At 41.2% G+C, this 57,671-nt stretch carries 42 protein-coding genes and 1 pseudogene (1 of these 43 running past the window's edge); 23 read left to right on the top strand and 20 right to left on the bottom strand.

What is annotated here, in order from left to right:
• Positions 1-634, bottom strand: partial view of a transglutaminase family protein gene (locus tag RMY00_RS28190; RefSeq protein WP_322650703.1) — the start only. The gene continues 1,037 nt to the left of window position 1, outside the view; the window shows 634 of its 1,671 coding nt (coding positions 1-634); it begins with the start codon at positions 632-634; the stop codon falls past the left edge of the window.
• 496 nt (positions 635-1,130) lie between these two features.
• Between RMY00_RS28190 and RMY00_RS28185 the strand changes: the two genes are divergently transcribed.
• Together RMY00_RS28185 and recF are read left to right on the top strand one after the other, a co-directional pair.
• Positions 1,131-3,989, top strand: a complete 2,859-nt coding sequence (locus RMY00_RS28185; RefSeq protein ID WP_322650751.1) for a cation-translocating P-type ATPase — start codon at positions 1,131-1,133, stop codon at positions 3,987-3,989.
• An 83-nt stretch (positions 3,990-4,072) separates the two neighbouring features.
• Complete coding sequence (recF, locus tag RMY00_RS28180) at positions 4,073-5,197, top strand: DNA replication/repair protein RecF (protein WP_322650702.1); 1,125 nt, start codon at positions 4,073-4,075, stop codon at positions 5,195-5,197.
• Positions 5,198-5,579: 382 nt separating this feature from the next.
• Here the strand turns inward: recF and RMY00_RS28175 are convergent, their stop codons facing one another.
• Positions 5,580-6,266: a pentapeptide repeat-containing protein gene (locus tag RMY00_RS28175; protein ID WP_322650701.1), complete on the bottom strand. Its 687-nt coding sequence runs from the start codon at positions 6,264-6,266 to the stop codon at positions 5,580-5,582.
• A 151-nt stretch (positions 6,267-6,417) separates the two neighbouring features.
• Positions 6,418-6,876, bottom strand: coding sequence for an MgtC/SapB family protein (locus RMY00_RS28170; RefSeq protein ID WP_322650700.1), 459 nt, complete (start codon positions 6,874-6,876; stop codon positions 6,418-6,420).
• 1,088 nt (positions 6,877-7,964) lie between these two features.
• Between RMY00_RS28170 and RMY00_RS28165 the strand changes: the two genes are divergently transcribed.
• Positions 7,965-10,322, top strand: a complete 2,358-nt coding sequence (locus RMY00_RS28165) for a putative PEP-binding protein (protein ID WP_322650699.1) — start codon at positions 7,965-7,967, stop codon at positions 10,320-10,322.
• A gap of 2 nt (positions 10,323-10,324) precedes the next feature.
• Here the strand turns inward: RMY00_RS28165 and RMY00_RS28160 are convergent, their stop codons facing one another.
• From RMY00_RS28160 to RMY00_RS28130, 7 genes are all read right to left on the bottom strand, one after another.
• Positions 10,325-11,143, bottom strand: coding sequence for a hypothetical protein (locus tag RMY00_RS28160; RefSeq protein WP_322650698.1), 819 nt, complete (start codon positions 11,141-11,143; stop codon positions 10,325-10,327).
• A 50-nt stretch (positions 11,144-11,193) separates the two neighbouring features.
• Positions 11,194-12,366 carry a hypothetical protein gene (locus RMY00_RS28155; protein WP_322650697.1) on the bottom strand — a complete coding sequence of 391 codons (1,173 nt, stop codon included), beginning with the start codon at positions 12,364-12,366 and terminating at the stop codon, positions 11,194-11,196.
• A 228-nt stretch (positions 12,367-12,594) separates the two neighbouring features.
• Positions 12,595-13,251 carry a DUF1361 domain-containing protein gene (locus RMY00_RS28150; RefSeq protein ID WP_322650696.1) on the bottom strand — a complete coding sequence of 219 codons (657 nt, stop codon included), beginning with the start codon at positions 13,249-13,251 and terminating at the stop codon, positions 12,595-12,597.
• A gap of 558 nt (positions 13,252-13,809) precedes the next feature.
• A complete protein-coding gene (locus tag RMY00_RS28145) occupies positions 13,810-14,286 on the bottom strand; it encodes a hypothetical protein (protein WP_322650695.1) in 477 nt (158 codons plus the stop codon).
• A 130-nt stretch (positions 14,287-14,416) separates the two neighbouring features.
• Positions 14,417-15,181, bottom strand: coding sequence for an ABC transporter ATP-binding protein (locus tag RMY00_RS28140; RefSeq protein WP_322650694.1), 765 nt, complete (start codon positions 15,179-15,181; stop codon positions 14,417-14,419).
• Positions 15,182-15,210: 29 nt separating this feature from the next.
• The gene (locus RMY00_RS28135; RefSeq protein WP_322650693.1) at positions 15,211-15,864 is read right to left on the bottom strand and encodes an energy-coupling factor transporter transmembrane protein EcfT; all 654 of its coding nucleotides are present in this window, start codon (positions 15,862-15,864) and stop codon (positions 15,211-15,213) included.
• Complete coding sequence (locus RMY00_RS28130) at positions 15,857-16,780, bottom strand: energy-coupling factor ABC transporter permease (RefSeq protein ID WP_322650692.1); 924 nt, start codon at positions 16,778-16,780, stop codon at positions 15,857-15,859. Before RMY00_RS28130 ends, RMY00_RS28135 begins: the two co-directional genes overlap by 8 nt.
• 1,066 nt (positions 16,781-17,846) lie before the next feature.
• Between RMY00_RS28130 and RMY00_RS28125 the strand changes: the two genes are divergently transcribed.
• The 4 genes from RMY00_RS28125 to RMY00_RS28110 all read left to right on the top strand — a co-directional run bounded on the left by RMY00_RS28125 (position 17,847) and on the right by RMY00_RS28110 (position 23,663).
• Positions 17,847-19,091 carry a glycosyltransferase gene (locus RMY00_RS28125; RefSeq protein ID WP_322650691.1) on the top strand — a complete coding sequence of 415 codons (1,245 nt, stop codon included), beginning with the start codon at positions 17,847-17,849 and terminating at the stop codon, positions 19,089-19,091.
• Positions 19,092-19,367: 276 nt separating this feature from the next.
• On the top strand, positions 19,368-21,035 hold the full coding sequence (locus RMY00_RS28120; protein ID WP_322650750.1) for a glycosyltransferase: 1,668 nt from the start codon (positions 19,368-19,370) through the stop codon (positions 21,033-21,035).
• Positions 21,036-21,688: 653 nt separating this feature from the next.
• Entirely contained in the window at positions 21,689-22,366 is a 678-nt protein-coding gene (locus RMY00_RS28115) for a response regulator transcription factor (protein WP_322650690.1), read from the top strand.
• A 52-nt stretch (positions 22,367-22,418) separates the two neighbouring features.
• The gene (locus RMY00_RS28110; protein WP_322650689.1) at positions 22,419-23,663 is read left to right on the top strand and encodes a sensor histidine kinase; all 1,245 of its coding nucleotides are present in this window, start codon (positions 22,419-22,421) and stop codon (positions 23,661-23,663) included.
• 1 nt (position 23,664) lies between these two features.
• Here RMY00_RS28110 and RMY00_RS28105 read toward each other — a convergent pair whose 3' ends face one another.
• Positions 23,665-23,949, bottom strand: a complete 285-nt coding sequence (locus tag RMY00_RS28105) for a peptidase (protein ID WP_322650688.1) — start codon at positions 23,947-23,949, stop codon at positions 23,665-23,667.
• A gap of 386 nt (positions 23,950-24,335) precedes the next feature.
• On the opposite strand from RMY00_RS28105, the gene RMY00_RS28100 reads away from it, so the two are divergent.
• The 3 genes from RMY00_RS28100 to RMY00_RS28090 all read left to right on the top strand — a co-directional run bounded on the left by RMY00_RS28100 (position 24,336) and on the right by RMY00_RS28090 (position 29,735).
• Positions 24,336-24,830 carry a DUF4363 domain-containing protein gene (locus tag RMY00_RS28100; RefSeq protein WP_322650687.1) on the top strand — a complete coding sequence of 165 codons (495 nt, stop codon included), beginning with the start codon at positions 24,336-24,338 and terminating at the stop codon, positions 24,828-24,830.
• Between the two features lie 300 nt (positions 24,831-25,130).
• The gene (locus RMY00_RS28095; protein ID WP_322650686.1) at positions 25,131-26,831 is read left to right on the top strand and encodes an iron uptake porin; all 1,701 of its coding nucleotides are present in this window, start codon (positions 25,131-25,133) and stop codon (positions 26,829-26,831) included.
• 375 nt (positions 26,832-27,206) lie between these two features.
• A complete protein-coding gene (locus RMY00_RS28090; protein ID WP_322650685.1) occupies positions 27,207-29,735 on the top strand; it encodes a mannose-1-phosphate guanyltransferase in 2,529 nt (842 codons plus the stop codon).
• Between the two features lie 326 nt (positions 29,736-30,061).
• Here RMY00_RS28090 and RMY00_RS28085 read toward each other — a convergent pair whose 3' ends face one another.
• Entirely contained in the window at positions 30,062-30,364 is a 303-nt protein-coding gene (locus tag RMY00_RS28085; RefSeq protein ID WP_322650684.1) for a hypothetical protein, read from the bottom strand.
• Positions 30,365-30,679: 315 nt separating this feature from the next.
• On the opposite strand from RMY00_RS28085, the gene fldA reads away from it, so the two are divergent.
• Both fldA and RMY00_RS28075 read left to right on the top strand, forming a co-directional pair.
• Positions 30,680-31,192: a flavodoxin FldA gene (fldA, locus tag RMY00_RS28080; protein WP_322650683.1), complete on the top strand. Its 513-nt coding sequence runs from the start codon at positions 30,680-30,682 to the stop codon at positions 31,190-31,192.
• A gap of 67 nt (positions 31,193-31,259) precedes the next feature.
• Positions 31,260-32,012 carry an alpha/beta hydrolase gene (locus tag RMY00_RS28075; protein ID WP_322650682.1) on the top strand — a complete coding sequence of 251 codons (753 nt, stop codon included), beginning with the start codon at positions 31,260-31,262 and terminating at the stop codon, positions 32,010-32,012.
• A gap of 102 nt (positions 32,013-32,114) precedes the next feature.
• Here RMY00_RS28075 and RMY00_RS28070 read toward each other — a convergent pair whose 3' ends face one another.
• Both RMY00_RS28070 and RMY00_RS28065 read right to left on the bottom strand, forming a co-directional pair.
• Positions 32,115-32,393 (bottom strand): DUF2442 domain-containing protein, encoded by a 279-nt coding sequence (locus RMY00_RS28070; RefSeq protein WP_322650681.1) that lies wholly within the window; start codon positions 32,391-32,393, stop codon positions 32,115-32,117.
• A 6-nt stretch (positions 32,394-32,399) separates the two neighbouring features.
• A pseudogene (locus RMY00_RS28065) lies at positions 32,400-32,633 on the bottom strand (DUF4160 domain-containing protein).
• A 162-nt stretch (positions 32,634-32,795) separates the two neighbouring features.
• On the opposite strand from RMY00_RS28065, the gene RMY00_RS28060 reads away from it, so the two are divergent.
• Positions 32,796-33,191 carry a hypothetical protein gene (locus RMY00_RS28060; protein ID WP_322650680.1) on the top strand — a complete coding sequence of 132 codons (396 nt, stop codon included), beginning with the start codon at positions 32,796-32,798 and terminating at the stop codon, positions 33,189-33,191.
• Between the two features lie 156 nt (positions 33,192-33,347).
• Here RMY00_RS28060 and RMY00_RS28055 read toward each other — a convergent pair whose 3' ends face one another.
• Entirely contained in the window at positions 33,348-34,289 is a 942-nt protein-coding gene (locus tag RMY00_RS28055; RefSeq protein ID WP_322650679.1) for an N-acetylmuramoyl-L-alanine amidase, read from the bottom strand.
• 581 nt (positions 34,290-34,870) lie between these two features.
• Between RMY00_RS28055 and bchH the strand changes: the two genes are divergently transcribed.
• From bchH to RMY00_RS28035, 4 genes are all read left to right on the top strand, one after another.
• On the top strand, positions 34,871-38,599 hold the full coding sequence (gene bchH / locus RMY00_RS28050) for a magnesium chelatase subunit H (RefSeq protein WP_322650678.1): 3,729 nt from the start codon (positions 34,871-34,873) through the stop codon (positions 38,597-38,599).
• A 59-nt stretch (positions 38,600-38,658) separates the two neighbouring features.
• On the top strand, positions 38,659-39,525 hold the full coding sequence (locus RMY00_RS28045; protein ID WP_322650677.1) for a hypothetical protein: 867 nt from the start codon (positions 38,659-38,661) through the stop codon (positions 39,523-39,525).
• A gap of 107 nt (positions 39,526-39,632) precedes the next feature.
• Positions 39,633-39,854 (top strand): type II toxin-antitoxin system HicB family antitoxin, encoded by a 222-nt coding sequence (locus RMY00_RS28040; RefSeq protein WP_322650676.1) that lies wholly within the window; start codon positions 39,633-39,635, stop codon positions 39,852-39,854.
• Positions 39,854-40,039 (top strand): type II toxin-antitoxin system HicA family toxin, encoded by a 186-nt coding sequence (locus tag RMY00_RS28035; protein ID WP_322650675.1) that lies wholly within the window; start codon positions 39,854-39,856, stop codon positions 40,037-40,039. Before RMY00_RS28040 ends, RMY00_RS28035 begins: the two co-directional genes overlap by 1 nt.
• Before the next feature lie 268 nt (positions 40,040-40,307).
• Here the strand turns inward: RMY00_RS28035 and RMY00_RS28030 are convergent, their stop codons facing one another.
• Positions 40,308-41,162 (bottom strand): hypothetical protein, encoded by an 855-nt coding sequence (locus tag RMY00_RS28030; RefSeq protein WP_322650674.1) that lies wholly within the window; start codon positions 41,160-41,162, stop codon positions 40,308-40,310.
• 508 nt (positions 41,163-41,670) lie between these two features.
• On the opposite strand from RMY00_RS28030, the gene RMY00_RS28025 reads away from it, so the two are divergent.
• The 4 genes from RMY00_RS28025 (at position 41,671) to RMY00_RS28010 (ending at position 46,170) form a co-directional block, all read left to right on the top strand.
• Complete coding sequence (locus RMY00_RS28025) at positions 41,671-42,900, top strand: tetratricopeptide repeat protein (protein ID WP_322650673.1); 1,230 nt, start codon at positions 41,671-41,673, stop codon at positions 42,898-42,900.
• 51 nt (positions 42,901-42,951) lie between these two features.
• Positions 42,952-44,589: a uroporphyrinogen-III C-methyltransferase gene (cobA, locus tag RMY00_RS28020; RefSeq protein WP_322650672.1), complete on the top strand. Its 1,638-nt coding sequence runs from the start codon at positions 42,952-42,954 to the stop codon at positions 44,587-44,589.
• Between the two features lie 25 nt (positions 44,590-44,614).
• A complete protein-coding gene (coaE, locus tag RMY00_RS28015; protein WP_322650671.1) occupies positions 44,615-45,211 on the top strand; it encodes a dephospho-CoA kinase in 597 nt (198 codons plus the stop codon).
• Between the two features lie 653 nt (positions 45,212-45,864).
• Positions 45,865-46,170: a hypothetical protein gene (locus RMY00_RS28010; protein ID WP_322650670.1), complete on the top strand. Its 306-nt coding sequence runs from the start codon at positions 45,865-45,867 to the stop codon at positions 46,168-46,170.
• Between the two features lie 129 nt (positions 46,171-46,299).
• On the opposite strand, the gene RMY00_RS28005 is transcribed toward RMY00_RS28010, so the two are convergent.
• A complete protein-coding gene (locus tag RMY00_RS28005; RefSeq protein WP_322650669.1) occupies positions 46,300-46,665 on the bottom strand; it encodes a DOPA 4,5-dioxygenase family protein in 366 nt (121 codons plus the stop codon).
• Positions 46,666-46,842: 177 nt separating this feature from the next.
• Positions 46,843-47,373: a universal stress protein gene (locus RMY00_RS28000; RefSeq protein WP_322650749.1), complete on the bottom strand. Its 531-nt coding sequence runs from the start codon at positions 47,371-47,373 to the stop codon at positions 46,843-46,845.
• A 732-nt stretch (positions 47,374-48,105) separates the two neighbouring features.
• Here RMY00_RS28000 and RMY00_RS27995 point away from each other — a divergent pair.
• On the top strand, positions 48,106-48,723 hold the full coding sequence (locus RMY00_RS27995) for a hypothetical protein (protein ID WP_322650668.1): 618 nt from the start codon (positions 48,106-48,108) through the stop codon (positions 48,721-48,723).
• Between the two features lie 220 nt (positions 48,724-48,943).
• Here RMY00_RS27995 and RMY00_RS27990 read toward each other — a convergent pair whose 3' ends face one another.
• Positions 48,944-55,540: a HAMP domain-containing protein gene (locus RMY00_RS27990; RefSeq protein ID WP_322650667.1), complete on the bottom strand. Its 6,597-nt coding sequence runs from the start codon at positions 55,538-55,540 to the stop codon at positions 48,944-48,946.
• Positions 55,541-55,962: 422 nt separating this feature from the next.
• On the opposite strand from RMY00_RS27990, the gene RMY00_RS27985 reads away from it, so the two are divergent.
• Positions 55,963-56,652: a Uma2 family endonuclease gene (locus RMY00_RS27985; protein ID WP_322650666.1), complete on the top strand. Its 690-nt coding sequence runs from the start codon at positions 55,963-55,965 to the stop codon at positions 56,650-56,652.
• Between the two features lie 321 nt (positions 56,653-56,973).
• On the opposite strand, the gene RMY00_RS27980 is transcribed toward RMY00_RS27985, so the two are convergent.
• On the bottom strand, positions 56,974-57,671 hold a 698-nt coding region (locus RMY00_RS27980), incomplete at its 5' end, for a HEAT repeat domain-containing protein (RefSeq protein WP_322650665.1).

The raw sequence follows: 57,671 nt of genomic DNA, 5'->3' as shown, positions 1-57,671 counted from the left end.
CGTAGGCGACGTAAATATTTTCTTTTCCTGTTTCGGCATTTTTATGAATTGCTATGCCTGTGGGGCATTCAAAGGGTGTCAGGACGCTAAATTGCAGCTCACCTGTAGCTCTATCCATCGCGTAAACTGATTGTTCGGTGCGATCGCAAATCCACAGCATTTCCTGGGTAACAGCTAAATTCTCTATCCCAACGCCTGGGGCATAAAACCTGGTAATCTCTTTTCGCGTTTCGCGGTCATAAATCAGAATGTAGCCTAGTCTTTGGCAACTGACATAAACTGTTGTTTCCCAAACAGCAACGCCGTCAGCAGGATAAGGCAATGTTACAAAATGTTCCAGTCCTAAAGCATTAAGCTTACACGAGTAAACACTATTTTCTCGGCTCACCCACAGGGTATCTTCCCACGCAGCTAGACCAGTGACATCAGTAAATTCTTTAACTTGATGGGGATTGAGAATTTTGCTGTTGTCAGAGGTGGGATCAATTTCTAGTAGATGCCCTTTAATACTGTCGATGGCAATCAGCCTATCTTTAATGAAAGTAATGCCACACAGGGTAGCAGCAGTAAGCGGTCGAATTGTCTTTTGCCCAAACATCTGGCTAACGGTCAAAGTGGGGAGTGCAAAACTCATATTAATTAATCATATTTATTGAATGGTTTAGCACGCTTAAGCAATTCAAAATTCAGCTTGAAAGTTTGCTAGATCGGGAAATCCTACCAGCACACCAGTTCGCTTGAGCGGGAAAATGCACAAGCAACTGACTCAACTTTGGGCAAAATTCAAAATGTTCGCGTAGCGTCTCGTAGAGAATAAATGCAATCGTGCCATGCATCCTGGCTATTGACTAGATATAAATTAAAGCAATGACAGCGTAAAATTAATTGTGGCATATACTCTGTAACTAAGCTTTAAACCTCTATAACTCATAATTATCGGTACAATGTGTTCCGAAAAACTCTTTCGTGAGAAATAACACTACCTGAAAAAAGTATAAATTTACAAATGTTAAGAATTACAGATACACTTGTGCGACTGGGCGATCGCCTTAATGTAACTTTAGAAGATGGAATTCTTGCCATCACTAAATTATGATCGAATTTTGTAACCATTTCCTGTGACTTACACGATGTCTGCTAATTCTCTGCCTGAAGGTGCCGCCGTTTGGCATAGTTTAGAAGTTGATAAAGCGCTAGACCTGCTTGATAGTAATGCAGACAGTGGCTTAACACCCCAAGAAATTGAACAGAGATTGCAAAAGTACGGGCCCAACGAACTTGAAGAAACTGCTGGCCGTAGTAGTTGGGAAATCCTGCTGGATCAGTTCAAGAACATTATGTTGTTGATGCTGATTGGCGTAGCTCTAATTTCTGGCTTTTTAGACCTGATGGCTTTGCGGGAGGGTCGCTTGAAGCCTGGTGAAGTGCCATTTAAAGATACCATCGCTATTTTAGCAATTGTCATCCTCAATGGCATACTTGGCTACGTCCAAGAAAGCCGTGCCGAAAAAGCCTTGGCAGCCCTGAAAAAAATGACCTCTCCCTTAGTGCGCGTCATCCGCGAGGCTAGATTGGTGGAGATAGCAGCCAAGGATCTAGTTCCAGGGGATGTCATGCTGCTGGAAGCTGGGATGCAGATAGCCGCAGATGGACGCTTGATCGAACAGTCTAATTTACAAGTGCGTGAGTCGGCATTGACTGGTGAAGCCGAAGCCGTGAATAAACAGGCATCACTCAAATTGCCCGAGGAAACATCATTAGGCGATCGCCTCAATGTCGTGTATCAAGGAACCGAAGTAGTCCAAGGACGGGCGAAGGTTCTGGTGACTAACACCGGAATGACTACAGAACTAGGCAAAATTGCCACGATGTTGCAGGCGGTGGAAAGCGAACCGACACCGTTACAGCAACGGATGACTCAACTGGGTAATGTCCTAGTTACGGGTTCCTTAATTCTCGTGGCGATCGTCGTCGTCGGTGGTGTAATCAAAGACGGAGGTTTCAAAAATATCCAAGAACTCTTGGAAGTTTCTTTGAGTATGGCGGTTGCTGTAGTGCCAGAAGGTTTACCTGCTGTAATTACCGTCACCTTGGCGCTAGGAACCCAGCGAATGGTGCGCCAGAATGCCTTGATTCGCAAATTGCCAGCAGTGGAAACATTGGGTTCTGTAACTACCATCTGTTCTGATAAAACTGGCACGCTGACGCAAAATAAAATGGTAGTGCAATCGGTTTCTACTAATAACAAAACTTTTCGCGTCATCGGCGAAGGTTACACTCCCACAGGAGACTTTCAGTTAGATGGTCAAAAAATTTCCCTAGAGGACTCTCCAGAAATTTCAGCGTTATCAGTCGCCTGTGCTATTTGTAATGATTCAGTGTTGCAAAAAGAACAAGGGGAATGGTCGATTTTGGGAGATCCCACAGAGGGAGCATTGTTAACACTGGCGGGCAAAGCTGGAATTGAAAAAGATCAGTGGAACAGCAAATTACCTCGTATTGCAGAGTTTCCCTTTTCCTCAGAACGGAAGCGGATGAGCGTGATTTCTCAGGTGGAGGGAGTCGCTACAGGTGACGCATCTTCCAGAGGCATTGACCCAGCGATCACTAGTTTGATTGAATCTGAACCTTACTTAATGTTTACCAAAGGTTCTCCAGAGTTAACCTTGGCACGTTCCACTCAAATTCATTTAGGTAATGACACAGCCCCCTTAACTGAAGCACAACGCCAGAAAATTTTGGCAGAAAATGACCTGATGGCGAGTAAAGGTTTGCGGGTGCTAGGTTTTGCCTACAAACCACTGGTAGAAATTCCACCAGAAAGTTCAAGCGAGACATCTGAGCAAGGCTTGGTATGGTTGGGATTGGTGGGAATGCTAGATGCGCCACGCCCAGAAGTAAGGGCATCTGTGCAAGAATGTCGAGATGCAGGTATTCGCCCAGTGATGATTACAGGCGACCACCAATTAACAGCACGAGCGATCGCTACCGATTTAGGAATCGCCCAAGAAGGTGATCGCCTCCTCACAGGTCAAGAATTGCAACGGATGAGTGACCAGGAATTAGAGCAAAACGTTGACCTGGTGAGCATTTATGCTAGGGTTTCCCCAGAACACAAACTGCGAATTGTCCAAGCACTGCAACGCCGGGGTCGATTTGTGGCGATGACAGGCGATGGTGTTAACGATGCCCCAGCCCTTAAACAAGCTGACATCGGCATTGCGATGGGCATTACTGGCACTGATGTAAGTAAAGAAGCCAGCGATATGGTATTACTTGATGACAACTTCGCCACCATTGTCAGTGCTACCAAGGAAGGTAGAGTTGTTTACACCAATATTCGCCGTTTTATTAAATACATTCTGGGCAGTAACATTGGCGAAGTTTTGACAATTGCAGCAGCACCCCTAATTGGTTTGGGAGGCGTTCCCCTTACTCCCTTACAAATTTTGTGGATGAACTTGGTAACAGACGGTTTACCAGCTTTGGCATTAGCTGTGGAACCTCCAGAACCGGATGTGATGCAACGTCCGCCTTTTAGTCCCCGCGAAAGTATTTTCGCTAGGGGATTGGGTTCTTACATGATTCGCATTGGGATAATATTTGCCATTATCACCATTGCCTTAATGTGGTGGGCTTATCAACACACCCATGCCCCTGGCTATCAAGGCGATCGTGATAGTTGGAAAACAATGGTATTTACTAGCTTGTGTATTGCCCAAATGGGTCATGCGATCGCTATTCGCTCCAACAACCGACTGACCATCGAAATGAATCCCTTTTCTAATATATTTGTACTAGCAGCTGTTATTGTCACCACGATTTTGCAGTTGATGCTAGTTTACGTCCCACCCCTGCGAGATTTCTTTGGTACTCACTACCTGAACCTGCAAGAGTTGGGGGTTTGTATAGGCTTTAGTGCCTTAATGTTTGTCTGGATTGAAGCGGAGAAGATATTTCTGCGGATTATGGGCAAGAAGGCTGTCTGAAAAGGAAATTTTAGATTTTAGATTTTAGATTTTAGATTTATCTTCAATTCAAAATCTAAAATTTAAAATCCAAAATTGAACTTATGTACCTGAAAACTCTAAATCTACGACAATTTCGCAATTATCAAGACCAAAAGGTTGAGTTTAGTGCTGCCAAAACAATCTTGGTAGGTAATAACGCTCAGGGAAAGTCGAATTTGTTAGAGGCGGTGGAGTTGCTGGCGACATTGCGATCGCACCGAATTACCCGCGATCGCGATTTGGTTCAAGAAGGGGAACCCATAGCCCAAATTAATGCCACTCTTGAGCGACAAACAGGCGTTAGTGACCTGACTTTAACCCTCCGCCGCAATGGTCGCCGTAGCGTTGCCCTCAATGGTGAATCTATCCGCCGTCAAATGGATTTTCTCGGCGTTCTCAATGCAGTCCAATTTTCCAGCCTCGATTTAGAACTAGTACGCGGCGGCCCGGAAGGTCGCCGCAACTGGTTAGATACACTCTTAATTCAACTCGAACCAGTTTATGCTCACATTTTGCAGCAGTATAACCATGTGTTACGCCAGCGCAATGCTTTTTTAAAACGCTATCTGGAGACGTTGGATGTAACCTCTCTACAGTCAGAGCTGGTGTTGTGGGATGCACAGTTAGCTACTACAGGAACCAGGGTAATTAGACGACGCGATCGCGCCATACAACGATTAGCTCCCATTGCTACGGCTTGGCACGCTAGCATTAGCGGCAGTACAGAAGTTCTCCAAATCAAGTATTTGCCGAATATTCCTTTAGAGGATAACCATCCAGAAGAAGTGCAGCAAGCTTTTTTAGCAAAAATCCAGCAACGAGCGATCGCCGAAATGCACCAAGGCACTACTCTTGTTGGCCCTCATCGAGACGAAATAGAATTAACTATTAACCAGACACCCGCTCGTCAATACGGTTCTCAAGGTCAACAACGAACGCTGGTTCTAGCCTTAAAATTAGCAGAATTACAATTAATTGAAGAAGTCGTTAAAGAGCCACCATTGCTATTGCTTGATGATGTTCTTGCCGAACTAGATTTATCCCGCCAAAATCAATTACTTGATGCCATTCAAGACCGCTTTCAGACCCTAATTACTACTACTCACTTGGGTTCTTTTGATTCTCAATGGTTGAAATCTTCACAAATCCTTTTTGTGAAGGCAGGAGAAATAATGCAACATCAATAATTATAAAAATCATATTTATAGTAGTTGAAGCATAGTTTATATCAATTCGTAATTAAGAAACTTAGATGTAGTAAGACTTTCTTGATTTATATCTATTGTCTCATACTGTTTTTTTGTGAAGCTAGACCAAATCGTAAGGATTCAGGTGTTTAAAACCCCGTCACAGAGCTAGTTTCAAAATTGAGTTTCTCTTATTAACATACCTTTAGTCGCAATAACGCACGAAAATATAGTCGTTACGCAATTCTTATTGAGAATATAAATTTGTGACTAATCCCTAGAAACCTTTATCAACAAAAGCTCGTAGAGATTTTGGTATGACCTGAATCCTTACACCAAATCTTAAGACTTGGAGGCCTATTTACTGCTCTATACTTACTTACTAATATGTTTCTGCGTTATCCGTCGTTTCTTCATCAACAGGTTTAACTATTACATTTGTATATCTTTGAAGAATATAAGCAGCTTGAAATAAATCTAAAATTACACCTTTAAGCTGATTGATATTAATTTGCAAGCCTTCTATATTAGAACCTCGAAAATCTGCATCTTTAAATTTAGCATTAGTAAGAATAACGTTATTCATTCGGCAATTTATAAATTTTACATTTGTTAGATAAGTTTCCAAAAATGTGGAATCTTCAAGCTGACAATTTTCAAAAATAACACGCTCAAACTTACTCAAATTAAATTGTGAAAACTGTCCTTGACAGTTCTTAAACATAACATTTTTTAATCTAGATTTTATTGCTTTAAATCCCAGTAATCTACAGTTAATAAACTCAACTCTACTAAGCAAACTTTCTTCCCATTCAGTATTAGCAAAATCACTTTTAGTAATTTTAACATCTTGTAAAGAAAGCTTTTTAAAATAAGTATTTATAGCTTTAACATTATCAAAGTAAGCATATTGAAAATCTACTCCTCTAGTTCCCTCAAGCTGACAATTTGATAAATGTACGTTTTGATAGCTCTCTAATTCAGATAATTGATTATCTGGTATTCCCTTATTCATACTTTCAGATAAAGGTAAATTAGGAAGCTCAAGAACTCTATGTTTCTTAGGCATCTTTTTTATTAAAAATAATATATAATTAATAGGACTTATGCAAACTCTACGATTCTTGGTGTTCTTCTCTAACGAGACGCTACGCGATGGCGTCTTGGCGGTTCGATAAATTAAGCTTTTTAGCACTTTTTGCGTAAGTCCTAATTAATTACTAATCACGTTTTTCTAATTTTTTAAAAACGGTAAGAACCAAAAAAGTCAAAAAAGCACTGATTAATGCTAACTGCCACAAACCACAGCCAGCAGCAATTCCCAAAGCAGCCGAAACCCAAATAGCTGCTGCTGATGTGAGTCCGTGAATTTCAAGTCGCTGTGATTCTTGAGAAGATTGGCGCACAATTTCTCCAGCACCGAGAAATCCCACACCGGCTGCAATGCCCTGAATGACGCGGCTAAGTGCATCACGACTGGACAGTGGCCCATCTGTTTGCATAATTATGAGAGTAAAAATGGCTGAACCGAAACTCACCAAGATATGAGTTCTTAAACCAGCTGGTTTACGTCTAATTTGGCGTTCTAAGCCGATGATTGCTCCAATGAACAATGCAAGGCACAGTCTGAAGCTAATATTTAGCCAATCATTAGTTGCAAGGTAGTAAGTGTTTGGCAATGCTTACTTTGGTGTAGAAGATTTTATATATTAGTACAGCAAAGCATAAATCTAGGTACTATACATATAAATTAACAAGACTTTGAGCAAAATTCTATTGTTAAAGGTAGGTAAGCTTTCGCCACAGCTACTAATACCGCAAGGCGGAAGTCAAAAGTCACGCATACTTTAATTTTAGGTCTGTGTCTAATGAAATATTAGATTTATTTCCGCCGAACTATACAAGGTTGATTATTAATATTTTTACAAAAATAGTGCAGGAAGCATTTTAATCTTTTATTGATGGAGTCTAATTTAACGAGTGCAATTTAATTGCTTGTATCATATTTTGGATGATATCAATTAGGTAATAGTTTTTTAGGTATAACTTAATATCTTACTTTATTAAGATTATTTCTCAATAATAAATTATCTCGGTCAAAATGAAGGTTTGCATTATTAAATTATGGCAATGATCATAAATTGGGCAAACTGGATAAATTTAAGTTTATTAAATAGATTTTAACTCTTTAAAACGACTGAACTATAAAATTGTACCTGAAATTGCTAGATTTAACCTATACACTCAATAATTAAATATGATATCGCCATCTACAACTAGCTCAAACAACTAAACCCCCGATTATAGGAAAGAGAGGCTAAATAAAGGAAAATATCAATATTGCGTAGGTTTTGAAGATTTGTAGGTTGGGTTGAAGGTCGTGAAACCCAACAAAGATAAAGAAAATGTCGGGTTACCCTACGGGAAGCCCCTTTGGGTCTACGTTCCTCAAACGCCACTTGCTACCCTGCGGGAATGTCAAAGGCGAATAAGCCGGCACCGCCTAACGCAGTAGCTCCCTAACCTATTCCGGAGTGCTTTTTTGGGCAAAACCTACGCACTATTGAGGAAAATATTTGAATTACAAAGGAGTTAAATTACAGCAATACATCGTGTAACTGGCAATTAACCACTAATAAGGTCGGCAAATTAAACGTAAATGCTGGAAACTCCTCTTTTAGTAAGGAGTCAGTAGATTTCCGGCTAATAACGTACTAGGAGGAAATGGCTATGGCTACAAATAAATAACTGACAACTAACAAATTGAGTGGACAAACTCTACTGGCTAGACCAAATTAAACTACAAGACCGCGCCAAAGTAGGTGACAAAGCATTTTACTTGAGCAGAATCATGCAGCGTGGCTATCCGGTGGTGCCTGGTTTTGTCGTTTCGACAGAGATTTTGCGAGAATTTCTCGAAAATCTCAATAGTTCAGAATCATTAGTGGCTGACTTACCCCATTCTTCGTTACATCTAGATGTAGCTAATTGGCGTCAACTTCAGCAGGTAGCTGGTCGCTTGCGCCAAGAAATTCTCACTGCGACTGTGCCGCAGGATTGGGTGACTACAATTTTCCAAGCAGCTAGAGAATGGCAAACTGGTTGTTTGATTCTTCGTCCTACCTTAGCAGTATTAAATGCTACTCCAAGTATAAAGAATATATCTGGTTTGCTAGAATCGGTGTTTTGCCAGTGCGAACCAGAAGCGATCGCTTTTGCCCTCAAGCGTACCTGGAGCCAGATATTTCGTGCTAGAAGTCTACTATATTGGCAACGGGCAGGAATTAACCTGCAACAAATCAGTTTAGCTGTTTTGGTTCAACCTGTTGAGAATGCGATCGCCAGTGGCTTGCTGAGTGCTAACTCCTCTGGATGGGAAATTGAGTCTACTTGGGGATTAGGAATTGCAATTGCTCTTGGCGAAGTCCAGCCAGATGTTTACTACATTCAACAAGCAACCGGTGTTGTGCTTGAGCAGCAGTTGGGCAATAAAATGCTCGCTTATGGTGTAGATGATGCAGCACCTGAAGCTTTTTCGCAACCCCTGCCCAAGTCAGCGCTAACATCAGATCACACTTGTCTAAATACCTACCTAATTCAGGAAGCCCAACAAAAACAGTACGCTTTACAAGAAGAATACGTACAACAAATAATTGCTCTAGGAACTCAACTAGTAAGTGAACTGGGTAAAAGCTTTACCATTAAATGGACTATCGCCCGGCAAAATACATCTGGCAAGCTTTACATTACACAAGTTAGTTCTCCCCATGTAATTCACCACAGACACTTTATTAGAGGAATAGGAGCAGCAGGAGGACGTGTTGTGGCGAATGCTTTTGTAATTAATAATCCGCAGCACAAACCCGAAGAATTACCCAAGGGAGTGATTTTAGTAATAAAAGCGATCGCTCCTGATTGGTTACCATTACTGCACCAAGTTGGTGGTATTATTACTGAACAAGGCGGATTAACTAGCCACGCAGCAATTCTTGCCAGAGAATTAGGTATCGCGGCAGTAGTTAATGCAACATCTGCTACAACCTTAATCCAAACTGGCGAACGACTGCTACTCGATGGCGACAGAGGAGAAGTTTATCGGATCAAAGAAGAAGGGGAAAGTGGGAAAGAAAAAGAGATGGAGAAGAGGAAAGTAGCAGAAAATCCTTTCCATCCCGCTATTTCCCCATCGCATCCTGTTACTTCTCATCTCCCTATGATTGCTACCCAACTGCTGGTTAACTTGAGTCAGTCCAGTTTAATAGAACAAGTACAAAGCTTCCCTGTAGATGGAGTGGGATTGTTGCGCTCAGAATTGATGGTACTAAATATATTGTCTGGGCAACATCCTAATAGTTGGATTTTAGGCGGGCGGCAAGCAGAATTGTTAGAGCTATGGTCTGAGCAAATTATGCAATTTGCCCGTGCCTTTGCACCAAGACCAGTTTTTTATCGTTCTTTAGATTGGCCACAAGATTTACCATCATTGAGTGATAATGTACAATCTTCAACACAATCGATGTTGGGTGAACGTGGCACTTTTAGCTATTTACAAAATCCCGCAGTCTTTGAGTTAGAACTGCAAGCTTTAGCGACTGTCCAGCAAGCTGGTTACAACAATGTAAATCTACTATTGCCTTTTGTGCGGACTGTGGAAGAATTTGTCTTTTGCCGTCGCAAAGTTGAGCAAGCTCTTTTAACTGAAGTGTCACAGTTTCAATTGTGGATGATGGCAGAAGTGCCAAGCATCCTGTTTTTACTGCCAGAATATGTTAAAGCAGGTGCAGCCGGAATTTCTATTGGTACAAATGATTTGACCCAATTATTACTCGGAGTGGATCGAGAACAAGGACAGCTAGGAAAAGTATTTAATGAACGTCATCCGGCAGTTATGGGTGCGATCGCTCAACTGATCCAAATGGCTAAAAGTGCCGATATCCCTTGTTCAATCTGCGGTCAAGCACCAGCCATCTATCCAGAAATCATCGATCAGTTAGTGGAATGGGGCATAACATCCATTTCTGTTGAACCGGAAGCAGTGGAGCGAACATATCAAGCGATCGCTCGTGCTGAACAGCGCATAATTCTAGCAGCAGCACAACGTGAATTAAAAGAGGGAAAAAATTAATTTTATTTAATATAGCTAGTTTCGCGTAAAAACTTACGTAAATCGGCGAAATATTTGGTGCGGTCGCTGTTTTTGTAAGCTTGCTGCACTCGTCCCCATCCATCCTCCCCTTGACCCAGCAGATACTTATCAGCCAAATAAGCTGCTAAAAAGCCCTTGCCATCATCGCCTTGTTGCCGTGCCTGGGTATAAGTTTGCCATAGCTCTGAGGCATGGTTGGAAATTAATTTAGGATAGCTACGAGTCACATCAACCATTTTTCCTTGGCGATAATGCCAAATTTGCAGGGGGTAGGCAGAAGCAGCATAAGCTGTAAAAGCATAGGCAAAGCGATCGTCTCGGCTATCAAACTCTGGCAGTCCATCTTTGTCTAAATCCCTGAGCCGATAGCCACCATTGCCCCATTCATGGCGAATATTAATATATTTTTGGGATTTATTGTCATAGCGATAAATCAATGAATAAGTACAACAGTGCGCTCCACCTGTAAAGAAATCGGCAATTATTTCTGGTTCTTTGTTACCATCCAAGTCTTGCACTGGTAAGTTATTTTCTTGTCCAGATATATTGCCCACAGGTCTGTCATATTCATTTTCTTGCGGCAGTTTTTGATCTAAAACAGTTTTACCTGCTCGGATAATTTTCAACCGGACATTTTTATACTGATATTCCTCTGGCTTTTCGTAGGATATTTCTGCTCGCACATTTCCCAATTGCCCAGTTATTGTTTCTGCTGTTGCAGTCTGGGTAAATACAGCCGTTGCACTCAAAAGAGCTAAACCGATTAGAGATTGACTGATAAAGGAGCGACTAGTAATCATCGTTGGTGTTGTATATAGCAGATTCAACTTTATACAACACCATCAAAATGTCAATATCGGTAAATTGCCGCAACGGCTGTGCTATATGGAATCTCTTCAAAGGGAACAGCGTAAACCGTGCCACCGTTTAATAAAGTATGAGCAGCAACAAAATCCAACAAATCCTCATCACCAGTTTCTTTTTCTGGATGCAAATAAACCGTTTCTGAGCTTGGATCGAATAAACCCCACTGTTGCTGACCAACTGCAACTAGTAATGAATCCACTCGCTGGTAATAAGCGGCTGAAATAACTTCTTCGAGGTTGTTAGATGCTTTGCCAGTATCACCACCAAACAATTCGTGAAATTGCTCTAAAACTACTTGCTGTGACTTTTGGAAATCAGCCTCGACAATCGGCCAAGCTTGGTCATGTAACTCTTGGGCGCTGAGAATTTCTGGATTACCAGTGATACCTTCATCCATCAAATGCTGGTAAGTATTTGCTTGTCTATATAAAGGCAAGAGATACTCTACCCCAGCCAGTACCAAAGGCGCTTTTTGCAATTTCAGTTTCTCGTGTAATGCGCCATCAACAATTTGAAAGAATTGCAGGATGTCTTCTTGGCGTCTATCCCTGTCAGGGCTTCCCTGTCCATGAAACGTACCTGGTTGCGAAAAAGGATTGGAGGTTCCTCCTTTTGATGTTGCGATGCGAAACTGACCTTCTTTAGCAGTATCGTCTCTTTGCAGAGCTTCATCTAGACTTTTAGGGAGATTTTCTACTTCTACCTCTTTGACACTGTAGCGTGTTCCTTCAAAGAACCTGACATCTTGTTGGCTCAAAGCCAGTATATAGAAGCGACCATTGCCATTTAAAATTGGTAGCAGTGGTTTGATGTGAAATCGGTCTGTAACTACGACCAACTCTTGAAAATCGATTGGTAGGGGATAACAGCGAAAAATATTGTCGGAAATAAAAATTGCCAGCCCTTGCTCTCCGATTTGCTCCCAAAACTCTTGGGTATCAATTTCCTGGGATTTTCCTAACAATGCGATCGCATCTTCCTGTTCCAAACCTGCATCAATTAAACGAGTCTCTGCTTCTCTGATCAAATTTTTAAAGCGAATTGGGTTTTGTCGCACTTCTGGGCCGGCTGGTTGCGTTGGCATATAAATTGAAACACAATTTCCTTTTGGCTGCTCTAATAATGTTTTTATTTCCTCTCTAGAAATTAATTGCATATTATATCCCTCCTATTAACGTGACCAAATACATCAGATCAAATCATTGATATTCAATAATCTGATAGGACGTTATTCTCAGATGGTGGCAGTTGTAGCCCAACCGTTTGCTTCTGAATTTATTTCACCTCAAGGAGGGTTTAATTGCATCTTTCTTTTGATAGGCAATATTGATCGAGGAAATTACTAATTAAAACCCTAAATTAAAAGCCAAAATCGTCACAAGCATCAAAAATTTGGCGTGTTAGAGTTTGCGCGTCCTGAATTTATCCCTATTTTACTATCACGTTGGTTAAGACCTAAAGTTACTCGTTTCATAATCCAGTACAAACTGGCAAGTACCACAAAGGTGATAGCAACAATCACTAAGGGCTGTTTTCCCAAGATTTCTTCTACCCCTTTGGTTAGTACGGCATCGGGTTGAGTAATAAAATCCCAACTGTTGAAACGCAAAAATCGTCCCCAATAAACACCAACAGCACAGAGAAGATGGGTAATTAACTCAACGCGCCAAATCCATTGACTTTTGCCGATCCGATGTAAGTAGTAACCCCAATTAATTAACGATATTACATAAGCTTCAAATCCACTAAGAATTACTAATAAATACAAAGGAATAAGCACTAAAGTAATCATCCAAACTGATTGAATCGTCCGGATATCATCTATCAAGTGAATTACATCAGTTAATAAATATGGTGCATTAGGTAAGAAAGCATAGAAAACTAAGAATCCTAGCCACCAAAGCCAAGAGCCACCACGCCTAAAGCGAAATAGCCACACACTCAAAGCTAAAGGTATAAAAGCCAGAAATAAATTCCAAGTCATCCAACTCATATTAATTCGCAAGACCTGTATAACTCTGGCTATCAATTCTTCTTTCATAGGTGCTAATTTAGAATATGTTTATTGGTCTAAGTTCACTCTGTAGTGTTAGTGTTAACCTTAGTGATTAACTGATAAAATCTTTTTACTCCCCAATAAATTTATTTACTCCAAGACCAGGCAAGACTTTTGTATCACTTCTAATGAAATGCACACTTGTATGTGTGGAATTTAAAGTTTCTATGTTTTTCATACTGGGGGATGAAGTTTCTCAATCAACTGAAATCACTAGTATAGCCAGAAAATCATTAGAGTAAAATCTACAACACAAAGAAAGTGTGAGCGGTAAAAACGCTGCTAAATACCTTCCTGTGGACTTTTTTTATGTGAATGTTGCCCCTGTCTCAATAAGGTTCGGATAAGTAGGGGAGGCAAAGAGTTTATGAAAAGCTATTCTTTCCCCCCCTGCTTGCCCAAACGAGTAAATTTCTTAACCGAACGGTATTGGCCCCTGTCCTAACTATTATATTGATTTAATTTTGCCCTGCTAGAGTTCCAGAAGCATTCTAAAGTTTTTGCCAAGAGTGTAAAATACTTGTGCGCCATCAGATAGATTATTTATTCTGGTTGACTACAGTATTTATTCATCTGATTGACTAATGTATCCGACTGCTGGCCAAGTGTTGTGGCTTTTGTCAAAGCTGAGTCAATTTCATCTCTCGCCTTTTGGATTTTTTCTCTACCAGATGCTGAGGCATCTGCTGTTTTGGTCGCACCAAGGGCCCTAGCGGCTTTGGCTACCGCTTGACTAAGATTTTGAAAAATCTTGATGAAACCGCTTTGAAATTCTTTCAGCTTAGGATCTTTTAAATTCAGTTCCTTAATCGATTTAGTCACAAATTCTAAATCTTTAGATAGCTGTATGCTGGTAATCACTTGCGTTCCTTTATTTTTATCAATCAGAGAAGTTCCGGCATTCACAACTCGAATCAGTCGCTGGCATTGGGAAACTTTATTTTCACTGCAACTACTAATGAATAAAACAATGCTTAGGCTAACAGAAGCAATAACAGTATATTTATGTGAAACAGACATTAACACCCCAACAATAAAACCGAGAATAAGTATCCAAATATTACGAGAAAATAAGACAGGGGAGACACGGAAGGCGAGCCATTGAGGAAAGATTATTGTTCAGTAATTCTTTTCTCCCCTTCATCTGGAATTACCAACCTATTGGCAAACCTAACTGGTCTAAAGTAGCACTATCTTGCAAAAGTGGCTGAATATTGCTGTCTATTTGAATGCGACCACCAGATAGTACCAAAGCGCGTTGAGTAACTCTGCCTAGCCAATGTAGGTCATGAGAAGCAATTAATATCACCTGCACGGGTAACTTTAACAACACTTGTGCTAAATGCCGCCGCCACGCTGGATCAAGACCGTTAGTCGGCTCATCCAAAATTAAAATTGTCGGGTCTAGGGCTAAAATTGAGGCTAGGGCGACCAGGCGTCTTTGTCCACCAGAGAGTTCGTGGGCGGAACGATTGGCGTAGGCAACGAGTCCAAAATCAGCTAATAACTGCCGGGCGCGATCGCTTGCCAAGGCTTGCGACATTCCATAGTTGCGTGGCCCAAAGGTGATATCTTCCAAGATGGTCGGCATAAATAGTTGGTCGTTGGCATCTTGAAAGCTAAAGCCGATTTGACGACGGACTTGGGGTAGAGTTTTCGGTTCTACCGGGATGCCATTAATCGTAATTTTCCCACTTTGCGGTTGTTTTAAGCCGATTAGGTTCTCTAGCAAGGTGCTTTTTCCAGAACCAGTTGCTCCCATCAACGCCACGCGATCGCCCGGATTTAAAGTAAAAGAAATTTCTTGTAATACTGGCTCCTGACGGGAATAGGCATACGCTAAGTTCTCAACCTCGACCACGGCTGCGTGGGGGTTATGGGTTGGTGATTGGGGATTAGAAGTTAAAGATTTCAAGATTCACAAACTCTATATTGACAACTGCACTAAATTTTGTAAGAAGCAAGAGTTACACAACTAGCGATCGCCCAAGCTGCTAGTATGGCAAAACGCTCTTTTGGTCTAAGGGTAGAATCTATGGGCAATTGCCCGTTGTAACCACGAGTTATCATTGCTGCATAAACTCGCTCTGCCCTGTCTAGACTACGGAGATACAAGGCTCCAATCATGGCAGCACTGGCGTAGCGTAGCCATGCCGTAGTTCCATTCAAACCGCGTAATTGAGCGCTACGCTGCATCCTCGTCACTTCTGAGAGCAAAATTTCCATATATTGCCCTGCTAATAACAAGTTTTCTTTTAAAGGTGCTGGTACGGGTAAACCTTTGAGGGCGATGCCGAAACTGTGGGGCGGTAAGGTTAACAAAAAACTATTCATAGTAACCAAACAAACCAAAGAACGAACTAGCAAAAAACTGGCTCGTTCCCATCCCAAGGGCAATGCTAGCAATGACAAAAAAATCAATTCTGTACCGAGTAACCCTCCCAAGCGGCGAATGGGTACGCGCAACAGCCAAGCCCACAAAAGTGCGATCGCGCCATATACACCTAAGTAATACCAAGCATTATGCTTTAATAAAGCTGCTCCCACTACAATCACTAGTGACAGTTGCAAACGTAACGGTAAGGAAAATTTAAGCATTCTTCGCTTTCACTACCTTGGCAATTCCAAAGGCAACAGCAAAGCAAACCGCAGCTCCTAAAAGTCCAGCGATACTTGTGCCAATTGGCCCCAAACCTTCAATACCATAGTCAGCTAAGGGAGTCGGCACAATTACCCGGACTTTACTGGCTAAGTCGATGAAGCCCGTGTTTGCGGCGACTTTCTCCAAACCATCAGGCCATGCTGAGGCAAAGAGTGACAGCACTCCCGCAATCAAGAAGATGGTGACAATGGGTACAGACCAACCGCGAAACTCCTGCTGTTCACCTGGTAATAAATCTGGTCGGGCTGTGGCTAAATAAGTCAGCACACCCCCGGTAATTATCCCTTCGCCGATGCCAATCAGAATATGCACACCAGTCATAGCTGGTAAAACTATGGCTACGGGTGCAGTTCCTGAAAGGGCTAACTCAATGGCACAAGCAATAGCAGCTACCACTACACTTACCCCAGCTGCAATGCCAGCAGCTAAGGGTAAGCGCCCTTTAGACCCCCCAAACAGTCTCTGCAAGGTTTGGGTTAAAATCCAGCCAACCCAAACACCAACTACTGCCATGTTCAAAATATTCGCTCCCAAGGCTGTAATGCCACCATCAGCAAACAGCACAGCTTGAATAATTAAAACTGTGGCGATACACAACGTTCCTGCCCAAGGACTGCCCAAAACGATCGCAGCTAAGGTTCCCCCCAACAAGTGACCACTAGTACCCCCTGCTACCGGAAAATTGATCATCTGGGCGGCAAAAATGAAGGCGGTGGTTAGTCCCAGTATGGGCGCACGGCGGATACCAAAAGCCTCTTGCGATCGCTCGAAGGCAATAAATAGTGCTGCTACACTCGCTAAACCAGTAGCTCCTGCCACTGGAACAGAAACAAATCCATCAGGAATATGCATAATCTACCCTGTACAATAGACGTTTATTTACTCAATACAAGCAATAAAACAAAAGCATTAAATTAATAACAAACAAAATTTTCACCTTTTTTGCAATGCCCTCTTGGGGGATTTTATGCTGTTACTTTCGAGATATTTACTATCCAATGGCTGCTAAATAGTATACCTATTTCCTATTTTATTAATTTTTGTTAACTTTATTTTTATATATATCGCTAAATATTGATAAATTCTTAGAAAAGTCGAAAAAACTTGACTTTAATAAGATAACGTGCATTTAATTTGCAGATTCTCAATCGCCAAAAGTCTGGCTAGGATTACCTTTTTTCTCTACGAGAGGCTATGCGAACATTTTGAATTGCTTTGCTGTTCTTTCAGTTAAGATATAGTTATTAGAGCAGTTTTTATTCAAAGCACATCTATCGTGGGGATACAGCATTGTAGTGCCCAAAAGCCTGAATTTCTTTACTAAATTGCTTTGATATTTATCTGGAATCAAAAAGCATTCCGAAGTCAGAGTTCAGGATTCAGAATGCAATTAGTTCTGACTCTGATTTACCACTTTTTTGTTTACTACCAATTTTAAGATTTTGTAAACTAGCACTTAATAAATCATTAAAATCCCATATAGTTAGCCTAAAGCACCGGATATGTTATGGGGTGCATTACAATCTCCGTAACCTACCCTACAGTTACTATTTATCACGGATGATTTCGGATTGGGACATTAGACCTACTAATAATCAGAAGTCTTCATATAGCCTAGATAAATAGTATATATTTGCTGACTCAGCTAACTAATGGTACAGTATTTATTGTTTGTATAAAAAAACTTTAACTATCCATAAATATACCATAAAATTAAGTGGTTAAATATAAAGCTTAGATGAAGTTTAGGAAAATATTTTGAATTGAGGCGTGGAAATTACTAGACTTTTCAAAACAGCTAACTGCAATAAAAAGCATTCACCAAATTTTAACTAACCAGGTTCAGTCAATCAAGCCAGCAGATGTTCGGCTTTGTTTCTCTCGGTTTTTACGCATCCTTCTTCTGTAAGGTGAAATTATGAAGACAAACTCATCCAACTCGCTGTTAACAGTACCAACTGGGCCACTAAAGATTTCAGAGTTGCCCCCTAATGGTGTAGGTATAAGTGGTGAATCTATCCATCTTTCCCTAGTAATTCCTACTTATAAAGAACGTGACAACATCAAGAATGTGGTCAACATATTGAGTCAGTTACTAGATGAATCTATTCCAGGACAATATGAATTGATTGTGGTGGACGATGATAGCCCAGACCGAACTTGGGAAATAGCACAATCCTTGACGACAGAATACCCTCAGTTGCGGGTGATGCGACGCCAACAGGAGCGGGGGCTATCAAGTGCGGTGATTCGTGGGTGGCAAGCAGCCACAGGGAATATTTTGGGGGTAATTGATGGAGATTTGCAGCATCCACCAGAGGTGCTGATGCAACTGTTGCGTAGTGTTGAGCAGGGAGCAGATTTGGCAGTAGCCAGTCGTCATGTGGATGGAGGCGGCGTCAGTAGCTGGAGTGTTGCTCGGCGTATCTTGTCTCGTGGCGCTCAGTTGTTGGGCTTAGTGATTTTGCCGGGGGTACTGGGAAGAGTTTCCGACCCCATGAGTGGTTATTTTATGGTGCGTCGGAGTGCGATCGCCAATGCAACACTTAATCCAGTTGGCTACAAAATTCTCCTAGAGGTAATCGGGCGGGGAAAAGTAGAGCAAGTTGCCGAAGTTGGGTATGTGTTTTGCGAACGCAAAGAGGGTGAGAGTAAGGTGACATGGAAGCAATATGTAGATTATATTCACCACTTGATACGGTTGCGGCTCTCCACAGGAAGAGTAGGACGATTGAGTAGAAAAGTCAATTTCCCTGTTGGTCGATTCGTCCGCTTTGGGTTGGTTGGCTTTAGTGGTGTGTTTGTGGATATGGCAATACTTTACTTGCTCAGTGATCCGACTACCTTGGCTTGGCCACTGACGCGCAGCAAAATTATTGCTGGTGAGATCGCAATTTTAAATAATTTTTTCTGGAATGATGCTTGGACATTTGCGGATGTCAGCGCCAGACAGCAAGGATGGAAGCAACGCCTGAAGCGGTTTGGGAAATTTAACGCCATTTGTCTTGCTGGACTGGTATTGAATGTACTGATATTAAATTTGGTATTTAATTTTCTTATTCCTAATCGTTATATTGCCAACTTTATTGCGATCGCAGTTGCTACCGTCTGGAATTTCTGGATTAATTTGAAACTTAGCTGGCGCGTCACTGATGTGAAATAATCACAACGAGGGATTTGAGATTTTGATTTTTGTTCTTAGACTTTAGAACGAACTAAAATCTAAAACGTCAAATCTACAAGTCCATTTGTGTGAGGCCCGGCAATGAGAGCTTTTTTCCAAGGTGCATTTGATTTTTACAGAAAAATTATCTCGTTGCTACCTGTCTATGCTGCCCGTTTTTTGCCCATAGTAGATGCAAATTCTACCTTACAACGCAAGTATTGGCATAATTGGCATCGCCTCCCTCCTTTTTGGCTTCACCCCTTGCTGAACTTAATGTGGTTAATCATCGGCATCAGTTTACGTCTAACCAACTTGACTGCAAAGCCTCCTTGGACTGATGAGTTTGCCACCTTGGTGTTTAGCTTGGGGAATAATTTTTTATCAGTACCTCTAGATCAAGCGATCGCGCCTGATATCTTATTACAACCACTGCAACCAAACCCAGCAGCTAGTATTGCTGATGTGGTTCATAACTTAGTTACACAAGATAATCATCCACCACTGTATTTTGTGCTGGCTTTCCTGTGGATGAAATTATTTTCCAGCGACGGAGGTTTAATATCGCTGTTTGGGGCGCGATCGCTACCAGCTATATTCGGTGCTGCTTCTATACCGTGTGTTTACGTATTAGGCAAAGTAGCATTTCGCTCGAAATTAGTGGGGCACTTGACTGCTGCCATGATGGCAGTATCACCCTATGGCGTATTTTTAGCACAAGAAGCGCGTCATTACACTTTAGCAACCTTATGGGTAATTGGTTCTCTCACCTGCTTAGTAATTGCTACACGTCATATTAAAAACCGTACACCTTTACCTATATGGGTAGCACTTTTATGGGTAGGAATTAATGCTTTAGGATTTGCTACTCATTACTTCTTCAGCCTCACCCTCTGCACAGAAGCCGTAGTTTTGATTTTTCTTGCTTGGCTGCAATTGCAAACTAGCAGCAAATTTTCTCTTTTCTTCTCTCTTGGCTGGCGGCGCATCTATGCCGTTGCTGTAGGTACTTGTGTGGCTGGTTTAATTTGGGTACCAATCTTTTTAGAGAATAGAAATCGTGATAATTTAACCGAGTGGATTCGAGGTTCGCGTGTTGGACTAGAGTGGTTAAGCCCAATTTTTCAAGCTTTAGGAACATTGATTGCAATGATTTCCTTATTACCAGTTGAATCTTCACAAGCTTTGGTTGTGATTCCTTCTGGAATAGTGATGCTGACTTTCTTTATTTGGGCAGTACCAATTTTGCTGCGTGCAATTAAGATTCAACTACAGCACCCAGAAAACCGGATTATGATTCAGGTGTTTGCTGGAGTAGTGAGCAGTGCGATCACTTTATTCTTTATCTTTACGTACTTTTTGGGTATTGACCTGACTAGGGGTGCTAGATATAACTTTGTTTATTTTCCTGCGATCGTTGTTTTACTAGGCGCAAGTCTCGCAGTTTGTTGGCATCCCCCCAAGGAAATAAAAAGCATAGGTAAATGGGGAATAAACGGTAAAAAAGCCGTGATGTTAATTTGGCTAATGGGATTTTTCAGTGCAGTTACAGTAATCTGCAATCTCGGCTATCAAAAATATTATCGCCCTGATCTGTTTGTGCAACTAATTCAACAAACATCCCCAATACCAGTACTGATTGCCACTACCCACAAAACTTATGTACACACAGGGGAAATGATGGGAGTCGCTAGGGAGATTAAACTTGCCAATTCACTCCAAAAACCTCTGTTTCTCCTTGCTCATCAAGACAAAGACCCGAATATTTCCACCATTGCTTTGGAAAATACTCTAAATAAGTTACCACGACCTTTTGACTTGTGGCTGGTAAACTTTCATGCACCTGTAGCAGAAGCCGTCAAAACCTGCGTTATATCTGATACTCAATCAATGCCTGGTATAGATGGTTACGAATACAAACTTTATCATTGTCAGCATAGTTAACAAGCCGGGGAGTATTAGACTCCTTGCAGAAGTGGGGTAAAGGGGAAGGGGTAAAGGGGAAAGGGATGGAATTTCCCCAAACCCAGTAACCTTTGACCTTTCCCCGACATCTTGGCATTTGTTACTTTTGCAAGATGTCTATTGAGGCTGAACAATTCAAATTCCAAGTCTCTCTCCTAGAAGGCTACTGTGTACACACAAGTCGGAAAAACTTCATCCATCAAAGATTCGCGGTGCGTTACGCTGGCATGACAAAGCTAAATTGTTGCAGTCATGAGATGCTTACAACTGGCTACACCTACGCATTTGTTAGTTTGGCGAACGCATTTGTTATTTCGGCGAACTCATCTTAAAATTTTCTCTATATCTTGTGAGGAGGGCATCTTGCCCGCCCTGATTATGTAACTTCAATCCTGATTAGCTTACAGGCAGAAATTAGTATTGAGAAAGTACGTTAACCCGCATTTCTCACAAGTTTTAAATGCAGAGGGGATTGAACTTAGCACATTCAACTCTCCTCTGCTCCCCTGCCTCCCTGCTCAGGGTTTTGAGAGATTTGGTGAGAAATCCGGGGTTAAGAAAGTACGCGTCACTATCCCTATTTTATCAGTTTTGAAAAACAATAATCTTGGTGCTAACAGGAAAAAACTGTTATGAAAATTCTTTTAGTTGAAGATGAATATCGGATTGCAAAAGCACTTGCAGAAGTACTAATTGACCAAAATTATCTTGTTGATATTGCTAGCGATGGCCAAGTAGGATGGGAGTTTGCTAAAGCCTTTCCTTATGACTTAATAGTGTTAGATTTAATGTTACCAAAGTTGGATGGTATAACATTGTGTAGACAACTACGGCAAGAGGGCTACTCTATACCTATTATGTTGTTAACGGCAAAAGACACTAGCACAGACAAAGTAATCGGGTTAGACGCAGGAGCAGATGATTATGTTGTCAAACCCTTTGATTTACAAGAACTAATGGCTCGGATTCGCGCTTTATTAAGGCGGGGAATTACTATTTTACCCCCTGTGCTTGAGTGGGAAAAATTGCGTTTAGATCCAAGTAATTATGAAGTTACATATAATGGACAATCAGTACATCTGACTCCCAAAGAATATAGAATTTTAGAATTGTTTTTACGTCATAGTCATCAAGTATTTAATCGCAATGATATTTTGAAACATCTTTGGTCTTTTGAAGAGCCACCAGGAGAAGAAACAATCAAGGTTCATATTCGGAGTTTAAGACAAAAATTGAAATTTGCTGGAGCTAATGTTGATTTTATTGAGACAGTATATGGTTTAGGTTATCGACTAAAACAAACTTTTTAAATTGATGCTTCAGGCTTTAGGCAGGCGACTTTTATTTTCATATCTAGGTGTCATGGTAACAATTTGGGGGACTTCTACCACAATTGTCTATCATTTTTTATCTTATAATCTTTATCAAAAGTTAGATAGTGAAATTATCACTTTAGCAAATGCAGCTTCTCACAACTTAATAGCAGCGCCAGTTGATAAAAAAGCAATCAATACTAAAATACCTCGAATTTTAGATAATGATGATGATGGAGATTTAGATATTCCTTGGCAAGATTTACGTGAAAATCATCAAGGAGTAGAATGGTTTGATGCTAATGGTCGGCTATTAGCTAAAGCGGGAACCACTATTTCTCGAATATCTTTTACTACTAACTTTGACATTAGCCAACACAATAAAATTCGCAGCATTACTATTCCTGTTTATCTGCATAGTTTAACTGGAAGAAAAAAAAAGCTTCAAGGGTATGTGCGGGTAAGTGAATCTACAGAAGAATTAGAAGAAGAACTAGATAGACTCTTATGGGGATTTGAGTTAGGAGGACTGATTGTAATAATTCTTAGCGGTTTAGGTGGTTGGTGGTTAACAAGACAATCTTTACAGCCAATTGAGCAAAGTATTCAGCAATTAAAACAGTTTACTGCCGATGCTTCCCACGAGTTGCGTAGTCCTTTAACAATCATTAAAACTTCAGTTGAAGTTATCATGAATTATCCAGATAGAATTCATCCAGCTAATTTAAATAAATTGGAAGCAATATCATCTGCAAGTAATCAAATGACTCGATTAGTAGAAGATTTACTTTTATTAGCTCGAACTGATGCAGTAACTAGTACTCAAGTGATGGCATGGATAACTATTCCTTTAGATGAACTATTAGAGGATTTAGTAGAGTTTTTGGAACCGCAAGCGGTATTTAAGGAAATTACTCTCAAGTCAGAAATATCAACCGAAGTTTTTATCAAAGGCGAAGCTATTCAACTAAAGCGATTATTTTCTAATCTGTTGCAAAATGCTTTGCACTATACACCTAAAGGAGGGACTGTCATAGTTTCTCTGGTTAAACTTGAGCGGTTTGTAGTCATAAATGTTCAAGATACTGGTATTGGTATTCTTCCAGAACACATTCCGTTAATTTTTAATCGCTTTTGGAGGGCAGATCAAGCTAGAAATCAGCGAGAGGGAGGCTTAGGTTTAGGATTAGCTATTGCATTGGCGATCGCTAGAACTCATGGAGGAGATATTAGCGTCACCAGTGAAATCGGTGTTGGTAGCTGCTTTCAGGTACGTTTACCATTAGCTTCTTAGTTTAATTATTAGGGTTTTGCCGAGTTTTTTTACCAAATAAACCAGACATATTTAATCCTGTCACCAACAATCCTAGAAGTCCTAATCCATTCAAAATTGGGTAGATTCCTTGCAGATGAAAGATTTCGCCTGTATGGATACTCAAGAGGAAGCTAGCTGGAACTCCTATACCAATAGACCACTCACGGACAAAGGTTGTTAATATCCCAGTCAGCACAGTTAACACAAGTGGCACAGATAGCATGATGCCCAGGATACGATGATACTTACGAAATGAACGTTTCATGTTATTTTTCCGGTAGTAGAAACTTTTTCCCAATACAATGTAGGCTCAATATCACCTAAAATACAAATGAGATGAGAAAAATCGAGTCTTGTCTGACAAGACCCGAAGTCAGCAATTGGTGTGAGGAGTCTTGATAGACTCTGTTCTTAAGGTAAAGCATGACAAGTAAAAAACTCGGAAAGAGAAAATATTGGTTCTTTCCGAGTTTTTTACCTTGATAGCTTTAATATTTAAATGACAAAAATATTACCTAATATTTTTGTTCATAGTCAGCGTAAAATATGAACGCTAGTACAGGTCAAGACCCAAAATTAAAGCATGGGTGACTTTTGATTTCCGCTTTCCGGTACTAGTCTACACAAACGAGTTTTGGTGAGGAGTTTAGAATGAATCGTTTTAATCCAGTACTGATAGTTGCTGCAATCAGCATGATGACTTTGGTTGGATGCAATAAGAGTGAAGAACCTACTGCACAGACACCACCTGCTGGGAGTTCTATCGCTGATACAACAGCCACTCCTGCTGCGACAACCAGCCCTGATGCAACAGCCACTCCCTCTGCGACAACCTCCCCTGGTGCAGTAGCCACTCCCGGTAAAACAACTGAATTTCAAGGTCTACAAGGTGTTGTTATCAATACTAAGGCCGCAGTTGAGGCAGGAGATTTTACCAAAGCTAAAGGGGAATTTGATAAATTCGAAGATTTCTGGTCAAAGGTTGAGGATGGAGTTAAAGCTAAATCTCCCACTACCTACAAAGAAATTGAAGATAAATCCGATGAGATTAAGGCAGGACTGAAAGCCTCTGCACCAAATAAACAGAAATTGTCAACAGCTTTAGGGGTTCTTAACAAGGATGTCACTAGTGTTGCCAAGCCTTAAAAGCTAAATACATAGACTGAGTATTTGTTGGCTAGTTTGCTAGCAGTACGTCAAGTTGAAATTGATGGATAAGCAAGTTTGTAGTAATGACTTGAGTCCTTATTTTCTAAGCACTTTAGTGCTTACTACAAACCTTCAAAATTAACTTAGACATTGTACTAGTACAACACGGCGTAAATAAAGCAACTATTTCAAATCGTTCAAAAGCCTATCTTCTAAGCTTTTTGAATTTTGACTTTGAATTTTTGACTTCCGCCTTACGGTACTAGTCCTGATTAATTTTTTGTGTGAGAAATAAAAATGTTAAAAGCAAAAGTTCTTTGGAGTTTTCTTCAGCAGGCTCCATTCGTTGTGCTTGTTGCCTCAGTTGTTGGTTATGCTGGGCTGGCAATAGCATCTCCTGCAAATGATACCACATCAAAACCTGAAAATAACCAAACAGAGCAATCTCTAGAGTCTCCGGCAACTGCTGATGCTGTCGCGCAAGTTACCTCTGTATCTCAATTATCAGATGTGCAGCCAACTGATTGGGCATTTCAAGCACTGCAATCATTAGTAGAACGTTACGGCTGTATTGCTGGATATCCTAATAGTACATATCGCGGTAATCGAGCGATGACGCGATATGAATTTGCGGCGGGTTTGAATGCTTGTCTACAACGTATCAATGAACTGATTGCTACCTCAACTAATGATTTGGTTAAAAAACAAGATTTAGCCAAATTACAAAAATTGCAAGAGGAATTTACCGCCGAACTAGCAACCCTGCGCGGTCGAGTCGATGCGCTGGAAACACGCAGTGCTGAACTAGAACAGCATCAGTTTTCTACCACTACCAAACTCAATGGTGAAGCGATTTTTGCAGTAGCAGGGGTTGTGTCAGGAGATAATGCTAGAGGAGGAAAAATCAATCGCAATTCTATTTTAGGCGATCGCATCCGCCTCAACTTTGATTCTAGCTTTACAGGCAAGGATTTACTAAGAACCCGACTGCAAGCTACAAATCTGAATGCCTTCTCTGCAAATTCGACGTTTACACCAGAAGGTGACTTACGGTTTGCTGGCGGTACTTTTGATAATGGCAACAACAATGCTGTTGGGATAGATGCGCTATTGTATCAGTTCCCTCTGACTCAGAAAACAAATGTCATTGTTGAAGCAAACGCAGGGGCGGCTGATGATTTTACTAATACAGTAAACCCTTACTTAGATGGAGATGGTGGTAGCGGCGCTCTTTCTCATTTTGGGACTCGCAACCCTATTTACTATCTAGTGAATGGTGCTGGTTTGGCAATTCAGCATCAGTTGAGCAAGAATCTAGAATTAAGTTTGGGGTATTTAGCTAACGATCCTGCTAATCTTCAAAATGGAAGTGGTTTATTTAAGGGGGCTTATGGAGCCATAGGCCAGTTAACGGTCAAACCGACTGATAAATTCACCCTTGGTTTGACTTACGTTAATTCTTACAACAATGATTTTACTGCCAATGGTAGTACAGGCAGCAACCGTGCTAACCTGCGATCGGCTTTACTGAATAATCCTAATTTACCAGATGATTTAGCTGCATTTTCTGGTACCGATTTGCCAGTATCTAGTAATGCTTATGGTGCAGAAGCATCATTACAACTGAGCGATAAATTTGTCTTGGGTGGCTGGGCTGGCTACACTAACACTCGGATCTTGGCAAGCAATGGCAGTGGAATTAATCGCGGAAGTCTTGATATTTGGAACTGGGCAGTTACTTTAGGATTCCCCGACTTTGGTAAAAAAGGGAACCTAGCGGGTATTGTGGTTGGCATGGAACCTTATGTCACAAATTCAAGTGTTGCCCAAATTGGTAAAGATAAGAACAATTCCTATCATCTAGAAGCGTTCTACCAGTATAAGGTGAGCGACAATATTACCATTACTCCCGGAGTTATTTGGTTGACTTCACCGGATAACAACAACAATAACAATGATGCTGTCATTGGTGCGTTAAGAACTACTTTTACTTTCTAAAGTTCATAAGGGATTTCCAGTTAAAAAACATCCCATTGTAGGGGCGGACAGATATGCCGCCCCTACTCTGTATCATGAGTCTGTTTCAATACTTGTCGGGTTTTGAGGAAAAGGCAAACAAAAAACCTTTACCCTTTACCCTTTAACCTTTTCCCCCAATCCAATTCTGACTTAAAAATGCTTTACCCCAGCAGTATTGGAGTCTGTTTTGGTCAGATGCCCAATACCCTATGACCAATCCCCAATGCCCCAATGCAGATGCATCTTATGGAAGTTCCTCAAATATCGATATCCATAGGAGACTAGAGAAAGAAGAAGAAAATATATCTGACACGTTTTCAAGCAGCGAAGGCTGTAATTAGTTAAGGAGGATTTATGCGTGCAGTACTGATGGCGGGGGGTTCGGGAACGCGGCTTCGCCCGTTAACTTGCGATTTGCCTAAACCGATGGTGCCGATCCTTAATCGACCAATAGCCGAACATATTATCAATCTTCTCAAACGACATCAAATTACAGAAGTTATTGCCACATTACATTATTTACCTGATGTGTTGCGAGACTATTTTCAAGATGGCAGTGATTTTGGTGTCCAGATGACTTATGCCGTCGAAGAAGATCAACCTCTGGGTACAGCAGGCTGTGTGAAAAACATTGCTGAACTTCTTGATGAAACCTTTTTAGTCATTAGCGGCGACAGCATAACAGACTTTGACCTCACAGCTGCGATCGCATTTCACAAACAAAATAAGTCAAAAGCTACTTTGATTTTAACCAGGGTTCCCAACCCGATTGAATTTGGGGTAGTGATTACCGATGAGGAAAGGCGAATTCGGCGGTTTTTAGAAAAACCCTCTAGTAGTGAAATTTTTTCCGATACCGTCAACACTGGTACTTACATTCTCGAACCAGAAGTTTTGGAATATCTGCCAGCAAACATTGAATCCGACTTTTCTAAAGACTTATTCCCCTTACTCTTAGCAAAAGATGAGCCAATGTATGGCTACATCGCTCAAGGTTACTGGTGCGATGTTGGTCACTTAGATGCCTATCGGGAAGCTCAATATGATGCATTAGATCGAAAGGTAAATCTCGATTTTGCTTATAAAGAAGTTTCTCATGAGTTATGGGTAGGACAAAACACTTACATCGACCACACGGCTATTATTGAAACCCCAGCAATAATTGGTGCTAATTGCCGCATCGGGCCAAGAGTCCAAATTGAGGCAGGAACTGTAGTTGGTGATAATGTCACTATTGGCGCTGATGCGAATCTCAAACGTCCCATAGTGTGGAATGGGGCATTTATTGGCGATGAAGCACATCTTTCGGCTTGTGTAATTTCCCGTGGCGCTCGTGTAGACCGCCGCGCCCATGTATTAGAAGCTGCTGTTGTAGGTTCGCTTTCCACGGTGGGAGAAGAAGCCCAAATTAGCCCTGGCGTGCGCGTTTGGCCCAGTAAAAAGATTGAGTCAGGGGCAGTTTTAAACATTAACTTAATTTGGGGGAATACCGCCCAACGGAATTTATTCGGACAACGTGGTGTCCAAGGATTAGCTAATATCGACATCACCCCAGAATTCGCCGTGAAACTGGGATCTGCTTACGGTTCTACTTTAAAACCTGGTTCTAAGGTAACGGTTTCTCGTGACCAGCGTAATATCTCTCGAATGGTGACGCGATCGCTCATTGCTGGTTTAATGTCAGTAGGTATTGATATTCAAAACCTTGATGCTACAGCTATCCCCATTGCCCGCACGGTTATACCTACAATGTCGGTAGTTGGTGGTATCCATGTCCGGGTACACCCCGATCGCCCTGATTACATTTTGATTGAATTCATGGATGCCAAGGGCATTAATATCACCAAAGCCCTGGAAAAGAAAATTGAAGGGGCTTATTTTAAGGAAGATATGCGGCGGGCGCTAATTCATGAAATTGGCGATGTATCTTATCCTAGCCAAGTCATGGATCGCTACTGCACTGCTTTTGAGAAACTATTGCATGTTCATACACTCCGCAACAGCCGCGCAAAAGTGGTGATTGACTATGTTTATGCCGTATCGGGGGCAGTTTTACCCCAAATGTTGGATAAATTTGGTGCTGATGCAGTGGTACTGAATGCCAGTGTCAATAAAACGGCGATGTCAATCACCGATCGCGAAGGATTGCTGACTCAGTTAGGTCATGTAGTAGAGGCATTAAAAGCTAACTTTGGTGTGCAAGTATCCGCTAATGGAGAACAACTAATTTTAGTTGATGAATCAGGCTACCCAATTCGTGGGGAAACTTTAACTGCACTGATGGTAGACATGATTCTCACGGCTAACCCCAGAGGAACGGTAGTTGTACCAGTTCATGCTTCTAGTGCTATTGAACAAGTCGCCCGCCGCCACGATGGCAGAGTAATTCGCACTAAAGCCAACCCTACAGCTTTAATGGAAGCTTGTCAAAAAAACTCGAATGTGGTGTTAGGAGGTAGTGGAGATACTGGTTTTATTTTCCCGCAACTGCATCCGGGATTTGATGCCATGTTCTGTATTGCAAAGATAATTGAGATGTTGACTATACAAGAGCGATCGCTTGCTGCTGCGCGGTCAGAATTGCCCCGTGTAATTCACAAAAGTTATACAATACGCTGCCCGTGGACAGCTAAGGGTGCTTTGATGCGTTACTTAGTCGAAACTCATCCAGCTCAAAATCTAGAACTCATCGATGGAGTAAAAATTTGTCAGCCCTACGATGACAGTTGGCTGTTAGTTTTACCAGATGCTAGCGAACCACTGGTGCATTTGTATGCAAATAGCAACGATCGCGATTGGGTAGATGAGACTGTGAGAAACTACCGCACCCGTGTTCAGTCGTTTGTGGAAAGACAACAAGAATATCAACCAGCCGAAGCGTAATTCGTAATTCGTAATTCGTAATTTAATTTTTTAATTACGAACTACGAATTATCTTGATCATCAGCCCAATTATCGGAAGGAAAGTAGGCTTTCACTTTTGCGTCTGTATTTTACTCAAAATATTAAAATTGACCATATAGGTAATTTATATTTATAAATTATCCAATTTAAAATATTACTAAAGAAAAAATATAATAATCCTAAATTATTCGTGAAAAGTTAGATCCCCGATTTCTTTAAGAAGTCGGGGATCTTGACACCGCGACAAATTAAATATAATTCCTATTGCTAACCTCCCAGGATACTTTGAGAGGGATTAAAAATTATTATCGAGGGCATTCTGGTAAATTTCTCTCAGCGTAATTGCAATCAAAATAAATTAGAGCTTCTCTAGTAGAGTTAAAACTCCCATCTGTGTAGCGTGGATCACTATTTGGACTTGCTTCATACAACCAGACTTTCAAATAGTAACGGCTATTATCATCAGTAGACCATAATTCATAACGGTAATTACCTCCTGAACCCTGACTATTTAAATAGTCAGCTAGTACTTTATTTGATGCAAACAACAAGCTCAACACAGTCAAAACAGGAATTACAGCTACTTTTAGTGTTTGGATGAATTTCATAAATGCACAAAAAATTTACTTTCTCTAGCTTCTTTTACCGACGTATCTTTTGAAACTAGTAATAATTCGGAATATTGCGTGAGCATATCCTAAGTCACTTACAGTAAGTAGTGCCTGAATCAACGCCCGTCCGCCTTTTGGGTTTGTTCCTGAAATACTTTACAAAATTTAACCTAAATTAAATGATAAAAACTCTCAATAAGTCTGGTAGGATATCTTCAGACTTATTGAGATAGATATTCATTAAGTGAAAATATATTTCAACAAGGCAAATAGGTATTTTGGCGATCGCAAATCCATATATCAGGTGAAAGTATGTCGAAAAAAATCGGTCTGTTTTACGGTACTCAAACTGGCAACACTGAATCTGATGCTGAAAAAATCCGGGATGAGTTTGGTGATGAGGTTGTAACATTACATCCCATTTATGAGGCGGATGCTACCACCTTTGATGAGTATGAATTGTTGATTATTGGCTCTCCCACTTGGGATATTGGTCAACTTCAGAGCGATTGGGAAGGTTTTTTCCCCGATCTGGATGAAATAGATTTTAGTGGTAAGCTGGTTGCCTATTTTGGTGATGGAGACCAATATGGTTATGCCGATAATTTTCAGGATGCAATGGGAATTCTAGAAGAAAAAATTTCCCAGCGAGGCGGTAAAACTGTTGGCTACTGGCCAACAGAGGGTTATGATTTCGAGAATTCTAGAGCTTTGAAAAATAGCAAATTTGTTGGACTGGCACTTGATGAAGGTAGTCAATCTGATTTAACAGACGAGCGAATTAAAACTTGGGTTGCTCAGTTGAAAACAGAATTTGGTTTGTAAAGATTAGGGGCACGCAGCTAGCTGTGCGCCTCTATTGAAATTGATAATTTAGAAGTTATAGGTAGTTATGTCTGATTCATTTGATGTTCTGTGGTTAAATGCTAGTCCTATTTTGAAGCGTTTTGATAAACCATTACTTGAATATTTATCTGGGTATATGAGAATCGCCCAATGGGAATACCAGCAAACCAAAGATGAAGCCAGTTCCATAGATCAAGCTGTGGAGTTGCTATATGAGTTTTTAGAATGGCGCGATCGCCCTGTGCATTTGGCAGGTCATGGGATGAGTGGTGCGATCGCCTTAAGCTTTGCGCGGCGATTTCCCGAAAAAGTGCGATCGCTCACCTTGCTAGCTGTAGCAGCTCAACCTGCAAACAATTGGCAGGCTCACTATTACTTTCAACGACAACTTTTTAGCATCAGCCGTGAGCTAGTTTTAGCAAGCAGCGTTCGCAGTCTATTTGGAAATCAACCGCCTCATACCACTAAAAAGTTAGTAGCTGCCTTAGATAAAGATTTAGAACAATCTCCCTCGTCACACTCTTTATTTAAGTTGGTTTATTTACCAAAAGGTGGAGTTTCTATGCCAATGATGGTATGTGGTAGCAAGAGCGATCCAGTAGTCAACTCAACTGTATTGTATGACTGGTTGAATTGGTTGAAGCCAGAAGATAAACTCTGGGAATGCCCAGAAGGATATCATTTTTTTCACTATTTCTATCCTCAACAGGTTAGTGAAAAGATTTTAAGTTTTTGGCAACACCACAATCCGCATTTGGTAGAAGCATCTGCACTATCTTTTAGCAGTTCTACAAATTGATGTCTGGCAACAAGCCTTACAGCTACCCACTTATGAAATTTGGGGTGTAATGGGGTGCGTAGCTTGCCGCCGTAGGCATCGCTAATTAACAGTTTTTTGCTCTTACGCACTATGACTTAACTTATAGTTAGGAATAGGCTGATTGCTAATCACTGCATAGAGAACATCTGGATCGAGATCGGCTCCTGATTGCCATTGGATTGTGCCTAATTCGTGGTTTAATTCAACCTGAGCAAAGTATTTTTGCTCTTGCAAAGGTGCAAAAACACCTGTAAATTTAATCAGCTTACTGATATCAACTATTCCTTCCATTTTGTCTTCAAAACAGATATATAGTTGATAATTTTCTCTTGGTTCCACTGCAATAATATCTTTTAACATATTTTACTACTCCAATGGTAAGATCCCATTGAGGGTTTGATTATCTCTAGCTAGTTCCCAGTTTTCCATCAATTCACTCTGATGTAAAGTCGCCCATTCTGATATCAGTTTAAAAGCTCTAGAGCTAAGTTTACCTTCTAAAATTTCTAAGGTTTCAATACTAATAATGGCTTTGTGTTAATTGTATCTTACGTGAAAATGTAGGGGCGGATGGTCATTATAATACATAGTGATGATCATCCCGAAAAAACGACTAATTTCTGGCATACTTTATTCCCTCTTCAGGATGTATTGGAAGGCAATGTGCGTCTACACCTTAACTAACATCTAACATTGGAAGATCGGGTACTAAAAACTTGCCAAATGGCAAGTTTTTAGTTGGCATTTCTACGAGGCTTCTGATTGTACACAGAAGTATTTGAGAATACCCTGCGGAATAATCCTCAAGAAGTTTATGAGGAATTATTATCCTCAATTCTCTGCCCTATAGATTTGGCAGAAAATCCAAATTGGGCATCAGCTGAAGAGTTACGCACTACATTGGCTCAAAATTGGAATTTGCCGCCTGATAGTCAATTCATTGATAGGGTTGTAGAAGAAGCTGAGGCAGAACGTCATGTACAACTTCAACAGCGAAAACAAGAAGAAGACCGCATGATTTGCCGTGAACATGATGGCTGTCCTGCTTGTATTCACACTACTTACTGTACAGAAAGAGATGAGCAAGTATTGAAGGTTAGCCGTTTAGTTGGTGAAGCTATTTTGCACTGTTTCGTGTATGAGTTAAGAATTGAATAAATGTGTCTACCGCCCTGGTTATTTCTCTTATTAATAAAAGCTATCCTGAAAGTGCATAGCTATAGAACCATTTTTTCCGTAATAACCAATCATATAAGTTCGTAGTAGGTGCTTCAGCGCTAAAGCCCCAACTACGAACAATGTCTACCTCTGAATCTAACTAATTAATTTTTGCCAGCTAGCAGGGCCGATAATCCCATCTGCATCTAAACCATTTTGCTTTTGAAAGTTCTTAACTGTAAGCTCTGTTTGCGGCCCGTATATGCCATCATTCTCAACACCTAAACGGTATTGCAAGTATCTAACAACTGCGCCACCAGCATGGTTTGGCCTAAGAATTCGTTTTGCCAAAATTAGATTTATGGCATTCCATGTAGCTTCGTCAGCAGTTCCAGTCGGTTGAACTCCGACAATAGTTTGAAATTTTTCTACGGCAGATTTTGTATTAGCCCCGGTAAAGCCATCTTCTACTAACGCCTTACCATTTCTATCAGTTATTTTGAGTCGATTTAAGGATTTTTGCAGTCTCAGAATAGTGGCATCTGCATTATCTTCCTCATCTTGTACAGGGTTAACAGGAACACTTGGTGCTTTTCCAGTTAAGCCTTTAACGATCGCATTAGCCATTGCTTCTGGATTAAAAAGATTCATATCTTTTTGCGAATCGAGAAAGCAACATTCTATCAAGATAGCAGGCATATTTGTATTTTTCAGAACAAACAAGTGAGAACCACTTTTAATACCGCGATTAAAAAATCCTAACTTGACGATTTCATCTAATACAGGTTTAGCAATTTTTGTACCTGTATCACTAGTTGAAAATACTTCTGTACCATTAGCTTGCCCGTTAAATAAGTTAAAATGAATCGAGACGTAGATATCTACTTTACTTGCGTTAGCTGTAGCACATCTTTTTGCAAGCGATTCACGTACTGTACTAGCACTACTTGGTTTACATACTACGACTTCATTTCCTAAAGCTCTTAACTTAGCTATAACTCTATTACCTACATCTAAAGTTAAATTATCCTCAAATTTAATACCTCTAGCTCCCGTGTCTGGTGGACAGTTATGCCCGCTATCTATTCCAAATTTCATGATTTAATCCTCTTACTTATTTTTACAGTAATTCAAAACTACTCTAATTTTTTAGACAAAGTTTTGTTAGCAAATTTATTTTAGTAATTGTTGGCAATATCAACATTATTTGTAGCATTACTAGGCTGGTAGACAAAATCAGTTATTTTCCGAACTTGAACAGTAAATCTTATCTGGTTAAATTTACTAATTTAAATTCATATTGGAATAAAAAACACAACCCTCATAATTTATCAAAATCGGGAAGAACTAGGTGATTGTTGCAATAAATTGAAATGCAGCAATTAACCGCATTATCCAGATAATAGCGCTTCGTAAAAGTAGAAAGCTATGACAAATGTACTTATTTCAATGCAAGCTAAAAGCACTGCTTGATATAAAGTGTGCTTATAAAGCCGTAAACCCTCTTCAAGCTTGCCTCTTTGCATTCCTGTTAACCTTGAACGGCTGAACACATAAGTAAGAGTGAAGTCCTAACTCCTTCAAAGAATTACTAAGCAGAATCTGTGGGTAGATATTTAACAATCAGCCTGAAAGCATGTTTAAAATTTAAGTAAAGAAATATTTCGTAGCTTACAGGCATGAAACGCATCGTCTTGGTTGCTGGGTTTGAATCGTTCAACGCTGATTTGTATAGAAAAGCAGCCTTTTTGGCTAACTCTCGCTGTCCTGAGTTGGATATTCGGGTATTTAGCGATCGCGATCTTACCAACAAACGCACTGAGGTAGAAGCAGCACTTGATGGCGCTGATGTGTTTTTCGGTAGCCTCCTATTTGATTATGACCAAGTTGTGTGGTTACGCGATCGCATTGCCCAAATTCCCATTCGCCTAGTTTTCGAGTCAGCCTTAGAATTAATGAGTTTAACCAAGCTGGGTGACTTTGCCATTGGCGACAAACCCAAAGGAATGCCAAAACCAGTTAAATTCATCCTTGACAAATTTAGCAACGGACGAGAAGAAGACAAACTTGCTGGCTACATCAGCTTCTTAAAAATTGGCCCCAAACTACTGAAATACGTCCCAGTGCAAAAAGTCCAAGACTTACGCAACTGGTTAATTATCTATGGTTATTGGAATGCAGGCGGCCCAGAAAACGTCGCTTCATTATTTTGGACACTAGCAGAAAAATATTTAAATTTAAAAATCGGCGACATTCCCCCGCTAATTGAAACCCCCAACATCGGATTACTCCACCCCGACTATCAAGGGTTTTTTGAATCACCAAAAGCATACCTGGAATGGTATCAGAAGAGGGGAGTAGGGAATAGGGAATGGGGAATAGGGAACATGGCTAATTCCCACTCCCCACTCCCCACTTTCCACTCCCCAATTGTAGGAATTCTCCTCTACCGCAAACACGTCATCACCAAACAACCATACATTCCCCAACTGATTCGCAGTTTTGAAAAAGCCGGCTTAACTCCTTTACCCATCTTCATCAACGGCGTAGAAGGACATGTGGCGGTACGAGATTTAATGACAACCGACTATGAAATTCAGCAACGACAACTAGGTAATATAGAAACTCCCTCACTATCAAGTGAAGCAGTAAAAGTAGATGCGATCGCTTCAACAATTGGCTTTCCTCTCGTGGGTGGCCCGGCTGGTTCAATGGAAGCTGGTCGTCAAGTAGAAGTAGCAAAGCGCATTCTCAGTGCCAAAAATGTACCTTATATTGTTGCTGCACCACTATTAATTCAAGATATTTCCTCGTGGACACGCCAAGGTGTCGGCGGATTGCAAAGCGTCGTGTTGTATGCATTACCAGAATTAGATGGGGCTATTGATACCGTTCCCCTTGGTGGTTTGGTGGGTGAAAATATTTATCTGGTTCCCGAACGGGTGGAGCGATTAATTGGTAGGGTAAAAACTTGGGTGGCTTTGCGGCAAAAGCCTGCATCAGAACGCAAGATTGCGATTATTTTATATGGTTTTCCTCCTGGTTATGGTGCTGTGGGTACAGCTGCATTATTAAATGTACCGCGTAGTTTGCTGAAGTTTCTCCATGCACTCAAAGAACAAGATTATACCGTTGGAGATTTACCCGAAGATGGGGAAGAATTGATTCGCTGGGTAAAAGAAGCGGATGAAATTGATGATACAAAAAATATTCCCGTGTCTGTTAACGCCCGTACCTTAGAAAAATGGTTGGGATATCTGCAAACTTCCCGCATCGAAAAACAATGGAAATCTCTCACAGGAACTGGTATTAAAACTTATGGCGACGAATTCCAGATTGGCGGTGTGCAATTAGGAAATGTATGGATAGGTGTACAACCACCTTTGGGGATACAAGGCGACCCGATGCGTTTAATGTTTGAACGAGATTTAACGCCACATCCCCAATATGCTGCTTATTATAAATGGTTGCAAAATGAGTTTCAAGCTGATGCTGTAGTTCACTTTGGAATGCATGGAACGGTGGAATGGTTGCCTGGTTCTCCGTTGGGGAATACGGGTTATTCTTGGTCGGATATTCTGTTAGGAAATTTGCCTAATCTATATATATATGCGGCGAATAATCCCTCGGAATCGATGTTGGCGAAACGTCGCGGTTATGGTGTGTTGATTTCTCATAATGTACCGCCTTATGGGCGTGCAGGTTTATATAAGGAATTAGTGGCGTTGCGTGATTTGATTTCGGAGTATCGGGAAGATCCGCAAAAGAATTATGTGCTGAAGGAAGGGATTTGTAAAAAAATTGTCGACTCTGGGTTGGATGCAGATTGCCCATTTGAGGATGCGAAGAAGTTGGGGATTGCGTTTACGCCGGAAAATGTGCGGATGTTTAGCGGTCATGCTTTTGATGATTATTTGGTGGAGTTGTATGAATATTTGCAGGTTTTAGAAAATCGGTTGTTTTCTTCGGGGTTGCATACTTTGGGGGAAAAGCCGAGTGAGGAGGAGTTGGGGGCGTATTTGGAGGCATATTTTGGAGGGGAAGAGGAAGAAAACGAACCGCGAAGGCGCAAAGGACGCGAAGAAGAAAGAGAAGAGGAGGAAAGGTTAATAAGGGATTTGTTGATGCAATCTACGGATGAGTTGACGAATTTGTTGAGGGGGTTGAATGGGGAATATATTCCGCCTGCGCCTGGGGGAGATTTATTAAGGGATGGGGCTGGTGTTTTACCGACTGGGAGAAATATTCATGCTTTAGATCCTTATCGGATGCCTTCACCTGCGGCGTATGAACGAGGGCGAGAAATTGGTCAAAAAATTATCGCGCAGCATTTGGATGAATATGGGAAGTATCCAGAAACGGTGGCGGTGATGCTTTGGGGATTGGATGCGATTAAAACTAAGGGTGAATCTTTGGGGATTCTTTTGGAGTTGGTGGGGGCTGAACCTGTTAAGGAAGGGACTGGTAGAATTGTTCGTTATGAGTTGAAGCCGTTGGCTAAGGTTGGACATCCCCGCATTGATGTGTTAGGTAATTTGTCTGGAATTTTCCGGGATAGTTTTGTAAATATCATCGAATTGTTGGATGATTTATTTCAACGGGCGGCTGATGCTGATGAACCGGATGATCAAAATTTTATTAGAAGACATGCTTTGGTTTTAAAAGCCCAAGGTGTAGAGAATGCATCGGCGAGATTGTTTTCCAATCCGGCGGGTGATTTTGGTTCTTTGGTGAACGATCGCGTGGTTGATGGTAACTGGGAATCTGGTGAGGAGTTGGGGAATACTTGGCAAAGTCGCAATGTATTTAGCTACGGAAGAGAAGATAAAGGTCAAGCTAGACCGGAAGTTTTGAATACTTTGTTAAAAACTAGCGATCGCATTGTTCAAGAAATCGATTCGGTAGAATATGGTTTAACTGATATTCAAGAATATTACGCCAATACTGGCGGTTTGAAAAAGGCAGCAGAAAAACAAGGCGGTAAGAAGGTTACAACCAGTTTTGTAGAAAGTTTCTCGAAGGATACTACACCGCGCAATTTAGATAATTTGCTGCGAATGGAGTACCGCACTAAGTTGGTAAATCCCAAATGGGCGCAAGCGATGGCGAATCAAGGTTCTGGTGGTGCGTTTGAAATTTCTCAACGGATGACGGCGTTGATTGGTTGGGGTGGTACTGCCGATTTTACCGATGATTGGGTTTATGATCAAGCGGCTGATACTTATGCTTTAGATGCAGAGATGGCGGAGAAATTACGCAAGGCAAATCCTGAAGCTTTTCGCAATATTTTAGGGAGAATGTTGGAGGCACATGGGCGGGGTTTCTGGGAAGCTGATGCAGATAAGTTAGATAAATTGCGGCAATTATATGAGTTGACAGATGAGGAGTTGGAGGGTGTGACGGTTTAGTGAGTTGGGTAGTTAGGCATTGTTAATGCATTTTACTTAATTGTTGAACTAAAAAATATATGACTTCGTTCTTTTGTCATGAAGCTGCTAAAGACAACAAATACAATGTTATTAGAGATGAACCAAGATTTTCACAAGATAAAGAATTTATTGAAGAAATGTGGTCACAGTATCAACCATATGCAGATAGACATTTTTTATTGGAAAGTAGAAAAAATTTTAAGCAACGTATATGGGAAATGTACTTGACGTGTTCATTGATTGCAAAAGGATTTTCAATTACTTCAGATGATAAAGGGCCAGATATACGTATATCAAAAGAAGAGGTAGATATTTGGATTGAAGCAGTAGCACCAAAAGCAGGTGAAAAAGATGACGCTGTTACAGAGCTGCAAGATCGAACTACTAGACGAGTTCCTGATGATCAGATTAAACTACGTTATCGTTCAGCTATTGAAGAAAAATACAACACAAAGTACCAAAAATACCTATTAAATAAAATAGTTAAGCCAAATGATTGTTACATTATCGCAATCAATGGCAGTGCGATACCATCTGCTAGACGTGAAAGTGAGATTCCCAGAATTATTCGTAGTGTCCTTCCTTTTGGCAATGAAAGTCTAATAATAAATGTTGAAAAACATGAAGTTGTAGACCGACTTTATCAGCATCAAGATCAAGTAAAAAAAGTAGCTGGTTCTTCAGTTTCAACAGATATTTTCCTGAATAATCAGTATGATAGGATAAGTGCAGTGCTATATTCATGTGTAGACGCTCTCAATCGTCCACAGGAGTTTGGAGATGATTTTGTGTTACTACACAATCCCCTTGCAAAAAATAAATTAGAGCGAGGATTGATCAAGCTTGGTAGAGAATATAGGGTCGAAAATTCAATTTTGGAATGCACTAATTGGGTAAATCAATAAGCCGCTAAAAAACAAGCTAGCAAAACCCGTAAAGTAAATGAGGCTAGGTTTTGTCTTTAAGGTGTACGTCAGCATTTAATATCTCGTAACATTCAAGAGCAAATTATATGGAAAATTCTTTTACTGCTATATATGAAAAGATACATGATTGGTATATTGGTTACGTTCAAGAGTTACCTGGTGCAAATGTCCAAGAGAGAACTCTGGAAGAAGCTAGAGAAAGTCTACGGGAAGCGATAGAGTTAATTTTAATATCAAATCGGGAACTCGCAGAGCAACAAATTTCCGGTAAAGATGTCGTCCGCGAACAGATTACTGTCAAATTATAGTGAAAAGACGTGAATTGATTCGCCATTTGGAAAAGAACGGCTGTTTGTTTCTTCGAGAGGGTGGAAAGCATACGATTTATTACAATCCATCAAACAACAGAACCTCGGCAGTTCCAAGACATACTGAGATTGTTGATATTTTAGCTATCAAAATTTGCAAAGATTTGGAGATTTCCCCGCCCTAGTGTTGTTGTGGTATGGGTAATATCATATCCGCATAATTAGTTATACTAACCATAGTCATTGCACCCCAGCCCCAGCCCCTCTCGAAAAGCGGGGAACTCAGGGCCCCCTCTGGAGATTAGGGGCAGGGAGACGAAGCGTAGCTTCGGCGGGGTAGGGTTCTTGGGGTTTAGTAACTAATCAAGCGGACATGATATCATTTGAAATCTGATGAGGAAAAACTACTGAAATCTGATGAGGAAAAACTACGAATTTCAACCTAGACGAGGTTTACAACTCGGGGTCAGAAACCGTCAGATCGGTGGTCTTACCAATACCAGGGTAGGTTCTGTTGATATTTTGGTCAACGTTGCGATAGCCTACACTACCATCAGATTTGCGGAAATAAATTCCGCCTTCAGATTGAGGATCGCCAACTAATTGCACGCGATTGTCAAGATCGTTATAGATATCCCAGCGCAGAAAGGGAGCAGGTGCCCAACGTGCCCAGCGCCCATCAGTGGTAATCGCCCATAAGCGACCAGATTGGCCGACTGCGATTTGCTTGGCAGTGATACCAGGAAAGGTTTTGTTGATATTTTGGTCAACGTTGCGATAGCCGACACTACCGTTCGATTTGCGGAAATAAATTCCACCCTCCGACAAAGGATCACCAACTAATTGCACGCGATTGTCAAGATCGTTATAGATATCCCAGCGCAGAAAGGGAGCAGGTGCCCAACGTGCCCAGCGCCCATCAGTGGTAATTGCCCATAAGCGACCAGATTGGCCGACTGCGATTTGCTTGGCAGTGATACCAGGGAAGGTTTCGTTGATATTTTGGTCAACGTTGCGATAGCCGACACTACCATCTGATTTCAAGAAGTAAACCGCACTTTTAGTTGTTGGATCGCCAACTAATTGCACGCGATTGTCAAGATCGTTATAGAAATCCCAGCGCAGAAAGGGAGCAGGTGCCCAACGTGCCCAGGAAAAAGTATTTTGAATAATCGCCCAGGGACTTGAGGTATCTGGGCCTGCCAATGCCGAGTCGTGCGTTAAACAAATAATTGAGAAGGTAGTCAGCCCTACCATTGGAATAGTTACCAAGGGTTGAATGAATCTCGGAAACTTTGCAATGCTCATAATTTAACCGTGGTTAGAGTATAGGATAAATTCTCATTCAGTACTTCAAGACCTTGAAGAAAGCGTAACTGTTGACACTCCCCCATACTGCTCAAAGAGAAATCAAGGATTTCGACAATTTTGTTTTAGAGAGAGTGAATAATTACTTGAGAACTCTCCAAGAGTTTTTCTCGGTTAGATTTCAAGTAATATTACGTAAAAGAAAGCAATCTGTTCTTTAGACACGTATTATAGAGTTAATCCAGTACAATTACATTATTGAACAAAATAAAACTTAATCTAGTCAATTATGGCTCTGTTAGCGAGTTGCAATTTCTGGTGTAAGCCAATACGCTTGGGTTAAGGCTAAAAAATAAAACTAGTGTAGGTTGGGTTGAGGAACGTAGCAAGATCCCGCAGGGTAACCCAACATTATCAAGGCTTTGTTGGGTAACACTAAAGTTCAACCCAACCTCATATATTAGGTCTGAACACGCTGAGTTTTACGCTTACCGAGAGCTTTATAAAAATGCTGGAAAACAAGAATCTATTGGTAGCAACTATTATCTGCTTGTGTTTGAGTAATGGAAATACTACCTTTGGTAAAGATGTTGGCGTTGTTTTATCAAAAATTCCAGACTTAAATCAAGCAGCAGTTGCTAAAAACAAAAATGCAGTTGCTTACTTTGAGCAAGGAACCAATCTTTACAAACAAGGAGATTTCAAAGGAGCAGAGGCGGCTTTTCGGAAAGCAATTGAACTAGAACCGAACTTTGCCCAAGCTTATATTGCTTTGGCAAATACTCTTGACGATCAAGGTAAACCACAAGAAGCGATCGCACATTACAAAAAAGCCATTAGCCTCGATCCGAAAAACCCTGGAGCATACTTCAATTTAGGTTTAACTTTAGCAAGACTCAATCAGTTAGAAGCTGCGATCGCACAATATAAAAAAGCTATCAGCCTTGATGCCAACTATGCAGACGCTCACTATAACTTAGGAAATGCTCTCTATGCTCAAGGCAAGCTAACAGAAGCAGCCACCGAATATACAGCAGCTATTCGCCTCAAACCCAATTATGCGCCAACTTACACGCGTCTGGGAAATGCTCTGTACGATCAAGGTGAGCTAGCAGAAGCAATTACTCAGTACAAAAAATCCATTAGCTTTGATCCCAAGTATGCAGAGGCTCACTATTACTTAGGGAACGCCTTGTATGCTCAAGGAAAGCCAGCCGAGGCAATCGCCGAATATACAGCAGCCATTCGCCTTGATCCCAAAAATCCCGCAGGTTACAACGCCTTGGGAAATACTTTTTACGCTCAAGGAAAACTAGAAGAAGCGATCACACATTATAAAAAAGCCATAAGCTTCGCTCCCAACTATGCAGACGCTCACTATAATTTAGCCAGCGCTTTTTATGCTCAAGGCAAACTAACAGAAGCAATCGCCGGCTATAGCGAAGCGATTCGCCTCGATCCCAAACATGCACAAGCTTATACGGGTTTGGGAAATGCGATGGATGATCAAGGTAAACCCCAAGAAGCGATCGCCCATTACAAAAAAGCCATTAGCCTTGTACCCAACGATGCATTCACTTACTATAATCTGGGGATCGCTTTGGGAAGAGAACAACAGCTAGAAGAAGCGATCGTTAATCTCAAAAAAGCCAGAGAGTTATTCCAAGCCGAGGAAAATAAGGAAATGGTTGAGCAAATCGATCTGCTAATCGAAAAAATGAATATCCGAACGAATTGAAGCAGTAAGAGCAGGAGAGGCAGAGGGAGAAAAACTAATGACAAATGACAAATGACTCAAGAAAAGGGTAAAGTCTACCTCGTAGGTGCTGGGCCTGGAGATGTGGCATACCTAACGGTAAAAGCTTACAATCTCTTAGCTGCTGCTCAGGTTTTAGTTTACGATGCCTTGGTAGATGCTCAATTATTGCAGTGCGTACCACCTGATTGTTTGAAGTTGGATGTTGGGAAACGCGGAGGAAAACCCAGTACAACCCAAGCTGAGATTAACAAGTTACTGGTAAAGCATTGCCAGCAAGGGAAACAAGTTATACGGCTCAAATCAGGCGATCCGTTGATTTTTGGGCGTTGCACTTCCGAAATTGAAGCCCTAAAAGCATCTGGTTGTGATTTTGAACTAGTACCAGGAATTTCCTCAGCCCTTGCAGCACCTTTGTTAGCAGGAATTCCTCTTACAGATCCGGTGTTAAGTCGCACTTTTGCAGTGCTTACAGCTCATGAACCAGAAGTTTTAGACTGGGAAGCACTCTCACGGCTAGAGACATTAGTAATTTTGATGGGAGGACGACATCTTCCAGAAATCGTACATCAACTAGTGCGACACGGGCGATCGCACTTAACACCCATTGCTATCATTCGTTGGGCAGGAACTCCTCGTCAACAAATTTGGACAGCGCAACTGGGCAATATTGTAGAACAAACCACCGAATTATCCGTTTCTCCAGCAGTAATTGTTATTGGGGAAGTTGTTGGGCTACGGAAGTACTTACAACCTGAGAATATATATTTAGACGAAATTATCAGGCAAGAGCCTGGAGAAAGACATTCCCAGGTTCCGGCTGTGAACGAGAGTATTTTTATACCCAAACCTATGTTAAGTAACTTCTCCTCATCTCCTCTTCCTCTCAGTGGCAAAACAATCTTGGTAACACGTTCAGTTGGACAATCGAGCCAATTTAGCGATCGCCTCATCGCATTAGGTGCAACAGTAATCGAAATGCCTACCTTAGAAATCGGCCCGCCCTCCTGTTGGGAAGCTTTGGATAATGCGATCGCTTATTTATCTGACTTCGATTGGTTAATTCTTACTTCTACCAATGCCATAGACTACTTTTTTGAAAGGCTAAACGCCCAAGGTAAAGATAGCCGGGCCCTAGCAGGCGTTAAAATTGCCGTCGTTGGTGAGAAAACAGCCCATTGTCTAAAACAACACTCTCTTCAAGCAGATTTTATTCCCCCCAATTTTATTGCCGATTCTTTAGTAGAAAATTTCCCAGAGGATCTGCATGGTAAAAAGGTTTTATTTCCCAGAGTTGAAAGCGGCGGCAGAGAAATTTTAGTTAAGGAATTAACTCTTAAGGGAGCAAAGGTAATAGAAGTTGCCGCATATCAATCTTGTTGTCCTAGTGGTATTCCACCAGAGGCACAGTTAGCTCTCCAAAATCGCAAGATAGATGTGATTACTTTTGCCAGTTCTAAAACTGTGCAATTCTTCTGTCAACTTACTAACAAGATATTTGCCAACAACTCTGATCCTAGCCAATTCTTAGAGGGCGTTTGCATTGCCTCTATCGGGCCTCAAACCTCCAAAACCTGTCATTTTTTATTCAAGCGTGTGGACGTAGAAGCCCAAGAATATACTTTAGATGGTTTAACCCAAGCATTGATCGCATGGGCAACAAATTATTAGATGAGGGGCAGGGGGAAAATGACAAATGACAAAACGTATAATCGGCTTAACTGGGGGTATTGCCACAGGCAAAACCACTGTCACCAATTATTTAGCTAGCGCTTATAACTTGCCAATTCTGGATGCGGATATTTGTGCTAGAGAGACAGTATCTTTAGGTTCACCTATTCTTGATGCGATCGCAGGGCGTTACGGCGAACAAATTTTACTACCAGATGGCAGCCTCAACCGCCAAAAGCTAGGTGAAATTATCTTTAATCGTCAAGATGAACGCAACTGGATAGACAATTTGATTCATCCAGATGTGCGCGATCGCCTTGAGGAAGCGATCGCCTTATCTTGCTCACAAACACTGGTGTTAGTAGTGCCTCTCTTATTTGAAGCTGGGATGACTGATTTAGTTACAGAAGTTTGGGTAGTGTATTGTTCACAAGAGCAACAGCTACAAAGATTGATACAACGAAACCATTTAAATAAAGAACAGGCACAAGCCCGGATCAACAGTCAATTATCTATTGAAGAAAAAGTGGCTCATGCAGATGTCGTTTTAGACAACTCTTCCACCCTAGAAGTACTACTGAAGCAAGTAGATATAGCTCTAAAAACCACAACTAGGGACTAAATACTATTTATATTAAAAAATATACATAGAATATATTCTCAAAAGATCAAAGGTTTATACAATAAATATTATTTAGTTAAGTAAAAAAACTCCTATCTGACCTAGATTTGTAAAATAATTCGGTGGTTTTACAGTTGAAGCTGCGGTTTATAGTAATGTAAGTTTAATTGGTTAATCAATAAATAAATGCTATAAATCTCTGGATCATGTGATTCTAATCATACTCAAAGTTCAAGGTATAAAGTAATGAATAGTTAATTTTTGCCTGAGATATACAAAATCATGAATGATTTGAAAGGGTTGTTGAGCAAAAAATATCATTAAGTAAGAATTAAATATTAATAACTAATAATTAAGATTTAAGAAAACTTAATTGAAAATTATCCCTCCTAATTTACAATTATTTTTCTAAGTACCGTGTCAACGAGCTGCTTGTAATTTATTTTTTGCTAATTGTGGGTACAGGCACTTAATTAGACATTGGGTGATGTATTGGCTTTCTAGCTGTTAATGCGATTGATTCCTAACTAGTTTTTCACCTGTTCATTCTGAATTGGTGATTGAAAGGAATCGAGATTCACTTAGAGTCCAGAACTCTTCGTTATAGATTTCTTCTTAGGGAAAACTCACTTATGTCTTTGATCAGGACAAGTATGAACTTAAGTTTTAGTTTTTTAAGTAAGTTAGCCCTAGTTAACTTTCCAGCAAACGAATTAAAACAGAAGCATAAAGTACACGATTATACCCGACTAGTTTCTGGAAGCGACTACGTATTTGAGCGCCTCAATGAAGGAACAATCGGATATATAACTGGAAGCGGGACAGTCATTAAACCCTCTGATCGCATTATTTTACAAGAAGGTTGTGAATCTTATCAATATCAAGTTGAGGAAGTTGATTATTACTCAGATCCGTCCGATATGTGGATAGCTTTACTCAAGCAAGTGACGATTGACTAAATATTAAAATCAAGATATATAATTTAAATTTTGTTCAACCCCAATCTGTTTAATATTCTTTAACATTGATCGACAGAAAAAATTTTATGCCCCAGCCAAAAGTTTTACTCAATAAAATGAGCTATTTTTTTAATTAGATAAAGTTGAATTAAGCTGTCGAAGAAACTCAATATTTAAATCCAGCTTTTCCCCTAACCATAAAGAATGAACTGCGTGATCAGCCACAGCATCGCCTGTCTCAGGGTGGACGAGAACATCCAATCCCTTACGATTAAGCATTAACCAGGGAACAACTTTATCAAACTGATTCGGTAAGAAAGCAACTTGATACATTCCTTTTGGGTGGGGGCCGATGGGCTTGTCAAACCAGCGTCCGAGTTGCACATCAAACTTAGCTCCCAATCCATCACGTACACGCGCAGCTACATCCCGACTGGCGGGATCGAAGTAAACATGAGCATGAAAACCAGTGATCTCAATAATATCTTCTTCCATAGATCCACTTTTCGTTCTCAACTCTAATTTTGGCTAGCCGACTTTTTCTTTTTCACTGAAAAAGCGACGTCTACGCTTAATTTTAGCCTAATACCATCTCGTTAAGGATCGGTTGTGGAGATTGGAGGAAGTAGGTAGGCGAGAATACACCAAATTCAGAGTTTAGCTTGCTCAGATTTATGCAATATTACTACTAGTTTCTTTGACAGCTTCATGTGTTTTAGGAGCAACTGAAAGATGCACAACATGTACCGTACAAGGAGCATGGTGAAGAACATAGTTACTCACACTACCGAGAAATAGCTCCATCAGCCCAGAACGACCTCGACGCCCCATCACAATTAGGTCAGCGCCATAACTATGAGCAAAATCACAAATGATGCGACCGGGATTACCAATATTTTGTGTAAATTCCGTAGTTATACCTGCTGCGTTAGCTTGGGCGCAGAAAGATTGCAACATTTGGATTCCTAAGTTTTTAAAGGTATCCCACTGCTTTTGATATAACTCAAAGTTTTGACTACTTAATCCTGGATAGTAGTCAAAATTAGACAGCATAGGTACATAAGGACTACCCTCTTCTTCGGGAGACAAGACATGCACTAGCATTAAGCTAGCTTGTGTTAACTTTGCTAAACCCAAGGCTTCCTCAAAAACCTGTTGCCCTATTTCTGAGCGATCTAATGCAACTAGAATCTTTTTAAACATCATAATAGACCTCCGATTTCATTGGTAAATGGTCTTTACGGTTTCTGGTTTCCAAATGCTGGATTGTCAAAAATGACTAATCTCTCAACTATGTTTAGTGAGTTATGAATTTTAAACTTCTTAAAGGTTTTCGCCCTATATTTATGTTTATAGCAAAACAAGTTGAGGAACTTGTGAAGAAGACATTTATCTTTAATTACCAGGAAAGGCTGTGTTCTATATAATACATTGCTAGCCAGTATTTAGTTTGAATAGATTTTCACACCTTTGCTTCCACAAATATCACACGGCATTTGCCACTTTACTAAGGCATGTCATCAAATAGGTATCAATTTAGTTTAGAATCGATACGTTTTCTATATATGTTAAAGGCGGTACTCAAAAGTCAAGAATGTTTTCCCTTAACTTTTATGCCAAGAGAAATTTTGGATATTCATTTCTCCATTCCAGTATTAATATATGACTCATATTTGATTTTTGAACAAAACTCAGTACACCCTTATTCCTTCTTCCCAGTCCCCAGTCCCCAGTCCCCAATCCTTTACCTCTAGATAGTAATTCAAAAATTAAATCGGATTGCTATAGATTGTGCGTAGTTTTTAATTAGTATTAATAAGCCATTATATGATAGTCTAATTGTTAAAAATAATTTTTGTAGGCTCTTCTAACCTCAGAGTTTATAAGTTCCGAATCTAATGTACAGTCTTTCGTAAGTGGTATTGAGGAGAAAACGTGGGATTTCAGAAGTTATTGTATATTTTTACTCTAGTAGGGATTGCTACGTTTGCTCTGGATATACCTGTATTTGCTCAAATCGCGCAGACTCTCTCCAATTCTTCACAATCGAATTGTCGTGCAACTAAAGTAGATACTGCAATTTTCAAAGAACCTTCAACATCATCCAACGCTATCAGAATATTACCAGCCAAAACAACGATTGCTTTAGCATATATACCAGCTAGTGGAGATAAATTTGTCAGAATTAAATCTCCGACTTCAGGGTTTATTCAAACTGGTGTGCTGAAGTTTTGTCAGACAAATAACAACGCTCAAAACGTGTGGACTAAACCGACTATTGGCAGTGCATGTCGGCGAATTGTACAACCTGTAACTCTACGTGGTCAACCAAGTACAAAAGGAGCTTTTATTACAACACTTAATTCCAACACAATCGTATTTGTGAACTTGGTTACAGGTAATATAGTTAAGTCATACAAATCTGAAAATTATATTTGGGTAGAAATCGACCTTTCCAGAAGTTTCCCACAAGAGTTATCCGGTAATGGTTGGATAGCCAATACTGACTTAGTAAATACTCCCGGATTAAGCAATCTGGCTTATTGTAGCTAGTAGCTTATTTCGCTCAGTATTTCCACTAGGTATGAGTTTCTCTATGCGCTAGGGGTAACGGTTCAGGGGGTAGAAGAGCGATCGCCAAAATAGCCTGATATTACTTGGATACTTGCTTCAATTTTTTAGGTAGTCGCCCAATACGGTTTGGATAAGCAGGGGAGAAAAGAGAGTTATTTATTATTAAGCAATATTTCTCTTCCCCTGCCCCCTACTATGATCAACGGTATAGCCAAACACGCAATAGTGAAAGCAATTGTTCAGTATCTACAGGTTTTGTGATGTAGTCTGATGCGCCGGCTTCAATACACTTTTCACGATCGCCTTGCATAGCTTTAGCGGTCAGTGCAATAATCGGCAAAGATTTAAATTGTTCGTTTTGGCGGATTAAGCGTGTTGTTTCGTAACCATCCATTTCTGGCATCATTACATCCATCAAAACTACATCAATATCTGGTGTAGTTTCCAATAAGGTAATCCCCTCGCTGCCGTTCTCAGCATATAAAACCAGTATTTGATAACGCTCCAGCATACTTGTCAGCGCGAAGATATTACGTACATCGTCGTCTACAATTAGCGCTTTCTTGCCAGCGAGTAAGTAGTCTACAGAATGCAGTTGTTCAAGTATTTCTCGTTTTGGTGCTGGTAAATTTGCTTGGACTCGGTGTAAAAATAATGCTGTTTCATCAAGGAGACGTTCGGGCGATCGCACATCTTTAATGATGATTGTTTCGGCAATTCGTCTGAGTTCCGTTTCTTGAGCTTTGCTAATTTCTCTACCTGTGTAGACAATAATTGGTAGAGTTTTGCCGTTAGGTAGAAGCTTTATCTGCTCGATAAGTTCAAACCCAGTCATGTCAGGTAGCCCTAAATCAAGAACAAGGCAATCAAAATGCTTGGCGCGAATAGCTTCTAAAGCTTCTGCACCAGTGCCCACTGCTGTGGTAGAAACATCGCTGTTACCAATTAGCTCGACAATACTAAGCCTTTGAATGTCGTCGTCTTCGACTACTAGCAAATTCTTCACTTGGCGCTCAACAAAACCTTTAATTTTGGTCAACGCTTCGGATATTATCTCGCTGGTTAAGGGCTTTTGCAGATATGCGATCGCACCTAATTGCAAACCGCGCTGTCTCCCGTCCTCAACGGTCATAATATGTACAGGAATGTGGCGGGTATTTGGGTCATGCTTGAGACGATCTAATACCGTCCAACCATCCATTTCTGGCAACCTGATATCTAGCAAAATGGCTGAAGGTAGGAATTGCTGCGCTAGCATTAAACCTGTAGTGCCTGTTTGGGCAGCGATCGCCTTGAATCCGTGCTGTTGTGCCATATCTAGCAGGATACGCGCAAAGTTAACGTCATCCTCAACAATTAGTAACACGCGATCGCCTCTTTCAATAGTAGTGCGATCGTCATTTAGGAGTGGGGAGTGGGTAGAGACGCGATTAATCGCGTCTGTGCTGGATTGCGTTGATGTTGACTCAGGACTCAGCACTCGTGACTCTGGACTCAATTGGGGGAAGTAGAATGTAAAGGTGCTACCTTGACCTGGTTGACTAATTAGTTTAATTTCGCCGCCAAAGAGACGGGCGATTTCACGGCTGATTGATAAGCCCAATCCAGTACCGCCATATCTGCGACTGGTAGAGCCATCGGCTTGCTGAAATGCCTCGAAAATCACTTTCTGCTTGTCGGGGGCAATGCCAATGCCTGTATCGCTGACTGAAAAGGCGATAACATTTTGAGCGCGATTTAAGGTTTCTTGGTCTTTGCTCCATCCCTGCTTCGCCACCGCAATCTGTAAGCGTACTTCTCCTTTTTCTGTAAATTTAAAAGCGTTGGAGAGGAGATTTTTTAAGACCTGTTGTAAGCGTTTGACATCTGTATAGATGGTTGTGGGCAATTCAGGAGCCAATTCAATTGTGAAACCAAGTCCTTTGCTGTGAGCAATTTGTCGAAAGTTGCGCTCAATCTGCTCGCCCAATTCTGTCAATGGCATTTGAGTCATGTCAATTGACATAGTTCCAGATTCAATTTTGGCGAGATCGAGAATGTCATTGATTAACGCCAACAAATCAGTACCTGCTGAGTAAATTGTTTGGCTGTATTCAACTTGTTTGGCGGTGAGATTGCGATCGATGTTATCTGATAACAACTTCGCCAAAATCAACAAACTGTTTAGCGGTGTCCGCAGTTCATGGGACATATTGGCGAGAAACTCTGATTTATATTTTGAAGAAAGGGCGAGTTGTTCAGCTTTGTCTTCTAAAGAAAGTCTTGCTTGTTCAATTTCCCGATTTTTGCGCTCGACTTCTTTCTTTTGCATCGCCAACAACTCTGCTTTTTCTTCTAATTCAGCGTTGGTTTGTTGCAGTTCCTCTTGTTGTCCTTTGAGTAAATCTTCAGAGGCTTTGAGTGATTGCGCTTGTTCTTCTAAGCGCTTGTTAGTTTCCCTAAGTTCGCTTTGCTGAGTTTGGAGTTCTTCAGCTAAAGATTGCGACTGCTTGAGTAATTCTTCGGTTCGCATGGATGCTGCGATCGTGTTGAGGACGATCGCTATACTTTCGGTAAGTTGGTCGAAGAATGTCAGATGAATTTCGCTAAAGCGCCGGAAGGATGCTAATTCTATGACTGCTGTCACTTGTCCTTCAAAGAGTACAGGTAACACTACAGCATTGAGTGGAGACGCTTCTCCTAAACCAGAGGCAATTCTGACATAATCACTTGGCACATCCGTTAGCAGTATTCGCTCTTTTTCTAAAGCGCATTGTCCCACCAAACCTTCACCCAAATAGAAGCGGTTAGCTAAATGTCTGCGTTCGCGGTAAGCGTAGCTACTAATTAGTTTTAAAAACGGTATATTTTCTCCAGACTCCATCAGGAAGAATACGCCGTGTTGCGCTCCAACTAAAGGTGCTAGCTCTGAGAGAATTAATTTAGATACGGTTTCTAAGTCTCGTTGCCCTTGCAGCATTCGGGTAAACTTGGCGAGGTTAGTTTTCAACCAGTCTTGCTCAGTGTTTTTCTGCGTTGTCTCGCGCAGATTAGCAATCATCTGGTTGATGTTGTCTTTGAGTATCGCAACTTCCCCTAGTGCTTCGACGGCAATTGAACGAGTTAAATCACCTTTTGTTACAGCTGTAGCAACTTCTGCGATCGCTCGCAACTGAGTTGTCAGTGTAGCAGCAAGTTCATTTACATTATCCGTCAAATCTTTCCAAGTTCCAGCCGCGCCAGGTACTCTCGCTTGTCCGCCTAACTTTCCTTCAATTCCCACTTCCCGCGCTACTGTAGTTACCTGATTGGCAAATGTCGCTAGAGTATCAATCATCTCGTTGATTGTCTCTGCTAAGGTTTCAATTTCTCCCTTAGCATCTAACATCAGTTTCCGTTTTAAGTCACCGTTAGCAACTGCCGTTACAACTCTGGCGATACCGCGCACTTGTGCCGTTAAGTTCCCCGCCATCGAGTTAACGTTATCTGTTAAATCTTTCCAAGTTCCTGCAACGCCTTGGACTTGGGCTTGTCCGCCCAACTTACCTTCAGTCCCCACTTCCCGCGCTACCCGCGTTACTTCTGAGGCAAAAGAACTAAGTTGATCCACCATTGTATTGGTAGTATTCTTCAAGTCCAAAATTTCGCCTTTGGCATCGACGGTAATTTTCTTAGATAAGTCGCCATTAGCTACCGCCTTGGTAACTTCTGCGATGTTACGAACTTGTCCGGTAAGGTTCCCCGCCATCGAGTTAACGTTATCAGTTAAATCTTTCCAAGTCCCTGCAACTCCTCTAACGTAAGCTTGTACGCCTAATTTACCTTCCGTTCCCACCTCACGGGCAACCCTTGTTACTTCTGATGCAAAAGAATTTAGTTGATCCACCATTGTGTTGATGGTGTTCTTGAGTTCCTGAATTTCACCTTTCACATCGACGGTAATTTTTTTGGATAAGTCGCCGTTAGCTACCGCCGTGGTAACTTCGGCAATGTTCCGCACTTGTGCTGTTAAACTTCCCGCCATGAAGTTTACGCTGTCTGTTAAATCCTTCCAAGTCCCGGCTACACCTTTAACTTCTGCTTGTACACCTAATTTACCTTCAGTTCCCACCTCACGGGCAACCCGCGTCACTTCACTTGCAAAGGAGTTGAGTTGATCTACCATTGTGTTAACAGTGTTTTTCAACTCTAAAATTTCACCTTTGACATCAACTGAGATTTTCTTAGATAAGTCGCCATTCGCTACGGCTGTAGTAACGGCGGCAATGTTTCGCACCTGTGCCGTTAAACTTCCTGCCATGAAGTTTACGCTGTCAGTTAAATCTTTCCAAGTCCCAGCGACACCGCGCACATCTGCTTGTACACCTAATTTACCTTCGCTTCCGACTTCCCGCGCCACCCGCGTTACTTCACTTGCAAAAGAGTTGAGTTGATCCACCATTATATTGATGGTATTTTTGAGTTCAAGAATTTCGCCTTTGACGGCAACAGTAATTTTCTTAGATAAATCGCCATTTGCGATCGCAGTTGTCACTTCGGCAATGTTTCGCACCTGTGCCGTCAAGCTTCCCGCCATGAAGTTCACGCTGTCAGTTAAATCTTTCCAAGTCCCAGCAACGTCTTTCACTTCTGCTTGTACACCCAATTTACCTTCAGTTCCGACCTCACGAGCAACTCGCGTCACTTCACTAGCAAAGGAACTGAGTTGATCCACCATTGTATTAATGGTATTTTTCAACTCCAGAATTTCACCTTTGACATCGACAGTAATTTTCTTGGATAAGTCGCCTGTTGCAACTGCCGTAGTTACTTCGGCAATATTCCGCACCTGCGCCGTCAAGCTTCCCGCCATGAAATTCACGCTGTCGGTTAAATCTTTCCACGTACCCGCCACGCCGCGCACTTCTGCTTGCACGCCCAGTTTACCCTCACTTCCTACCTCACGCGCAACCCGTGTTACTTCTGATGCAAAAGAATTGAGTTGATCCACCATTGTGTTAATGGTATTTTTGAGTTCCAGAATTTCACCTTTGACATCGACAGTGATTTTCTTGGATAAATCCCCTGTTGCAACCGCCGTAGTTACTTCGGCAATATTCCGCACCTGTGCCGTTAAACTTCCCGCCATGAAGTTTACGCTGTCTGTTAAATCTTTCCAAGTCCCAGCCACGCCGCGCACATCGGCTTGCACACCCAGTTTACCTTCACTGCCCACTTCACGAGCAACTCTTGTAACTTCACTTGCAAAGGAACTGAGTTGATCTACCATTATATTGATGGTGTTCTTCAGTTCAAAAATTTCACCTCTAACATCGACGGTGATTTTTTTAGATAGATCACCATTTGCGATCGCAGTTGCAACTTCGGCAATATTTCGCACCTGTCCGGTGAGATTACCCGCCATTAAGTTAACGTTGTCGGTTAAATCTTTCCAAGTCCCCGCTACTCCCGGAACTTCTGCTTGCACACCTAACTTACCTTCAGTTCCCACCTCACGCGCAACTCTTGTCACTTCTGATGCAAAGGAATTGAGTTGATCCACCATTGTGTTAATAGTGTTTTTCAACTCCAAAATTTCGCCTTTCACATCGACGGTGATTTTCTTAGATAAGTCGCCATTGGCTACCGCCGTTGTCACTTCGGCAATATTCCGCACCTGTGCCGTCAAGCTTCCCGCCATGAAGTTTACGCTGTCGGTAAGGTCTTTCCAAGTACCCGCTACCCCGCGAACTTCTGCTTGACCGCCTAATTTTCCTTCAGCACCTACCTCACGCGCAACTCTTGTTACTTCTGATGCAAAGGAATTAAGTTGATCCACCATGATATTGACGGTGTTTTTCAACTCTAAAATTTCGCCTTTGACATTAACAGTAATTTTCTTGGATAAGTCGCCATTCGCTACCGCCGTTGTTACTTCCGCAATATTACGGACTTGGGCTGTTAAATTTCCTGCCATCAAATTAACGTTGTCGGTTAAATCTTTCCAAGTCCCTGCTACACCTTTAACTTCGGCTTGTACGCCCAACTTCCCTTCAGTTCCTACCTCACGGGCAACTCGCGTTACTTCTGATGCAAAAGAATTAAGCTGATCCACCATCGTGTTGACGGTGTTTTTTAGTTCCAGAATTTCGCCTTTGACATTGACAGTGATTTTTTTAGATAAGTCACCATTTGCGATCGCAGTGGCAACTTCGGCAATGTTGCGAACTTGTCCAGTGAGATTACCTGCCATCAAGTTAACGTTATCGGTCAAATCTTTCCAAGTCCCAGCAACGCCTAGCACTTCGGCTTGAACGCCTAACTTACCTTCGGTTCCTACTTCACGCGCAACTCTTGTTACTTCCGATGCAAAGGAACCCAGCCGGTCTACCATCGTGTTGACAATATTCGCAGTTTGGAGAAACTCACCTTGGAGGGGTCTGCCCTCAATTTCTGTGGCGATCGTTTGCGATAAGTCACCATTAGCGACTGACCGAATTACCCGAGTAGTTTCAGCTGTTGGTTGGACTAAATCTGAAATTAGAGTATTGACAGAAGTAACACAATCTGACCAAGAACCTTGAACATCTCCGAGAGAGGCGCGCTCGGCAATTTTGCCTTCTTTGCCGACAACATTACCAATGCGTTGTAGTTCGGCCGCCATCCGCTCATTCTGGTAAATAATATCATTGAGCGTATCAGCTATTTTCCCTGCCACACCAGTATGGTCTATAGGCATCCGGGCCGAGAAGTCACCCTGTTTAACAGCATTCAGCGTTCTTAGTAACTGATTTAAATCGAGATTGTCGCTGTCTCTAGTTAACTGTTCGGTTGCCATAGCCGTATCCTTAATCTTAATCCTTAAAGAATTTTTTGTATTTTTTGCACCCCGTACTTATTTAAAGTACTTTTAACCAATACGTATCACAATAGAGAGCAGGGAATAGAAAATGAATCAAACTAATTTTTATGGGTGCGAGTGTAAGCAGTTGATAAAGACTGCTAACTAAATGGTATTGCCGTTGATGGATCTGGCATCCCACTTAGCTAATCATAGCTAGTTGACCTCTGTTATGCAGCATTAATTGTCGGCGATGCCTAACTTGAGCGAGTAAGCGATCGCACGTAGAACATACGATGATAATTAACAGTACGTTTTATGATTTTTGGAATTTGAGGAAAACAGCAAATCAATAAATTCTAACTGATAACTGAGGTTTGCTAAAGTCAAAAGTATCCGGCAACTCCAAGGATTGGCAAATGGTTAGAGAGTACTCACACCAGAGACATCTGCCTCCGCTTGAAAGTGGCGATCGCCTAACTCGCCCTGAATTTGAACGGCGTTATGCGGCTGCACCCCATATCAAGAAAGCAGAACTGATTGAAGGAATTGTTTACGTGGCATCTCCCTTAAGACACGAGCAACATGGCAAACCCCACAGTCGGGTGATAACTTGGTTAGGAGTCTACCAATCACTGACTCCTGGCGTTGATTTAAGCATTGAACCAACAGTCAGACTAGATTTAGACAATGAACCTCAGCCAGATGCAGCGTTGTTTATTGAACCAGACGCAGGCGGACAAACCCGTTTAAGCAGCGACGGTTACATTGAAGGATCTCCCGAATTGATTGTTGAAATTGCAGCGAGTAGCGTGGCCATTGATACAGGCAGTAAAAAGCAGGTTTATCGCCGTAATGGGGTGTTGGAGTACGTAATCTGGCAATCTTACGAGAATAAAATTGAATGGTTTTGCCTAATTGATGGCGACTATCAATTGCTATCTCCGGGTGCAGATGGAATTATTCGCTCTGGGGTGTTTCCGGGTTTATGGTTGGCGGTGGAGGCGTTGTTAAACAATCAGATGGTGCGGGTGTTGGAGGTGGTGCAAGCGGGGTTGAAGTCACCAGAACATAATGCGTTTGTGCAGCAGTTGCAGAAACAGGAATAAAATGTACTTTAGTTTTACCCCACCCTAACCCTCCCCGTATGTATTGGGGAGGGAACTAGATTCCGGTTTCCCCCCTTTACAAGGGGGGATTAAGGGGGGTAATTTGACTTGTGTATACACCGTAGCCTTTCCAATGGGAGGGAACTAGATTCCCTGTTTCCCCCTTTTTAACGCAATACAGTTGAGTTAAGCTTTTTTCTCTCCCCGTGCTTCCACTGCCTCCTCTGCTCCCCCTGCCTGCCTTAACAGATAAATTTGCTTAACCCAAGCGTATTGTTTTAAAACATCCTCTTAAAGTGAAACAGGAATAGGAGGGTACATCTAGCTAGGTTCATTCCAAGCCCTAATCGCTTCAATCGGAATACCAGCAGGAGCAAATAAAATTTTTATAGTTTCAATACCTGCTGCTGTCACCGCTCTTTGCAAACGTACTTTTAACTCTGGATTATTTTTGATAACTTGCTCAATTGCTTGCCTATTTTTAAGTACTGGATGACTCTCAACAGCTTGAGCCACAATAGGTTGAGCATCGATTACAGTCGGTTTATCCTGCTCCATTTTCTCAAGCAACTGCTCAAGCACAGTTTCTAATTTAGCAATATCTTCTGTAGACGCATAATTGTTTTGAGTGCCAATGTTATTACCTTGGATATTTCCTGTAACACTGCCTATGTTGTTGTTGCTAAAGCTAGCATTATTGAAATTATTTTCTGTCATATAATTATTTATTGTTGTATGAGGTGTGTTTTGAGAACTAGTTAAATCAGCGTTGTTTCTTTTCTCATTCAAGACAGAATCACAAATTTCATGGTTATAAAATTTGCACCGCTCTTGAATTTTAGAAATTGCATCGCTTTTATCTTGTGACGGAGTTTTTAATTGTAACTTCCAGATATGATGTAAAACTTCAGAGCCAGCAATTTCTCCTAACGCCTCTGCGGCAATCCCACGAACAGAGAAATCTTCATGCTGCAAAGCATTAATTAAGGCAGATACAGCTTCTTGGTTGCCGATATTTC

The organism is Nostoc sp. ChiVER01, assembly GCF_034531155.1.
In the GTDB taxonomy this organism is placed as follows: domain Bacteria; phylum Cyanobacteriota; class Cyanobacteriia; order Cyanobacteriales; family Nostocaceae; genus Nostoc.
Note: the sequence above shows the minus strand (reverse complement) of the source record. Positions and strands in the feature narration are given on the sequence as shown.

Coding starts and splice junctions, on each gene's coding strand:
- RMY00_RS28185 (WP_322650751.1), top strand. CDS start 1,131: ATGTCTGCTAATTCTCTGCCTGAAGGTGCCGCCGTTTGGCATAGTTTA.
- recF (WP_322650702.1), top strand. CDS start 4,073: ATGTACCTGAAAACTCTAAATCTACGACAATTTCGCAATTATCAAGAC.
- RMY00_RS28175 (WP_322650701.1), bottom strand. CDS start 6,266: ATGCCTAAGAAACATAGAGTTCTTGAGCTTCCTAATTTACCTTTATCT.
- RMY00_RS28160 (WP_322650698.1), bottom strand. CDS start 11,143: ATGATTACTAGTCGCTCCTTTATCAGTCAATCTCTAATCGGTTTAGCT.
- RMY00_RS28155 (WP_322650697.1), bottom strand. CDS start 12,366: ATGCAATTAATTTCTAGAGAGGAAATAAAAACATTATTAGAGCAGCCA.
- RMY00_RS28150 (WP_322650696.1), bottom strand. CDS start 13,251: ATGAAAGAAGAATTGATAGCCAGAGTTATACAGGTCTTGCGAATTAAT.
- RMY00_RS28145 (WP_322650695.1), bottom strand. CDS start 14,286: ATGTCTGTTTCACATAAATATACTGTTATTGCTTCTGTTAGCCTAAGC.
- RMY00_RS28135 (WP_322650693.1), bottom strand. CDS start 15,864: ATGCTTAAATTTTCCTTACCGTTACGTTTGCAACTGTCACTAGTGATT.
- RMY00_RS28130 (WP_322650692.1), bottom strand. CDS start 16,780: ATGCATATTCCTGATGGATTTGTTTCTGTTCCAGTGGCAGGAGCTACT.
- RMY00_RS28125 (WP_322650691.1), top strand. CDS start 17,847: ATGAAGACAAACTCATCCAACTCGCTGTTAACAGTACCAACTGGGCCA.
- RMY00_RS28120 (WP_322650750.1), top strand. CDS start 19,368: ATGTGGTTAATCATCGGCATCAGTTTACGTCTAACCAACTTGACTGCA.
- RMY00_RS28115 (WP_322650690.1), top strand. CDS start 21,689: ATGAAAATTCTTTTAGTTGAAGATGAATATCGGATTGCAAAAGCACTT.
- RMY00_RS28110 (WP_322650689.1), top strand. CDS start 22,419: ATGGTAACAATTTGGGGGACTTCTACCACAATTGTCTATCATTTTTTA.
- RMY00_RS28105 (WP_322650688.1), bottom strand. CDS start 23,949: ATGAAACGTTCATTTCGTAAGTATCATCGTATCCTGGGCATCATGCTA.
- RMY00_RS28100 (WP_322650687.1), top strand. CDS start 24,336: ATGAATCGTTTTAATCCAGTACTGATAGTTGCTGCAATCAGCATGATG.
- RMY00_RS28095 (WP_322650686.1), top strand. CDS start 25,131: ATGTTAAAAGCAAAAGTTCTTTGGAGTTTTCTTCAGCAGGCTCCATTC.
- RMY00_RS28090 (WP_322650685.1), top strand. CDS start 27,207: ATGCGTGCAGTACTGATGGCGGGGGGTTCGGGAACGCGGCTTCGCCCG.
- RMY00_RS28085 (WP_322650684.1), bottom strand. CDS start 30,364: ATGAAATTCATCCAAACACTAAAAGTAGCTGTAATTCCTGTTTTGACT.
- fldA (WP_322650683.1), top strand. CDS start 30,680: ATGTCGAAAAAAATCGGTCTGTTTTACGGTACTCAAACTGGCAACACT.
- RMY00_RS28075 (WP_322650682.1), top strand. CDS start 31,260: ATGTCTGATTCATTTGATGTTCTGTGGTTAAATGCTAGTCCTATTTTG.
- RMY00_RS28070 (WP_322650681.1), bottom strand. CDS start 32,393: ATGTTAAAAGATATTATTGCAGTGGAACCAAGAGAAAATTATCAACTA.
- RMY00_RS28055 (WP_322650679.1), bottom strand. CDS start 34,289: ATGAAATTTGGAATAGATAGCGGGCATAACTGTCCACCAGACACGGGA.
- bchH (WP_322650678.1), top strand. CDS start 34,871: ATGAAACGCATCGTCTTGGTTGCTGGGTTTGAATCGTTCAACGCTGAT.
- RMY00_RS28045 (WP_322650677.1), top strand. CDS start 38,659: ATGACTTCGTTCTTTTGTCATGAAGCTGCTAAAGACAACAAATACAAT.
- RMY00_RS28040 (WP_322650676.1), top strand. CDS start 39,633: ATGGAAAATTCTTTTACTGCTATATATGAAAAGATACATGATTGGTAT.
- RMY00_RS28030 (WP_322650674.1), bottom strand. CDS start 41,162: ATGAGCATTGCAAAGTTTCCGAGATTCATTCAACCCTTGGTAACTATT.
- RMY00_RS28025 (WP_322650673.1), top strand. CDS start 41,671: ATGCTGGAAAACAAGAATCTATTGGTAGCAACTATTATCTGCTTGTGT.
- cobA (WP_322650672.1), top strand. CDS start 42,952: ATGACTCAAGAAAAGGGTAAAGTCTACCTCGTAGGTGCTGGGCCTGGA.
- coaE (WP_322650671.1), top strand. CDS start 44,615: ATGACAAAACGTATAATCGGCTTAACTGGGGGTATTGCCACAGGCAAA.
- RMY00_RS28010 (WP_322650670.1), top strand. CDS start 45,865: ATGAACTTAAGTTTTAGTTTTTTAAGTAAGTTAGCCCTAGTTAACTTT.
- RMY00_RS28005 (WP_322650669.1), bottom strand. CDS start 46,665: ATGGAAGAAGATATTATTGAGATCACTGGTTTTCATGCTCATGTTTAC.
- RMY00_RS28000 (WP_322650749.1), bottom strand. CDS start 47,373: ATGTTTAAAAAGATTCTAGTTGCATTAGATCGCTCAGAAATAGGGCAA.
- RMY00_RS27990 (WP_322650667.1), bottom strand. CDS start 55,540: ATGGCAACCGAACAGTTAACTAGAGACAGCGACAATCTCGATTTAAAT.
- RMY00_RS27985 (WP_322650666.1), top strand. CDS start 55,963: ATGGTTAGAGAGTACTCACACCAGAGACATCTGCCTCCGCTTGAAAGT.